Source organism: Streptomyces sp. KM273126 (genome assembly GCF_004337435.2).
GTDB classification, from domain to species: domain Bacteria; phylum Actinomycetota; class Actinomycetes; order Streptomycetales; family Streptomycetaceae; genus Streptomyces; species Streptomyces acidicola.
This window is the reverse complement of record NZ_SJXB02000001.1, coordinates 2,070,694-2,127,918: the sequence shown is the minus strand read 5'-3', so window position 1 is coordinate 2,127,918 and position 57,225 is coordinate 2,070,694. Positions and strand designations below refer to the sequence as shown.

Genomic DNA, 57,225 nt, shown 5'->3' with positions numbered 1-57,225 from the left:
CCACGACATCGTCCGGGAAGCCGACGAAGTGCGGAGCAGGGTCAGCCTCACCGGTCAGTACGCGTCCGTGGACGAGGACCTGACCGGCGCCGAGAACCTGGTGCTGCTCGGCCGTCTCCTCGGCCACCACAAGAAGGCCGCCTGGCGGCGCAGCGAGCAGCTGCTGGAGGCCTTCGGGCTGACCGAGGCGGCGGCGAAGCAGGTCAAGCACTACTCCGGCGGTATGCGGCGCCGTATCGACATCGCGGCGTCCATCCTCAACACGCCCGATCTGCTCTTCCTCGACGAGCCGACGACCGGTCTCGACCCGCGCAGCCGGAACCAGGTGTGGGACATCGTGCGCGCGGTCGTCGCCCAGGGCACGACCGTGCTGCTGACCACGCAGTACCTGGACGAGGCCGACCAGCTGGCGTCCCGGATCGCCGTCATCGACCGCGGCAGGGTGATCGCGGAGGGCACGAAGGGCGAGCTGAAGGCGTCCGTCGGGGCCGGTTCCGTGCACCTGCGGCTGCGCGACCCGGCGCAGCGCCCGCAGGCGGAGGAGGTGCTGCGGCTGGCGCTCGACGCGGACGTGCAGCGGGAACCCGACCCGGTGGCACTGACAGCGCGGGTGGGCGGGGCGCGGCGGGCGGGCAGCGGGCGGCCGAGCAGGCGGCCCGCGCGCTCACCGAGCTGACCCGTGTCGGCATCACCGTCGACAACTTCTCGCTGGGCCAGCCCAGCCTGGACGAGGTCTTCCTCGCCCTCACCGGACACGACACCCGGACGCAGGACACACAGCGCGCACAAGGCAGTCAGGGCAGTCAGGGCAGTCAGGGCAGTCAGGGCAACGACACCGAGCTTCACGACACGAAGGACGAGGCGGCGGCATGAGCACCGCGACCACCACCGAGAGCAAGGAACTCGCCCCGGTCAGCGCCGAGTCGCTGGCCGCGCTGCTGATCGCCAAGGAGCGGCCGCCGCGCCCCAGCGCCCTGTCGGCGTCGCTGACCTTCGGCTGGCGGGCCATGCTCAAGATCAAGCACGTGCCGGAACAGCTCTTCGACGTCACCGCCTTCCCCGTGATGATGGTGCTGATGTACACGTACCTCTTCGGCGGCGCCCTGGCCGGTTCGCCGAGCGAGTACATCCAGTTCCTGCTGCCGGGCATCGTGGTGATGTCGGTCGTGATGATCACGATGTACACGGGTGTCTCGGTCAACACGGACATCGAGAAGGGTGTCTTCGACCGGTTCCGCTCGCTGCCGATCTGGCGGCCGTCGACGATGGTCGGCTATCTGCTGGGCGACGCCCTGCGCTACACGATCGCGTCCGTGGTGATGCTGGCCGTCGGTCTGATCCTGGGCTACCGCCCCGACGGCGGGGTCGTGGGCGTGGTCGCCGGGATCGCGCTGCTGATCGTCTTCTCGTTCGCGTTCTCGTGGATCTGGACGATGTTCGGTCTGATGCTGCGCACCGAGAAGTCCGTGATGGGCGTCAGCATGATGGTGATCTTCCCGCTGACCTTCCTGTCCAACGTCTTCGTCGACCCGAAGACCATGCCGGGCTGGCTCCAGGCGTTCGTCAACAACAGCCCGATCACGCATCTGGCGTCGGCGGTGCGGGGGTTGATGGCGGGTGACTGGCCGGCCGCGGAGATCGCCTGGTCGCTGGGCTGGTCGGCACTGTTCGTGCTGGTCTTCGGACCGATCACGATGCGGCTCTACAACCGCAAGTAGCCGTACGGCGTCGGGAGTGTCGTACGGCTACAGGGGTGCCGTACGACGACAGGGGTGCCGTACGGCGACAGGGGTGCCGTACGGCGCTGGGGGCGTCCGCCGATTCCGCGCGGGCGCCCCCTCGCCGTGCCCGGGGCTGGTCAGTCCTGAGGCAGTGGTCGCATGTCCGGCGCGACCCTGGTGCTCGGGGTGGCCCGCACTATGGTGATGAGCCGGTCCGTCAGCTGGAGTTCGCCGACGGACGGGTCGTCGTAACCGAGCACCCGGTGGCCTCGTACGACACTGACGACGAGGTCGTCGGTCTCCCGCACACCGCGCCCCACCTCGGCCTTGATGACCGGCCGTTCGACGATGTCCAGCCCGCTGCCCTGCTGGATGAGGTCCTCCATGACCATGCCCGCGGCCGGGCTGAGCACGGAGAGCCCGAGCAGCCGTCCGGCCGCGCTGGCACTGGTGATGACCATGTCGGCACCGGACTGCTTCAGCAGCGGCGCGTTCTCCTCTTCCCGTACGGCGACCACGATCTTCGCCGAGCGGTTGAGCTGCCGTGCCGTGAGAACGGCGAGGACCGCGGTGTCGTCCCGCTGTGTGGCGATGATGATCTGCCGCGCCCTCTGCGCCTCGGCCCGCAGGAGCACATCACTGCGGGTGGCGTCTCCTACGACCCCCGCGTACCCGTCGGCTGTCGCCGCCTCGACCACCTTGGAGCTGGGGTCGACGATCACGACCTGCTCCTTCTTCAGCCCCTGGGCGCAGACGGTCTGGATCGCCGACCGCCCCTTCGTCCCGAAGCCGACGACAACGGTGTGATCCCTCAAAGCGGTCCTCCAGCGGTTCTGGCGCCATTCCTCACGTGTGCGCTCCGTGAGGACCTCGAGCGTGGTGCCGACCAGGATGATCAGGAACAGCACGCGCAGGGGCGTGATCACGAAGATGTTGGTGAACCGGGCGGCGTCGCTGACCGGGGTGATGTCGCCGTAACCGGTCGTGGAGAGGGTGACGGTCGCGTAGTAGAAGGCGTCGAGAAGGTCGACGCCGTCGTCGGAGTTGTCGTTGTATCCCTCGTGGTCGGCGTAGACGATGAGGGCGGTCACGACCAGCACGAACAGGGCCATCGCCAGCCGCTTGGCGACCTGCCGTATCGGGCGCTCGACAGCCCGTCTGGGGAGCTTCACCTGGTGGGTCGCGAGACGCTCGTCCGCGCGTCGAGCGATCAAGTCCTGGCCCGGTAGTTTCACGTGAAACGCTCCCCGGTCCCCGATTCGTTCTCCGTGATCCTGTACATGACGATCCTGCACATGCTCCGTTTCACGTGAAACACACCTGAATTCCCGCAGTCGCCCATGGCAGATCGAGGAGTTCCAGCGTCTGTCCCGGGCGAGCACCGCCCGGGGGTACGACGGCCAGAGCGTCGGCGGTGGCGATACCGCGCAGCATGGCGGGACCGTTGTAGTGCAGCGGTACGGCCCGGTCGGCGCGCCGGGCGACCGGGACGAGTCGGGTGTCGCGCGGGTGGCCGTGCACAGTCTCCTGGAGCGGCAGTGCGTACGGCTCCGGGGCGGCGCGTCCCGCAAGGGTCCGCAGCAGGGGCTCGGCGAGGGTGAGCAGCCCGGAGACGGCCGCCAGAGGGTTGCCGGGAAGCCCGACCAGGTGCTGGTTCTCCCGTGTCCTGGCCAGGAGCATCGGGTGGCCCGGGCGGACCTGGACACCGTCCACGAGGAGCTCGGCGCCGAGGCGGCGCAGCGTGGGGTGAACGTGGTCGACAGGGCCTGAGGCGGTGCCGCCGGTGGTGACGATCAGGTCGGCGGGGGAGTTCTTCAGGGCCTCGTACAGGGCATCGGCGTCGTCCCCGATCCTGCGGACGGTCATGACCTCGGCGCCGAGCGCCCCCAGCCAGGGCGGCAGCATGGGGCCGAGTGCGTCCCGGATCAGGCCGTCGTGGGGACGGCCTTCGGTGAGCAACTCGTCGCCGAGGACCAGGACTTCGGCCCTTGGACCAGGAATGACGGAGACCGTGTCGTACCCGGCGGCCGCGGCCAGCCCGAGTACGGGCGGGGTGATCAGGGTGCCGAGCGGCAGGAGCTGGTCGCCGCTGCGGCACTCCTGGCCGCGCGGCCGGATGTCCTGACCATGGACGACCGTGGGCGTCCCACCAGGTCGAGCGGCATCGCGAGCTTGCGGGAGGGTCGCGTACAGCCGGCCCTTGTCGTCGATGCGGCCGTGCTCGCTGCGCAGGACGGCCGTGCTGTCCTGCGGGACGCGGGCGCCGGTGGCGATACGGACGGCCTCGCCGTCGGTGAGGGGTTCGGGCTGCGCGTGCCCGGCCAGCACTCCGTCCTCACGTACGTGCCAGGGGCCGGGGCCCGCGACCGCCCAGCCGTCCATCGCGGAGGTGTCGAAGGACGGGAGGTCGGTGAGGGCCGTGAGGGGAGCCCCGAGGACCAGGCCGAGAGCCTCGTCGAGGGTGACGGAGGCGGGGGTACGGCGCCGGACCGACCGGGCGGCGCGCTCGGCGAGGGCGCGGGCCTCCGGCCAGGCCGTGCCCCTGTGCCGGGTGTCCTCGCCGGAGTGCGGTGCCCGCGAGGCGGGCATGGACGGCGACGGGGTGGACGGCATGCCGAGTGGGCGCCTGCTCCTGTCGTTGACCATGGCCAGCGCCTCCTCCACGTCGAGTTCCTCGGCGTCCTGGGCGGTCATCCGGCGTCCGGCCCGGCGTCGGGCGTGTTCTCGTCCGCCCAGCGGAGGGCCAGGGCGGCGGCCTTGCGGGCGGCCTCGGCGACCGCCTCAGGGCCGCCCTCGGCGCGGGCCGCGGCGTACCCGACGAGGAACGTGGTCAGCGGGGCAGCGGGCCGGGCCACTCCGTGGGCGGCGTCGCGAGCGAGGTCGAGCAGGGTGCCCGTGTCGACATCGAGGTCGATGCCCAGCTCGTCCTTGACTGCGGAAATCCATTCATCCAACACGTGCCCATGCTCCCTGATCTGAGCCCGGGCGGCGGCGATGTCCTCCCAGGTGTCACAGTCGAACGACGCGACGGGGTCGGCGATGCGGGTGAGATCGAGCGCGCCGGTGAGCCGCCGCAGGGGCAGCCCGGTGAGACCGCCGTGCCCGGCGGTGAGCGAGGTGAGCTCGCGGCGTAGGGCGTCGGCCCGGTACGCGGCGACAAGGGGCTGGTCACGGCCGTCGGGGTCGGTGAGCAGCACACCCTCGGAACCATGCGTTCCCAGGGCGTCCAGCAGCCGCCGTACCGTCGTCTCCCGAAGGAACGGCAGATCAGCGGAGAGCACGACGACATACGGCGCGGTGGTGTGCCGGAGACCGGCCTCCAGCGCGGCGAGCGGGCCGCCGCCGGGCGGGTCCTCGCGCGCCCACACCACGGACCGTGCCGTCTGCCGGGGATCGGCCACGACCACCGTGGTGCCGCCGCCCGCGCATGCGGCCAGCACCCGGTCGAGCAGCGCCCGGCCGCCCACGCGCACTCCGGGCTTGTCGGCGCCGCCGAGCCGCCGGGCGGCGCCCCCGGCGAGCACGACGGCGTCGTACACGGTCACGGCAGCGTCGTACGCCTCGGCGGCGGCGCGGGGCGGCGGCTGCTGCGGCTGCGGCTGCCCCGGAGGGTCGTACGCGGTCACCCCCCGAGTATGCGTGCCACGGCGATCACAGGGAACGCAGGAGCACCACCGGCTGTTCGACGCAGTCCGCCACGTACCGCAGGAAACCGCCCGCCGTGCCGCCGTCGCACACGCGGTGGTCGAAGGTGAGCGAGAGCTGGACGACCTGCCGCGCCGCCAGCTCGCCCTGGTGCACCCAGGGTTTGGGGACGATGCGGCCCACGCCGAGCATGGCTGCCTCGGGGTGGTTGATGATCGGCGTGGAGCCGTCGACGCCGAACACTCCGTAGTTGTTCAGCGTGAAGGTCCCGCCGGTGAGTTCTGCGGGGGTGAGCGTCCCGGTGCGGGCCGCCTCGGTCAGCCGGGCGAACTCGGCGGTGAGCGACTGGGCGTCCCGCGTGTGCGCGTCCCGGACGACGGGCACGACGAGCCCCCGTTCGGTCTGCGCGGCGAACCCCAGGTGCACCCGGTCGAGGCGGACGATCTCGCGGGCGGCCATGTCGACGGTGGAGTTGAGCTCGGGGAAACGGGCGAGGGCGGCGGTGCAGATCCGCGCCAGCAGGGCGAGCAGCGAGATCTTGGGGCCGTCCGCCGCGTTCATGGCCGCGCGCGCGTGCATGAGCTCCGTCGCGTCGGCGTCCACCCAGCAGGTCGCGTCGGGGATCTCGCGCCGACTGCGGGAGAGCTTGTCGGCGACGGCCCCGCGCACGCCCCGGAGGGGGATGCGGGTACCGGGGGCGAGGGTCGCGGACGTGCCGGCCGCGGCAGACGCGACGGCGCTCTCCGTGCGCGTGGGCGTCAAGCTTTCCGCGCGCGTGGACGTCAGGCTCTCCGCGCGCGTGGGCGCCGAGACGGTCTCCGTCTGTGCCGCCGGGACCGCTGTCACCGGAGCGGAGGGGGGCGCGGCGGCGGCCGCGGCCCGCAGCGCGTGTTCCACGTCCGCCCGCAGGATCAGCCCGTCGGGTCCGGAGCCCGCCAGCTCCCGCAGATCCAGGCCGTGCTCCCGGGCGAGGCGGCGCACGAGCGGTGAGATGACCGGGACGGGGCCCTCAGGGTGCTTCGGGGCCGCCTCGGGTGGGGGTGGGGTGCTCGCGGCGACCGGGGGCGCGGCAGCCCGACGCGGCATGTCCGGCACGGCTCCGCTCTGGGGCCGCGCCCTCCGACGTCGTGCCGGGGGCGCCCCCGTGCCGTAGCCCACCAGCACGTTGCCGGAGCCCTGGTCGTCCTCGGCGGGCGCCCCCACGGCCACCGTCAACAGCGGTGCCCCCACGGGCAGTTCCGTCCCCTCGTCGCCGTAGCGGGCGGTCACGACGCCCCCGTAGGGGCAGGGCACCTCCACCATGGCCTTGGCCGTCTCGACCTCCACCACCGGCTCGTCGATGGCGACGACGTCGCCGACCTGCACCAGCCAGCGGACGATCTGGGCCTCGGTCAGCCCCTCACCGAGGTCGGGCAGCCTGAACTCCAGCACCTGGGTCATCAGCTCTCCGCCTCCCACTGCAGGCGCTCCACGGCGTCCAGGATCCGGTCGACCCCGGGCAGGTGGTGCCGCTCCAGCATCGGCGGCGGATACGGGATGTCGAACCCGGCGACGCGCAGCACGGGCGCCTCCAGGTAATGGAAGCAGCGCTCCGTGACGCGGGCCGCGATCTCGCCCCCCGGGCCGCCGAAGCCGCCGGACTCGTGGACGACCACGGCGCGCCCGGTGCGCCGTACGGACGCGGCCACCGTGTCGTCGTCGAAGGGCACCAGGGAGCGCAGGTCGACGACCTCCAGGTCCCAGCCCTCGGTCCGCGCCGCCTCTGCCGCCTCCAGGCAGACGGGTACGGACGGCCCGTATGTGATCAGCGTGGCGCTGCGGCCCGGGCGCCGCACCACGGCGCGGCCGATGGGCTCGACGGGCCCCGGGTCCTCGGGGTTCCAGGAGTCCTTCGACCAGTAGAGCCGCTTGGGCTCCAGGAAGACGACGGGGTCGTCGGACGCGATGGCGGCGCGCAGCAGCCCGTAGGCGTCGGCGACGGTCGCGGGCGTGACGACATGGAGTCCCGGGGTCGCCATGTAGTACGCCTCGGAGGAGTCGCTGTGGTGCTCGACGCCGCCGATGCCTCCCCCGTAGGGGACCCGGATCGTGACCGGCAGCGGCATCGCGCCCCGCGTACGGTTGCGCATGCGCGCGACGTGGCTGATGAGCTGCTCGAACGCCGGGTAGGCGAACGCGTCGAACTGCATCTCCACGACCGGCCTGAGCCCGTACATCGCCATGCCGACGGCCGTCCCGAGGATGCCCGCCTCGGCGAGCGGCGTGTCCGTGCAGCGGTCCTCGCCGAACTCCTCGGCGAGGCCGTCGGTGACCCGGAAGACGCCGCCGAGCGCGCCGACGTCCTCGCCCAGAATGTGGACCGCCGGGTCGGCGGCCATGGCGTCGCGCAACGCGCGCGTGAGGGCCTGCGCCATGGTGGCGGGCTTGAGGGCGACGGTGGTCATCGGCCCGTCCCTTCTGCGTCCGCCTCGGCGCCGGCTTCGAGCTCGGCCCGCAACCGGTCCTGCTGCTCCCGCAGTTGCGGTGTGGGTTCGGCGTACACATGGGCGAACAGGTCCATGGGGTCGAGCTCCGGGTCCTGGTTCATGCGCTCGCGCAGGTCGGCCGCCATGGCCTCGGCCGCGTCGCGAGCGGCCCGGATGCCGTCCTCGTCGAGCAGACCGCGCTCGGTCAACTCGTGCTCCAGGAGCGCGATCGGGTCATGTGCGCGCCAGGTCTCGACCTCGGCGTCGCCGCGGTAGCGGGTGGCGTCGTCGGCGTTCGTATGGGCGTCGATGCGGTACGTCACCGCTTCGACCAGTGTGGGACCGCCGCCCGCGCGCGCGTGGGCCACGGCGTCGCCGAGCACCTCGTGCACGGCCGCCGCGTCGTTGCCGTCGACCAGGCGGCCCGGCATTCCGTAGCCGACGGCCTTGTGGGCCAGCGACGGGGCGGCGGTCTGCTTGGCGAGCGGGACGGAGATCGCGAAGCCGTTGTTCTGGACGAGGAAGACGACCGGGGCCTGCCACACGGCGGCGAAGTTCAGCGCCTCGTGGAAGTCGCCCTCGCTGGTGCCGCCGTCGCCGACCAGGGCGAGCGCGACCACGTCGTCGCCCTTGAGGCGGGCGGCGTGAGCGAGGCCCACGGCGTGCGGGAGTTGGGTCGCGAGGGGGGTGCACAGGGGCGCGACGCGGTGCTCGTGGGGGTCGTACCCCGTGTGCCAGTCGCCGCGCAGGAGCGTGAGCGCCTGGACGGGGTCGAGGCCGCGGGCGACGGCGGCGAGGGTGTCCCGGTAGCTGGGGAAGAGCCAGTCGCGCTCTTCGAGCACGAGGGCCGCGGCCACCTCGCAGGCCTCCTGGCCGGTGCTGGAGGGGTAGACGGCGAGCCGGCCCTGCTTGGTGAGTGCCGTGGCCTGCGCGTTGTACCGGCGGCCGCGCACCAGCTCCGCGTAGAGCCGGCGCAGCAGCGCGGGGTCGGCCTTGGCGGCGGTCTCGGTGCCCAGGACGCGGTACGGCCGCGCGTCGGGCAGCAGCGGAGCGGGGTCGGTGCGGGGCTGCCAGGCGGGCGGCGGTGTCGGCCGGTACGCGCCCCGCTGCTCCATGACCGTCATACGGCACCTCCTCGTGGGAGTGGCTTCTCGGGCCCGCCACGGTTGTGACGCGCCTCACCTACCGATTGTTCGGTCGTCGGCACATTTTGGCTACAGGCACCGCCAGGCTGTGGACAAACGGTTCTCCACAGCCTGTGATGGACGCACTACGTCCATGGTAGGGAGGCGGGGGGACATGGCACCTGAACAAATGGCCGAGCCTCCGGAGCACGGCCTGGTGTTGCCACCCCCTCGCCCGCTGGATGCCATTGATCAGGACATCCTGCAGATGCTCCAGGCGGACGGCCGTGCCTCGATACGTTCCGTCGCCGAGCGCGTCCACGTCTCCCGCGCCAACGCCTACGCCCGCATCAACCGCCTCCTCGAAGACGGCGTGATACGCGGATTCGGGGCGCGCGTGAACCACGAGCGCGCCGGGCAGGGCACCTCGGCCTACATCACCCTCAAGATCGTGCAGAACTCCTGGCGCACGGTCCGCGAACAGCTGCGACAGCTGCCGGGCGCCTCCCACATCGCCCTGGTGGGCGGCGACTTCGACGTCCTGCTGCTGGTGCACACCTCGGACAACCGCGCGCTGCGCGAGCTGGTCCTCACCCGGCTCCAGGCCATCCCGGAGGTGCTCAGCTCACGGACGCTGCTGGTGTTCGAGGAGGAGGACCTGGAGCCGCAGGGCTGAACGCTCCTGGTCTCACCCCTGGGTGCGCAGGCCCCCGAACACCAACTGCACCACCGCGTCGGCCACTTCCCGCTCGCCCATGCCGCGCCCGTCCGGCCGGTACCACTCCACGACCGAGTTGATCATTCCGAAGACGAGCCGGGTGGCCAGCCGGACCTCCACGTCGCCGCGCACGTCCCCGTCGGCGGCCGCGGCCTTGAGCAGTTCGGCGACCCGGTGGTCGAAGTCTCGGCGCCGCTCCAGGGCCCACCGCTCGGTGCCGGTGTTGCCGCGCACGCGCAGCAGCAGCGTCACATACGGCAGTTCGGCGGTGAGCACCTCGACCATGCGCCGCACGACGTACTCCAGGCGCTCCACGGCACGCCCCGCGCGCGCGTGCTCCTCGTCGAGGATCCCGAAGAGGCCGTCGAGCGCCCGGCTGACGGCACGCCGGAGCAGCTCCTCCTTGCTCGCGACGTGGTGGTATATCGACGACTTGGAGATACCGGCCGCCTTGGAGAGGTGCTCCATGGAGGTGCCGTCGTAGCCTCGTTCGTTGAAGACCCGGACGGCGACGGAGAGCAGTGTGTCCGGGGTGTACGTGTCGCGCTTGGCCGTGGTCATGAGGTGGTGCCCTCCCGCTTGTCGGAGGCGTACGCGTGACGGTAGAGCGCGAGGGACGGCGCGTAACGGCCCGAGGGGTCGCGCAGGTGCAGGTCGTCGAGGACGGCGTACGCCCAGTTGCGGCCGAGTCTGCGGCTCCACTCGAAGGGCCCCAGAGGGTAGTTGACGCCCATGCGCATCGCCGTGTCGATGTCCTCCTCGGTGGCCACGCCCTTGGCCACGGCGTCGTGCGCGAGGTCGACGATCCGGGCCACCGTACGGGCGACGATCATGCCGGGCGCGTCCCCGATGACGCTGACGTCCTTGCCGAGCGCCTGGAAGAGCCCGGTGGCCTCGGAGAGGGTCTGGGGCGAGGTGTCCTGGGAGGCGGACAGGGCGATGCGGGTGGCCTTGCGGTAGTCGAGCGCCAGGTCGAAGTACACGACGTCCCGGAACTCCACGGAGGTCTGGCCGTCGGCGAGAACGAGCTGACCGCCGCTCGGCAGGATCAACCGCGTGCCGTGGTCCTCGTCGTCCTCGCGCACACCGATGCCTGCCTCGCGGACCAGCGCGAGCAGCTCGGACGCGGGCCCCAGGTCGCCCTCCGCGACGACGTATGCGGGCGCCGGGGCCTTCTCCGCGGTGTGCGGCTCGGGCTGCTCGGCGTCGTCCCCGTAGTCGTACCAGCCGTGTCCGGTCTTGCGGCCGTGCCGGCCCGACTCGACGAGCCGCCGCTGCGCGAGCGAGGGAGCGAAGCGGACGTCCTGGAAGAACGCCTGCCACACGGAGTGGGTGACGGATTCGTTGACGTCCTGCCCGATGAGGTCGGTCAGCTCGAAGGCGCCCATCCTGAAGCCGCCGGACTCGCGCAGGACCGCGTCGATGGTGGCGGGATCGGCGGCCTGGGCCTCGTACACCGCGAAGGCCTCGGCGTAGAAGGGGCGCGCGATGCGGTTGACGATGAAGCCGGGGGTGTCCGCGCAGGCCACCGGGGTCTTGCCCCAGGCGCGGGCGGTCTCGTACGCGCGCGTGGCCGACGTGACGTCGGTGGCGAACCCGGAGACGACCTCCACGAGCGGCAGCAGGGGCGCCGGGTTGAAGAAGTGCAGGCCCACGAAGCGGCCGGGGTTGCGCAGGGCGCCGCCGATGGCCGTGACGGACAGGGACGAGGTGTTGGTGGCGAGCAGGCAGTCCTCGCCGACGACCTCCTCCAGCTCGCGCAGCAGCTCCTGCTTCACACCGAGCCGTTCGAGCACCGCCTCGACGACGAGCCCGCAGTCCGCGAGCTCGGCGAGGCTCTCCGCCGGGCGGAGCCCGGCCTGTGCGGCGTCCCGGTCGGCGCCGGTGAGCCGCCCCTTCTCCACGAGCCGGTCGAGGCGGGCGCCGATCGCCGCGGCCGCTTCCCTGGCCCGTCCGGGAACGGCGTCGTACAGCCGCACGGGGTGGCCCGCGACCGATGCGACCTGGGCGATGCCCTGGCCCATGGTGCCGGCGCCGACGACGGCCACGGGGCTGCTGAGGTCGAGTGCTGTCATGTGCGCGATCCTCCCGCACGGGGTTTTCCACAGATGCGGCGGTCCCCCTTGTCCCGACCGATCGTTCGGTTACTCTAACTCTGTCCGCGTGTTTCTGCCCCGGCCAGAGCTCGACGAAGAGTTCTAGAGACGAGGAGTTGGTCCCGCATGGCCGCCGAACCGACCACGCACGAGCTGATCGCCAAGCACCGGCCCACCCTCGACCAGGCGCTGGAAGCGATCCGCACACGCGCGTACTGGTCCCCGCACCCCGAGCACCCGAAGGCATACGGCGAGAACGGCAGCCTGAGCGCAGGGGATGGCAAGGCCGCCTTCGATGCCCTCCTGGGCGACCGCCTGGCCATCGACCAGCCCGGCACGGACGACTGGGTGGGCGGCGAGGTCTCCCCGTTCGGGATCGACCTGGGCGTCACCTACCCGCACGCGGACATCGACGTCCTGCTGCCCGCCATGAAGGCCGGCCAGCACGCGTGGCGCGACGCGGGCGCCGAGACCCGTGCCGTGGTCTGCCTGGAGATCCTCAAGCGGATCAGCGACCGCACGCACGAGTTCGCGCACGCCGTCATGCACACATCCGGTCAGGCCTTCATGATGGCGTTCCAGGCGGGCGGCCCGCACGCGCAGGACCGCGGCCTGGAGGCTGTGGCGTACGCGTACGCGGAGCAGGCCCGCACGCCTGACGCGGCGCAGTGGACCAAGCCCCAGGGCAAGCGCGACCCGCTCGTCCTGGACAAGCGGTTCACACCGGTCCCGCGCGGCATCGCGCTCGTCATCGGCTGCAACACCTTCCCGACGTGGAACGGCTACCCGGGCCTGTTCGCGTCCCTGGCCACCGGCAACGCGGTACTGGTGAAGCCCCACCCGCGCGCGGTACTGCCGCTCGCGCTCACCGTGCAGGTCGCCCGCGAGGTCCTCACCGAGGCGGGCTTCGACCCGAACCTGGTGGCGCTCGCCGCCGAACGCCCCGGCGAGGGCATCGCCAAGGCGCTGGCCGTGCGCCCGGAGATCCGGATCATCGACTACACGGGCTCGACGGCGTTCGGCGACTGGCTGGAGGCCAACGCCCGCCAGGCGCAGGTCTACACGGAGAAGGCCGGCGTCAACACGGTGATCGTGGAGTCCACCGACAACTACAAGGGGATGCTCTCCAACCTGGCCTTCTCACTGTCCCTGTACAGCGGCCAGATGTGCACGACCCCGCAGAACCTGCTGATCCCCCGCGACGGCATCAGCACGGACACCGGCCCCAAGTCGTACGACGAGGTCGTCGCCGACCTCGCGCAGTCGGTCGGAGGCCTCCTGGGCGACGACGCGCGCGCGAACGCCCTCCTCGGGGCGATCGTGAACCCGGATGTGAAGGCCCGCCTGGAGGCCGCGTCCGGGCTCGGCGAAGTCGCCCTCGCCTCACGGGAGATCACCAACCCGGAGTTCCCGAAGGCGACGGTCCGCACCCCGGTCATCGTCAAGCTCGACGGCGCCCGGAAGTACTGGGAGGGGGCCGACGACGAGGCCGCCTACCTGAGCGAGTGCTTCGGCCCGGTCTCCTTCGCGGTGGCGGTCGACTCGGCGGAGGACGCGGTGCGGCTGCTGCGGCGGACCGTCCAGGAGAAGGGCGCGATGACGGTCGGCGCGTACACCACCTCGCAGGAGGTGGCCGCGTCGATCGAGGAGGCCTGCCTGGAGGAGTGCGCCCAGCTGTCCCTCAACCTCACCGGCGGGGTGTACGTCAACCAGACGGCCGCCTTCTCCGACTTCCACGGCTCGGGCGGCAACCCGGCGGCCAACGCGGCGCTGTGCGACGGAGCGTTCGTCGCCAACCGCTTCCGGGTCGTCGAGGTACGCCGGGAGGGCTAGCCCCGAACTAGGCCCCGACAGGCCCTAGCTCCGACCGGAGTGCTGGGCGCTCGTCGCCGCGCCCCCGGTGGCGCTCCAGTGGAACAGCGTCATGGCCACACTGGTCGCGAGGTTGTAGCTGGAGACCTGGGGGCGCATCGGCAGGGACACCAGGTGATCGGCGCGGGCCCGGAGTGCGGTGGACAGACCGCTGCGCTCCGAGCCGAAGGCGAGCACGGCGTCGTCCGGGAGCTTCAGCGCGCGGATGTCGTCGCCCTCCGGGTCCAGCGCGAACACCGGGCCCGGCGGCAGTTCCTCCACGTCCAGCCGCTCCACGGCGGTGGCGAAGTGCAGTCCCGCCCCACCGCGGACGACCGTGGGGTGCCAGGGGTCGAGGGTGCCCGTGGTGACCACACCCGCCGCCCCGAACCCGGCGGCAAGACGGATCACGGCTCCGGCGTTGCCGAGGTTGCGCGGGTTGTCGAGGACGACGACCGGAGCGGTGCGGGGGATGTGGGCCAGCGCCCGCAGATTCGCCTCCCGCGAGGGCCGTACCGCCAGGGCGGCCACGGCGGTGGGGTGCGGACGGGCGACAAGGGTCGCGTACGTCGCCTCGGGAACCTCCGCCAGGAGCGCGTCGAGGGTTTCCCGTACGTCGGGGGCCAGTTCGTCGGCGAGCGCGAGGGCGGCGCCGCGGTCGGTCGTGACGGCCACCGGGACCTCGGCCCCGAAACGCACCGCGTGCTTGAGGGCGTGGAAGCCGTCGAGCAGGACGGAGGTGTCGGCGAGCCGCCGCCACACACGTACCGGATCGTTCATGCCGTGAAGCGTCTCAGATTGGCTTAGGGATCCCCAGTCTTGCTCAGGGATGTGAGCCAATCGCCTTCGTGCCCTGGTGCCGAACGGCGGGAGCCGTCAGCCCTCGTGACACGTCCCTCCGGACGCTGGTCGGCATGGCCTCGCGACCTCACCGAGGAGGGTGCCCGACGTCGCCTGGGCGCCGGACATGCGCGTAACAGTCTGCCACAGGATCACTACGGAACGCTCATCCGGCTGATGAGCCCACGTGCGGTTCCTCGGCCGTCTCCGGGACACCCGCCCGCGGCTTCTCCGGGCCTCGCGAAGCCCGGTCACGGCGGCCCCGGACGCCCGAAAGCAGCTTCCCACGCGCGCGTGCCGCCCCATTGCCCAGGCGCCGCAGGAAGGACGTCGGCAGGAACACGGTGTCGGCGGCGATCATCGCGAGCGAGAAGAACGGCAGTCCCAGGACGACGGCGATCACGGCGTGCTCAGTGATCATCAGCGCCAGCAGGACGTTCTTGACGCGCCGGTTGAGGAGCGTGAACGGGAAGGCGACCTGCACCAGGACCGTCCCGTACGTCACGAGCATCACCATCGTGCCGTTCGCCGACAGCGCGTCCGACAGTGCGGGCCATGGCGAGAAGGAGTCCAGGTGGAGCGGGTAGTACACGGCGGTGCCGTCCTGCCAGCGCGAGCCCTGGATCTTGTACCAGCCGGCGGTCGCGTAGATCAGACACGCCTCGGCCATGATCACGAACAGGGCCGCGTTGTGCGTGAGGTTGGCCACGAGGTCGAGCAGCACGCGGGGTTCCCCGCTGCGCGCGTACCGTCCGACGGCCCACCACAGGCCCTGCAGGGCCCACAGCCCCCAGAAGACCGTCAGCCAGCCGCCCAGCGCCCCTCCACTGATCTTGCCGGCGGCCGTGGCCGCGGCCAGCAGCAGTCCGAGCACCCACCACAGGGCGGGACCGATCCGGTCGGCCCGGGGCCACTCCCCACGCGCGCGTGCCTCCCGGGCGAGCCGCGCCCTGCGCGCGTCCAGGGACCACACCTGACCGCAGCGTGTGAAGACGAGGTAGATCGCCATCAGATGGATGACGTTGTCGCCGCCGTCCCCCATGAAGATGCTGCGGTTCTGCAGCGACAGGACGCCGACCATGAAGAGCACGCTCATGGTGCGGGTGCGCCAGCCCACGAGCAACAGGACGGCGGCCAGCACGGCCACGGCGTAGACGATCTCGAACCACACCTGGCTGTCGGACCACATCAGCACCGTGAACGCATGGTTGCCCGCGATGAGCTGCTGGGCGAGGTCCCAGCTCCAGGTTCCGTCGGGCCCGTACATCTCCTGCCGGTTCGGGAACTCGCGCAGCAGGAACAGCAGCCAGGTCGCGGAGAAACCGATCCGTATGACGGCCGTCTGGTACGGGCCCAGCGCGGTGTCCGTGACACGGGTGATGCCACGCCCGATCGCGGCGGCGGGCCGGCTCATCACGGGCCCGCCTCCGTCCGGTCCCGTTCGGCGACCTTCCACCAGGGCAGCTCGCGCACGATCGGCTTGTCGGACACCTTCTCCTCGCTCCACTCCGGCGGCGGCACGTTGGTGGTACGGGAGCGGACCTGGATGTGTTCGACGAGACCGCCGGGTCCGGCCGCGTTCTCGCGTTCGAGGCGCAGCACGACGATCCGGCGCAGATAGCGCTCGGCGAGGTCGCCGCGCTGGCCCGTGGGGCGGTTCTCACTGTCGTGCGAGGCGACGTAGAGCTCCCAGGCCCGGCGCAGCTGGTTCTGCCGGGTGTGGCTCGGCAGGAGGCTGCCGTCGATCGCGGCGCCGTCCAGCGCCGTCAGGTCGTACCAGCCGGTCGTGCGGATGCTCCCGTCGGCGGTGCGGAGCTCGGCGCGCACCTGCACCGAGATGTTCTGCTGCAGCGGGTTGGGCGCGAACAGCATCCAGTTCTGCTCGAACTCCGGGTAGACCCACTCGTCGATCGCCCGGCCGTGCTTCTTGGTGACCGTGTTCGAGGGCGCCACGTGCAGGAACACCATCCCGAGGTGCACGCATGCGGCCACCGCCACGACGGCCAGCGCGAGGGCGGCGACGATCTGGTAGGGGAGCGACAGCGCGGTTATCCCGGCGAGGTCGGTGGGGTCCGCATGCTCGGCGGGGTCCGCACGCTCGGCGGGGTCCGCGGCTGGGGGGTACGGGGCGTCAGTGGCCGAGAGACAGGGACCGCCGGTGCTGGTGCCTGTCGCGGTGCCCGTGCCTGTCGCGGTGCCGGCGCCGGTGCTCGCGATGCTGATGTCGCTGTCGGTGCCGGTGGCCGGGCGGTGTTCGGGCGTAGCCGGGCCGCCCTGCGCGGGAACGGCGGGGGCGATGGCGGTCTGCGCACGGGTGTCCGAGGAGGAACCAGTGCTCAAGGAGGAGCCAGTGTCCGGCGCGGGGGCGGCGTCGTCCGGTACGGACGCCGTGTCGGGCGCGGAGGTAGTGCTCGGTCCGGAGGCAGTGTCCGACGCGGAAGCTCTGCCAGGCGCGGAAGCAGTGTCCGACGCGGAAGCAGTGTCCGCCCCGGAGGAAATCTCCGGCCCGGAGGCGGTGCCGGGGGCAGGGGCCGTGTCCGGCGCGGGGCCGTCGGGCGCGTCCGGCCCGTGCGGCTGCGGGGCGTTCGAGCCCTCGTCGTACGCGTCCATTCCGCCCCGATTCCCGATGTTGCGGTTCGCTTGCCCGTCTCCCGGTCCGTTGCCAACCCGCCTGGTCGAGGGGGTCCTGCCTCGCCCGGCCGCGAGCGCCGTACCGCGGTGTCCGCACCGGAACGGTACTCAGCCCCACCCGCCCGGCGCAGCCACACCGGGAACCGCGATCACATCAGCACACCAGTCACACCGGCGGCATGAGTTGTCCACAGGCGAGTTATCCACAGCGGTTGACACCCTACGGCGCCCCGACCCACCATTGAATCGAGCGGACCGAACGATCGGTCGGGAGCAGGGAGAGGCGAGGGGAAGCGATGGCGACAGCAGCGCACCGGATTACCCGGACGCCGGAGGAGGACGGCCCGGCGGACGAGGCAGCACTCGCGGTGGCGTACGAGGCGGCGTTCGACGCAGCCGTGGCGGCCGACGAGCGGATCGAGCCGCGGGACTGGATGCCCGACGCCTACCGAGCCACACTCGTCCGGCAGATCGCCCAGCACGCCCACTCGGAGATCATCGGCATGCAGCCGGAGGCCAACTGGATCACGCGCGCGCCCTCCCTGCGCCGCAAGGCGATCCTCATGGCCAAGGTCCAGGACGAGGCCGGTCATGGCCTGTATCTGTACAGCGCGGCGGAGACTCTCGGCACCAGCCGCGACGAGCTGCTCGACAAGCTGCACAGCGGCCGCCAGAAGTATTCGTCGATCTTCAACTACCCGACGTTGACCTGGGCGGACGTCGGCGCCATCGGCTGGCTGGTGGACGGCGCCGCGATCACCAACCAGGTGCCGCTGTGCCGCTGCTCCTACGGGCCCTACGCGCGCGCGATGGTCCGCATCTGCAAGGAGGAGTCCTTCCACCAGCGCCAGGGGTACGAGCTGCTGCTGACCCTCAGCCGCGGCACCCCCGAGCAGCACGAGATGGCGCAGGACGCGGTGAACCGCTGGTGGTGGCCGTCCCTGATGATGTTCGGCCCGCCCGACGACCAGTCGCAGCACTCCGCGCAGTCGATGACGTGGAAGATCAAGCGTCATTCGAACGACGAGCTGCGCCAGCGCTTCGTGGACATCTGCGTCCCCCAGGTGGAAACCCTGGGCCTCACACTCCCGGACCCGGATCTGAGGTGGAACGAGGAGCGGGGGCACCACGACTTCGGCGAGATCGACTGGACGGAGTTCCGGGAGGTCCTCAAGGGCAACGGCCCGTGCAACGAACAACGGATCACCCAGCGAAGGCGCGCTCACGACGAGGGCGCCTGGGTGCGGGAGGCGGCCGCCGCGTACGCCGAGAAGCACGCGGCCAAGAACGGGGCCAAGATCGGGGCCAAGGCCGGGGAGGCAGCGGCATGACCACCAGTGAATGGCCCCTGTGGGAGGTCTTCGTCCGCTCACGCCGCGGGCTCTCGCACACTCACGCCGGCAGCCTGCACGCCCCGGACGCCGAGCTGGCCCTGCGCAACGCACGCGACCTGTACACCCGGCGTGGCGAGGGCGTCTCCATCTGGGTCGTCCCCTCCGCCGCCATCACGGCGTCCTCGCCGGACGAGAAGGACCCGTTCTTCGAGCCGGCCGCCGACAAGCCGTACCGCCACCCGACGTTCTACGAGATCCCGGAGGGGGTGAAGCACCTGTGACGGAGACGACGAAGGCACCGAAGACCCGCGAGCCCGCCCCCCACACCGCCGCGGCCCTGGCCCTCGGCGACGACGCCCTGGTGCTCTCGCACCGTCTGGGGGAGTGGGCGGGCCACGCCCCCGTCCTTGAGGAGGACGTCGCCCTCGCCAACATCGCACTGGACCTGCTGGGCCAGGCCAGGGTGCTGCTGTCGATGGCCGGGGACGAGGACGAGCTGGCGTATCTGCGCGAGGAGCGTGCCTTCCGCAATCTGCAGCTGGTCGAGCAGCCGAACGGCGACTTCGCGCACACGATCGCCCGCCAGCTGTACTTCTCCACGTACCAGCGGCTGCTGTACGCGCACCTGGCCGCGGGGGACGGCGAGTTCGCCGGGCTGGCCGCCAAGGCCGTCAAGGAGGTGGTGTACCACCAGGACCACGCCGAGCAGTGGACCCTGCGCCTCGGCGACGGCACGGACGTCAGCCATGAGCGGATGCGGCGGGCGTGCCAGGCGCTGTGGCGGTTCACCGGCGAGATGTTCCAGCCGGTGGAGGGCCTCGACGTCGACTGGGAGGGGATCCGGACCGCCTGGCTGGAGTCCGTGTCCGCCGTCCTGCGCCGGGCCACGCTGGATGTTCCCGAAGGCCCGCAGTCCGGTGCGTGGAGCGCGGGCGCCGGACGGCAGGGACTGCACACCGAGCCCTTCGGGCGGATGCTCGCCGAGATGCAGCACCTGCACCGCAGTCACCCGGGGGCGTCATGGTGACCTCCCCGACCCCCACGACGTCCCCAGGGCCTGTGTCCAAAGTGGCGCCTGCCGGGCGGACGACGCCACTTTCGCCACAGCCCCTGGAGGCGGAGCTGCTCAGGCTGGCCGGCTCGGTTCCCGACCCCGAGCTGCCCGTCCTCACCCTGGAGGAGCTGGGCGTCCTCCGCGCGGTCCACGTACGCTCGGCGGACTCGGTCGAGGTCGAGCTGACCCCGACGTACACGGGCTGCCCGGCCATCGAGGCGATGTCGCTCGACATAGAGCGGGTGCTGCACGAGCACGGCATCCGTGAGGTGTCCGTCCACACGGTGCTCACCCCGCCCTGGTCCACGGACGACATCTCGCCCGAAGGCCGCCGCAAGCTGCGGGAGTTCGGGATAGCGCCCCCGCGGACGGGCCGGGCCCCGGGACCGGTCCCGCTGACCCTCGGGCCGACCCGCACGACCACGTCGGACACGCGTCCGCAGGACCCGGACCCGATCCGCTGCCCGCACTGCGGATCGGCCGACACGGAACTGCTGAGTCGTTTCTCGTCCACCGCGTGCAAGTCGCTGCGGCGGTGTCTGGCCTGCCGTGAACCGTTCGACCACTTCAAGGAGTTGTGATGGCCCGCTTCCACACGCTCCCGGTGACGGCGGTCGACCGGCTGACCGACGACTCCGTCGCCCTCACCTTCGCCGTGCCGCCGGAGCTCCGCGCGGACTACCGGCATGCGCCCGGCCAGCACCTCGCCCTGCGCCACGCGGTCGACAGTACGGAGATCCGCCGTACGTACTCGATCTGCTCGCCCGCCCCGGCACCCGGCACCGACGGCCCGCGGACACTGCGGATCGGGGTGCGGCTGGTCGAGGGCGGAGCCTTCTCCACATACGCGCTGAAGGAGATCAGCGCCGGCGACGAGGTGGAGGTGATGACCCCGGCGGGCCGCTTCACGCTGGAGCCCGCGCCCGGACAGTACGCGGCGATCGTCGGCGGCAGCGGCATCACCCCCGTGCTGTCGATCGCGACGACGCTGCTGACGCGGGAGCCTCAGGCGCGGCTCTGTCTGATACGCAGCGACCGGACATCGGCCTCGACGATGTTCCTGGAGGAGGTCGCCGACCTCAAGGACCGCTTCCCCGAGCGGTTCCAGCTGGTGACAGTGCTCTCCCGGGAGGAACAGCAGGCGGGGCTGCCATCCGGGCGGCTCGACCAGCAGCGGTTGACGGAGCTGCTGCCGGCGTTGCTGCCCGTGGAGCAGTTGGCGGGGTGGTTCCTGTGCGGGCCGTTCGGCCTGGTGCAGGGGGCGGAGCGGGCGCTGCGCGGGCTCGGAGTGCCCCGGGCCCGGATCCACGAGGAGATCTTCCACGTGGACGCCGGGGCAGCGCCGGCCTCGGTCTCGCCGACCCCCGCGCACAGTTCGGTGACCGTCCGCCTGGACGGCCGTGGCGGGACCTGGCCGGTGCGGGACGGCGAATCGCTGCTGGACACCGTGCTGCGCAACCGTCCCGACGCCCCGTACGCCTGCAAAGGCGGCGTGTGCGGAACCTGCCGGGCCTTCCTGGTGGCGGGCAAGGTGCGCATGGACCGCAACTTCGCGCTGGAACCGGAGGAGACCGATGCCGGATACGTGCTGGCGTGCCAGTCCCATCCGGCGACGGAGAAGGTGGAGCTGGACTTCGACCGCTGAGCGCTTCCGGGGTGACGTGGAGGCGGGCTTCCACACCGCGATGTTTGTCGGCCCGTCCTGGAGAACGGCACCGGATGTTCCCTGGACAGTACGGGTCGGTCCCTGAACGTTCCCTTCCTCTAGAACCTGTTCTATCTTGACGCTCCGTCAGGCCGGAGCGCGGATCAGGGTCAGCGTCAGGGCGCGGGTCCGGTCGTCGGACGGCGGCGTGCGGAAGGGGACGGAACAGTGGACTTCACCTTCACCGAGGAGCAGCAGGCGGCGGTCGAGGCGGCGAAGGCGGTGTTCGCCGGGGTCGCGCCGGACGGGGTGCCCAGCCCGGCGCTCACTCCGGGTGCCGTGGCCGACGACTTCGACCGCGCGCTGTGGGCGAAGCTCGCCGACGCGGACCTGCTGAGCCTGCTGCTGGAGCCGGAGTACGGCGGGGCGGGGCTGGACGCCATCGCGCTGTGCCTGGTGCTGCGGGAGTCGGCGAAGGTGCTGGCCAGGGTGCCGTTGCTGGAGAGCACGGCGGCCGCGGTGGCCGTACAGGCCCACGGGAGCGAGGAGCTGAAGGCCGCGCTGCTGGCGCGGGCGGGCCGGGGCGAGACGGTGCTGACGGTCGCCGCGAACGGCCGGACGGGCCACGATCCGGCCGAGCTCGCCGTGGCCGCACGGCACGAGAGCGACGGGACCTGGGTGCTGGACGGCGTGCAGACGGCGGTGCCCTGGGCGTACAACGCCGACTTCGTCCTCGTCCCCGCACACACCCCGGCAGCCGGACGCACCGTGCTCGCGCTCGTGCCCCGCTTACACGAGGGAGTCGTGCTCGCCGAGCAGGTCTCGACGACGGGTGAGCGGCTCGGCGAGCTGAGCCTGGACTCCGTGAGGCTCCCCGCGCGGGACGTCCTGGACGCCGACGGGGCGTGGGAGTGGCTGCGTGCGCTGCTGGCCACCGGGACGTGTGCGCTGGCGCTCGGTCTGGGTGAGGGTGTGCTCGGGATGACCAGCGAGTACACGGGGAAGCGGGAGCAGTTCGGGTTCCCGATCGCCACGTTCCAGGCCGTCGCCGTGCAGGCGGCGGACCGCTACATCGACCTGCGCGCGATGGAGGCGACGCTGTGGCAGGCGGCGTGGCGGGTCGGTTCGGCGACAGGAACAGGGGCGGGTGCGGGGGCCGCGTTGCCGTTGGCCGGGGACGTGGCCGTGGCCAAGATCTGGGCGTCGGAGGGCGTACGGCGGGTCGTGCAGACGGCACAGCATCTGCACGGCGGCTTCGGCGCCGACACCGAGTACCCGCTCCACCGGTACCACGCCTGGGCCAAGCAGCTGGAGCTGTCCCTCGGCCCGGCGGCGGCCCACGAGGAGGCCCTGGGCGACCTGCTGGCGACGCACGCCCTCGGGTGACGCCCGTCGCGCCCGGCCCGTGACTACAGCACGAAGCCGGGCTGTCCCTTGGCGTCCACGACCGCACGTCCGCCGGCCGCCCAGAGCTGCATGCCGCCGTCGACGTTCACGGCGTCGATGCCCTGCTGGACGAGGTACATCGTGACCTGGGCCGAACGTGCGCCGCTGCGGCAGATCACATGGACCCGCCCGTCCTGCGGTGCCGCCTCGGTGAACTCGCCGTAGCGGGCCACGAACTCACTGATGGGAATGTGCAGCGCCCCGGCGGCGTGACCCGCCTGCCACTCGTCGTCCTCGCGGACGTCCAGCAGAAAGTCGCCGTCCGCGAGGTCCGTGACCTCGACCGTGGGCACACCAGCTCCGAAATGCATGTGCCAGACGCTACCCGACCGAACAGGGGTGCGGCGCCGCCAAGCCGACCGACGACGGCCGGCTCACACCGACACCCAGGCCGACAAAGACACCAGGCCGACAAAGACGGCCGAGTGGCCTGCGGCGCCCGAGTGGCCCGCACGTACGAAGGCCCGCTAGCCGAGCAGCCCGGCCAGTTCCGCCTCGCGTTGGGCGACCTGGGCGAGGAGCTGCTCGGCGATCTCGTCGAGGAGGCGGTCGGGGTCGTCCGGCGCCAGGCGCAGCATCCCGCCGATCGCGCCCTCCTCCAGCTCCCGGGCGACCAGGGTGAGCATCTCCTTGCGCTGGGCGAGCCATTCGAGGCGGGCGTAGAGCTCCTCGCTGGGACTCGGCCTGCGTTCCTCGGGGGCGGGACCCGCGTCCCACTCCGCGGAGAGTTCCCGCAGCAGTGCCTCGTCGCCACGGCCGTACGCCGCGTTGACCCGGGTGATGAACTCGTCGCGCCGTTTTCGCTCGGTCTCGTCCTGCGCGAGGTCGGGGTGGGCCTTGCGGGCGAGTTCGCGGTAGAGCTTGCGGGCCTCCTCGCTCGGGCGCACCCGCTCCGGAGGCCGCACCGGCTGGTCCGTGAGCATCGCCGCGGCCTCCGGGAACAGCCCGTCCGAGTCCATCCAGCCGTGGAAGAGCTCCTCGACCCCGGGCATCGGCATGACCCGTGCACGGGCTTCCTGGGCAGCGCGGATGTCCTCCGGATCGCCGGTGCGAGCGGCTCGCGCCTCGGCGATCTGAGCCTCCAGCTCGTCGAGCCGTGTGTACATCGGTCCGAGCTTCTGGTGGTGCAGCCGCGAGAAGTTCTCCACCTCGACGCGGAAGGTCTCGACGGCGATCTCGAACTCGATCAACGCCTGCTCGGCCGCCCGCACGGCCCGCTCCAGCCGCGCCTCGGGCCGCGCGTTCTCGGTCCCGTCGGTTTTCCCGTCGGCCCCGCCCACACTCGTGTCGGCCCCGCCCACACTCGTGTCGGCCTCACCCGTACTCGTGTCGGACCCGCCTGCACTCGTGTCGAAGCCGCCCTGGTCGACCGCGCTCGCCTCAGAGCCGCCCGCGCCATCACCGGAATCCGCAGCTCCGGCATCCGTGCCATCACCGGAACCCGCGCCGCTCCCGGAGCCCGCAGCCTCACCGGAGTCCGGAGCCCCAGAACCCGCACTCCCGGTACCCGCGCCGCCCCCGGATGCGGGCTGCCCCTCGCCGGAGCCCTCCCCGCCTTCCCTGCCTTCCCCGCCCTGCTCGGCTGCACCGGCCGGTGTGTCGGGCCGCCCGGCGGCGCCGGACGACGCCTCCGCAGGCGCGGCCGCCTCCTCCTGCGGACCTCCCGCATCGGGCACGGACTTGGACTGATCGGCTTCCGGGGTCGTCACCCGACCAGCGTAGGCCACGGCCCGACCGCCCACCGAGCTTCACCGTCCCCGCCCGGACCCACGATCCGGCCCACTCACACGCTCAGCTCCGCCGCCCCACGAGTGCCGTCACACTCCCGCCTGTCCCTCACCCGTCTGCACGCCTCACAGGCCGGCACGTCTGCACGCCTCACACGCCCAGTTCCGCCGCGATCCGCCCGGCCCTGACCGCCGCCACCAACACGTCGTGGTCGGCTTCCGTCCGGTCCGCGTATGTGACCGCGAACGACGCGATGGCCTCGTCCAGCTCCTCGCTCTTGCCGCAGTATCCGGCGATGAGACGGGGGTCGGCGGTGTGGGTGTGGGCGCGGGCCAGGAGAGCGCCGGTCATGCGGGCGTAGTCGTCTATCTGGTCGACGGCGAGGGCCGCCGGGTCGACGCTGCCCTTGCGGTTGCGGAACTGCCGTACCTGGTAGGGGCGTCCGTCGACCGAGGTCCAGCCGAGCAGGATGTCGCTGACGACCTGCATGCGCTTCTGACCGAGGACCACCCGGCGGCCTTCGTGGGGCACGGCCGGGGCCTCGAAGCCGGCCGTTGCCAGATGCGGGAGCAGCACCGAGGGGCGCGCCTCCTTGACCTGGAGGACCAGCGGCTCGCCCCGGTGGTCCAGCAGGAGGACGACGTACGAACGGGTGCCCACACTGCCCGTGCCGACCACGCGGAACGCGACGTCGTGCGCCGCGTAACGGGCCAGGAGCGGCAGACGGTCCTCGGACAGCGTCGTCAGGTACTCCTCCAGGGAGGTCACCACCGCCGCGGCCTCCTCGTCCGGCACGCGGCGCAGCACCGGCGGGGCATCCACGAAGCGACGGCTGCCGTCCTGAAGCACCTCCGTGGACTTCGCCGCGAACCGCCCGCTCGTGTTGGCCCGCGCCTTCTCAGACACCCGTTCCAGCGTGCCGAGCAGGTCGTGAGCGTCGGTGTGGGAGACCAGTTCCTCGTCCGCGATGGCGTTCCACGCGTCCAGTACCGGCAACTTGGCGAGCAGCCGCACCGTGCGGCGGTACGCCCCGACCGTGTCGTACGCCGCCTTGCGGCAGCTGTTCTCGTCGGCGCCCGCCTCCCGGCCCGCGAGGACGAGCGAGGTGGCGAGCCGTTTGAGATCCCACTCCCAGGGGCCGTGCACGGTCTCGTCGAAGTCGTTCAGGTCGATGACCAGTCCGCCGCGCGCGTCCGCGTACAGGCCGAAGTTCGCCGCGTGCGCGTCACCACAGATCTGGGCGCCCATGCCGGTGACGGGCGTGCGTGCCAGGTCGTACGCCATGAGGCCGGCCGAACCGCGCAGGAACGCGAAGGGCGTCGCGGCCATCCTGCCGACCCGTATCGGCGTGAGCTCGGGGAGCCGGCCGCGGTTGGACTCCTCGACCGCGGTCGCAGCGTCCGGCCGGCCGGCGTCGAGCGTCAGCTCCGCATGCGCACCGCGTCGTACCCGCGCGCGCAGCGCCTTCCCCTCCTCCTTGGGCGAGCTTCCCTCCACGGGCCACCGCGCGAAACCGCGCACCCAGGGCACCCGCACCCCGGCCGCCGCCTGTGCCTCCGGCACCGCACCGACCTCGGTCATGCCGACCGCCTCCCCCGCCCGCACACGAACATCAACTCCGCAAAACCGTACAACCGCCGGCCGAAACTCGTCAGACCCTGTGGAAAACCTGACCCCATCAGAAACCGCTCATCAGGAACAGACTCATAAGGATCGCGTCGGTGTAGTGGGTCTGAGCGCGAGCGGCGGGCGGGCCGCCACCGCCCATGTGCCGGCCCTTGCCGGACTCGACGGATACGAGCTGCGGGCCCTGAGCGACGGCAGCACCGAGTCGGCGAGGGCAGCCGACGAGAAGTACGGGGTGCCGCTGACCTTCAGCAGTGCTGAGGATCTGGCCCGCTCAGCGAGTGGCCGCTGGGTGCACGGACCGGCCAGAAGGTCACGCTCACAGAGAACGGCTGAGAGCCACATGCCCCGACTCCCGAACGGTGTTGCGGCCGCCCCGCCGCCCCCGCCGCCCCGCGCCCCCGCCGCCCTCCCCGCGACTCCCCCGTTCGGTCCAACAAGCCCCGCTCCGCCGGCGTAGCCGGGCGAGCACCCGATCCGTCCTGAGCTTAGAAAGGGAGCTTGGAAAGGGAGTTCAGAGACGGAGCTGAGGGACGGAGCTGAGAGACGAAGCTCCGAGAGGGACAGGGAGCTACAGGGAGCCACAGGAAGATCGAGGCCCCGGAGGGAGTTGGCTCGGGATGCAGATCGTCGTGGACCTCACCCGCTGCCAGGCGTACGCGCGGTGCGTGTTCCTCGCGCCACAGGTGTTCTCGCTGCCAGGTGAGGAGAGCCCTGCTGTACCGCCCGGCCGTCCCCGACGATCAGCTGGAGCGCGTGCGCCAGGCCACGGCGGCGTGCCCGCTCCAGGCCATTCTCGTCGGGGAGGAGGTGAGCGCCGGTGCCCGGTGAGGGCCGCTACCTGGCAGACCTCGCCGACCAGCGCCGTGGCCGCCCGAGCGACGACATGCTGTCCGCCATCCCCAAGGGCGTGCCCATGGTGCTCGTGCTGGCCTCGGGCAGCCGTGACCCGAAGCGGTTCCGCGCCCCCGACCGGTTCGACCCCGCCCGCCAGGACAACCGGCACCTCGGCTTCGGCAGCGGCATCCACATCTGTTACGGCGCACCCCTGGCCCGGGTAGAAGCCCAGATCGCGCTGACGGCGCTACTCCCCCACCTGAGCACCGCAACCCTGGTCGAAGACCCTCCCCCTACCGTCACAGCGCCGTCCTGCGCGGCCCCCGGCACCTACCCATCGAGTTGTGAGAGTCGGTGGCAACAATGACCAAGCAGTCCGAACTGACTGAACAGCCCGACCAGCCCGACCAGCCCACCGTCCGCAGCGTCACCTACGACCTGCTGCGGACCCTGAAACTCACCACGGTCTTCGGTAATCCCGGCTCCACCGAACAGCCCTTCCTTCAGGACTTCCCCAAGGACTTCACCTACGTCCTGGCGCTGCAGGAGGCCTCCGTCATCGCGATGGCCGACACCTTCGCCCAGGTGACCCGCCGCCCCGCACTCGTCAACGTGCACTCCTCGGCCGGGCTGGGAAACGCCCTGGGCAACCTGGTGGCGGCCTACCACGGAAACACCCCCCTGATCATCACCTCGGGACAGCAGCACCGGGAACTGGTGATCGGGGAGCCGTATCTCGGCAACCGTGAGGCCACCACACTGCCGAAGCCGTGGGTGAAATGGTCCTACGAGCCCGCCCGCGCCGAAGACGTCCCCGAGGCCTTCCTGCGGGCCTACGCGGAGGCCTTGCAGCCGCCGGCGGGACCGGTCCATCTGTCGATTCCCATGGACGACTGGAAACGGCCCCTGTCCGGTTTCGCCAGGGTGCGGACGGTGAGCGCCCGCGTCGCCCCCGACACGGAGCGGCTGCGCGACTTCGCCGACCGGATCTCCGCGAGCCGCCGCCCCGCCCTGGTCTTCGGACCGGAGGTCGACCGCGGCGGCGGCTGGGACGCGGCCGTCGCCCTCGCGGAGAAGCTGCGCGCCTCCGTCTACGGCGCCCCGCTGCTGGACCGCGCCTCCTTCCCCGAGGACCACGCCCTCTTCGGCGGCCCGCTCGGCATGTGTCGGTGAGGACCATCAGCGACCGGCTGGAGGGACACGACCTGGTGGTCGTGATCGGCGCGGAGGTGTTCCGGTACTACCCCTACGTACCCGGCGACTATCTCCCCGACGGCGTGGAGCTCCTGCAGATCACCGGCGATCCGGGGGTTGCCGCGGCGGCGCGTGTGGGCGACAGCCTCCTGGGCGATCCCACGACGGCGATCGAACTGCTCCTGGACCTGGTCGCCGAGGGTTCGACACGGACCTCCCCGGAGCCGATGGCGCGGCCCCGCGAGTTGCCGCAGGCGCCTGGCAGCCCGCTCACCCCGCCCGAGGTGTACGCCGCCCTGAGCCGGGTCCGGCCGCCCGACGCGGTCATCGTCAACGAATCGACCTCCACGATGGCGCAGCAGATCGAGTGGCTACCCACCAACCGGTCGGGGTCGTTCTTCGCCACGGCCAGCGGAGGGATCGGCTGGGGTACCCCGGCCGCCGTGGGCGTCGCGCTCGGCGACCGGGACAGGGGCGTCGAGCGGCCGGTGGTCGGCCTGATCGGCGACGGCTCCTTCCAGTACTCCGTGCAGGCCATCTGGACGGCTGCGCAGCACAGCCTCCCGGTCGTCTACGTGGTCATGCGCAACCACGAGTACTCCATCCTCAAGTCGTTTGCTGTGCTGGAGGAGACTCCGGGCGTTCCCGGGCTCGACCTGCCCGGGATCGACATCGCCTCCGTGGCCCGCGGCTTCGGATGCCGCGCGGTCGACGTGGAGACCGCTCAGGACCTGGAGCGCGAGTTCACGGCGGCCCTGAGCGCCGGCACCACCACGGTCATCGTGGTGCCCACGCAGCCCCAGAAGGCGATGCTCTAGGCCACACGGCCCGCACAACAGCCCACACAACAGCCCGCACGACAGCCAACACGACAGCCCGCACGACCGGAGAGGCGACAGCAGTCATGGACCTCGGCCTGAGGAACCGGGTGTACATCGTCACCGGCGGCACCCGCGGTCTGGGGAGGGCCGCCGCAGGCGCACTGGTGGCGGACGGTGCGAGGGTGGTCGTCAGCGGACGCAGCGAGAAGTCGGTGACGGCCGCCGAGGAGGAACTCGGCGGCCCGGGGCAGGCAGTCGGTGTCGTAGCCGACAACGCCGACACCGCGACACCGGACCGGCTGGTCGCCACGGCCCGCGGTGCCTTCCAGCGGCTGGACGGGGTACTCATCAGCGTCGGCGGCCCGCCGGCGGGTACGTCGGACCTCGTCGACGACGGCCAGTGGCGCGCCGCCTTCGAGTCGGTCTTCCTCGGTGCGGTACGGCTGTCCCGCGCCGTCGCGGCCGAGCTGGGCGAGGGAGGTGTCATCGGCTTCGTCCTGTCCAGCTCCGTGTACGAACCGGTTCCCGGCCTCGCGATCTCCAATGCCTTCCGGCCGGGCCTGGCCGGTTACGCGAAGAACCTGTCGAACGAGCTGGGCCCCAGAGGCATCCGCGTCGTCGGCCTCGTGCCCGCCCATATCGAAACCGACCGGGTACGCGAACTCGACGCCCGCGGCGGCGACGCCGACGCCGCCCGCGCCACTGCGACCGCCGGCATCCCCCTGCGCCGTTACGGATCCCCGGACGAGTTCGGCCGGAGCGCCGCCTTCCTGCTGTCGCCCGCCGCGGCGTACCTGACAGGAGTGATGCTGTCGATCGACGGGGGCGCACGGCAGGGGCTTCTAGCAGGGCCCTGCTAGAAGCCCCTGCCGTGCGCGCTGCCGTTCGCCCTGCCCTCTCTGGGCCGACGCCGCACAATCAGGCCAGAAGCAGGGCCCTGACCGTGACCTTTGTCACGGCCAGGGCCCTGACGCACAGCCACCCTGGCCGTGTGATGCCTCACACCACGAACATCACCACGAACATCTCAGCCCACTCCCGCCTCCCTGCGGGCACAACGAGAAACGGGCCGCTGCCGTGACTTCCGTCACCAGCAGCGACCCGTTCCATCGGTTCTTCGCTGTGCGCGAGGGGGGAGTTGAACCCCCACGCCCTTGCGGGCACTGGAACCTGAATCCAGCGCGTCTGCCTATTCCGCCACCCGCGCATTGGGTGTGTCCTCTGGCCCCGCTCCTTGCGGCCCGGCGCCTTCCGACACGCAGAAGATTAGCACGCTGGAGACGGTGGGTTCACATCCCTTCTCCAGGGCTGCCGCCAGCGCGAATGTCCACGCCCCGTGCGGGTGGTGTCCGTGCGCCCGCCGCCCGCACATGCTCACCGGACCGACCGCCCATGACCCCGTGCCACCCTGTGCGCCGGCCCCTGCGTCCGTGTGCGGCACCACACGTTCCCACCCGTATCGACGTGTGCCGGTTCACGTATCAACCTCGTACCGGTCCCGGCCATCTCCCCAGGAGGAAGGCAGGGTCCACAGTCAGGTGCGGGACACTGGTCTCGCACCCCCTCTACGATCCTTGGCAGAAACCTCGACGGGAGTATGGCGGGAGGAGTTCGAAGGGGTGCTGCGCAGGGAATCCGGGAGGGGACTTCAGTGGGTGTCGACACCTGTCGACCGGGCCGACAGGGGGAACCACCCGATTTCACGGCGCGTGGATACGATCAGTAAGCAGTACGGACGCAGGATGCAGGACGGCAACGACGGAGGAGGTGCCCCATGGGAGTCCTGAAGAAGTTCGAGCAGCGCCTCGAAGGCCTGGTCAACGGCACCTTCGCCAAGGTGTTCAAGTCCGAGGTCCAGCCGGTCGAGATCGCCGGCGCGCTCCAGCGGGAGTGCGACAACAACGCGACGATCTGGAACCGCGACAGGACCGTCGTCCCCAACGACTTCATCGTGGAGCTGAGCACGCCGGACTACGAGCGCCTCAGCCCCTACTCCGGCCAGCTCGGCGACGAGCTCGCCGGCATGGTGCGCGACTACGCCAAGCAGCAGCGCTACACCTTCATGGGCCCCATCAAGGTCAACCTGGAGAAGGCCGACGACCTCGACACCGGTCTGTACCGGGTGCGCAGTCGTACGCTCGCCTCCACCAGCAGCCAGCAGGCTCCCGCGTCCGCCCCGGCCGGCGGCCGTCCCGGAGCCGGCGGTGGCTACGGCTACCCGCCGGCCTCCGCGCCCGCGGGTGCTCCGCCCATGCCGTCCGCGCCGCCGCCCGGCGCCCGCTCCGGCGCCGCGCCCTACGGCCAGCGGCCCCCGGGCGGGCCCGCCCCCGCTGCGGGCGGGCGCACACGCCACTGGATCGAGATCAACGGCAGCCGCCATCAGATCTCCCGCCCGACGCTGGTGCTGGGTCGCAGCACCGAAGCCGACGTGCGGATCGACGACCCCGGCGTCTCCCGCCGGCACTGCGAGATCCGGACCGGAACGCCCTCGACGATCCAGGATCTCGGGTCCACCAACGGCATCGTGGTGGACGGGCAGCACACCACCCGCGCTACGCTCCGCGACGGCTCGCGGATCGTCGTGGGCAGCACCACCATCATTTACCGGCAAGCCGAAGGGTGAAGCGGGGGCAATGTCAGAGCTGACCCTCACGGTCATGCGGCTGGGTTTCCTGGCCGTACTGTGGCTGTTCGTGATCGTGGCCGTGCAGGTCATCCGCAGCGACCTGTTCGGTACGCGCGTCACCCAGCGCGGTTCCCGGCGTGAGAGCGCGCGGCCGCAGCAGGCCGCGCGACAGGCGCCCCCGCAGCAGCGCGGCCAGCAGTCCGGCGGTGGCGGTGGCCGCCAGCGCCGCGGTGCACCCACCAAGCTCGTCGTCTCCGAGGGCACCCTCACGGGTACGACGGTCGCGCTGCAGGGGCAGACCATCACGCTGGGCCGCGCCCACGACAGCACCATCGTGCTGGACGACGACTACGCGTCCAGCAGGCATGCCAGGATCTACCCGGACCGTGACGGCCAGTGGATCGTCGAGGACCTGGGATCCACCAACGGCACGTACCTCGACCGGAACCGACTGACGACCCCCACACCGATTCCGCTGGGCGCGCCGATCCGCATCGGCAAGACCGTCATCGAGCTGCGGAAGTAGTACGACAAATGAGCGAGCGGAGCGAGCACGCGGTGGCCCCCACGACGGGCCCCGGCGCGCTCCCGACCGGAGGGTGGGCACCGTGCGGATGTACCCGGAGCCGACGGGCGAGGTGCGCATGAGTCTGTCTCTGCGCTTCGCCGCTGGATCGCACAAAGGCATGATCCGCGAGGGCAACGAGGACTCGGGCTACGCGGGACCGCGCCTGCTCGCGATCGCCGACGGCATGGGCGGCCAGGCCGCCGGTGAGGTGGCCTCCTCCGAGGTGATCTCCACCATCGTCGCCCTCGACGACGACGTACCCGGCTCCGACATCCTCACCTCGCTCGGCACCGCCGTGCAGCGCGCCAACGACCAGCTGCGCATGATGGTCGAGGAGGACCCCCAGCTGGAGGGCATGGGGACCACCCTGACCGCCCTGCTGTGGACCGGGCAGCGGCTGGGCCTCGTCCACGTCGGCGACTCCCGCGCGTACCTCCTGCGGGACGGCGTCCTCACCCAGATCACGCAGGACCACACCTGGGTGCAGCGTCTCGTCGACGAGGGACGCATCACGGAGGAGGAAGCCACCACCCACCCGCAGCGCTCCCTCCTCATGCGCGCGCTGGGCAGCGGCGACCATGTCGAGCCCGACCTCTCCATCCGTGAGGTCCGCGCCGGCGACCGCTACCTGATCTGCTCCGACGGCCTCAGCGGCGTCGTCTCCCACCAGACGATGGAGGAGACCCTCGCCAGCTACCAGGGCCCGCAGGAGACCGTGCAGGAGCTGATCCAGCTCGCGCTGCGCGGCGGCGGCCCGGACAACATCACGGTCATCGTGGCCGACGTCCTCGACATCGACGCCGGCGACACCCTCGCCGCCCAGCTCTCCGACACCCCGGTCGTGGTGGGCGCCGTCGCCGAGAACCAGCACCAGCTGCACGACAACGGCGCCATGCAGACCCCGGCCGGCCGTGCGTCGGGCCTCGGCCGCCAGGTGCCCGGACAGGGCGGCGAGTTCGGCCCGCCCGGCTCCGGCGACGCGGGCGGCTACGCACAGTCGGACAGCTTCGGCCAGTACGCGGACGAGGACTTCGTCAAGCCCCGCAAGAAGGGCGGGTGGCTGAAGAGATCGTTCTACTCGCTGCTCGCCGTCGCCGTGATCGGCGGCGGCACGTACGCCGGCTACCGGTGGACGCAGACGCAGTACTACGTCGGCGCCAACGAGGACCACGTCGCGCTCTACCAGGGCATCAGCCAGGACCTGGCGTGGGTCTCGCTCTCGAAGGTCGAGAAGGACCACCCCGAGATCGAACTCAAGTACCTGCCGCCGTACCAGCAGAACCTGGTCAAGGCCACCATCGCCGAGGGCGGGCTGAAGAACGCCCAGGAGAAAATCGACGAGCTCTCCACCCAGGCGTCCGCGTGCAAGAAGGACGCTGAGCGCCGCGAGGCCGAGAGCCGTAATAACTCAAAGACAGGCGAGGGGGAGGCCGGAGGGGTCACGGGAACCACTCAGTCCTCGCTCACGTCCAAGGCATCACCGTCGCCGACTTCGTCGCCATCGACGTCGGCGCCGTCGTCCACACCGACACCCACACCCACCGGCCCCAGCCTGTCCGAGGAAGAGCAGAAGCTGGTCTCGCTGTGCGGGAAGCAGTAGGCAAGCCGTGAGGGGCCTCGTCATACGATGAGCAGTACTACCAACTCGCCGACGCACCACACGTCCACGATCGGCGCCATCGGCGCACCGAGCAGACGTAACACCGAGCTCGCGCTGCTCGTGTTCGCCGTGGTGATCCCAGTGTTCGCCTACGCCAACGTGGGCCTCGCCATCAACGACGAGGTCCCGACCGGTCTGCTCGGCTACGGGCTCGGCCTCGGCCTCCTGGCGGGCGTCGGCCACCTCGCCGTCAGAAAGTTCGCGGCCTACGCGGACCCCCTGCTGCTGCCGGTGGCGACGCTGCTGAACGGGCTCGGGCTGGTGATCATCTGGCGACTGGACCAGTCCGAGCGGCTCCAGCAGCTCGCCAAGAGGGCCTTCGGCGTCTTCACCGAATCGGCCCCGAAACAGCTGTTGTTCTCGGCCGTCGGTCTCGCGCTGTTCGTCGCGGTGCTGTTCTTCCTCAAGGACCACCGCATCCTGCAGCGCTACACCTACGTGTCGATGGCAGCCTCGCTGGTGCTGCTCCTGCTGCCGCTCGTACCGGGCCTCGGCGACAACTCGTTCGGCGCCAAGATCTGGATCAGGATCCCCGGTGTGGGCACGATCCAGCCGGGTGAGTTCGCGAAGATCGTCATCGCGATCTTCTTCTCCGGCTACCTCATGGTGAAGCGGGACGCGCTGGCGCTCGCGAGTCGCCGCTTCATGGGCCTTTACCTGCCCCGTGGCCGCGACCTCGGCCCGATCATCACGATCTGGGCCGTCAGCCTGCTCATTCTGGTCTTCGAGAACGACCTCGGTACGTCGCTGCTGTTCTTCGGCATGTTCGTGATCATGCTGTACGTCGCCACCGAGCGCACCAGCTGGATCGTGATCGGTCTGCTGATGTCCGCCGTCGGCGCCGTCACCGTGGCCTCGTTCGCCAGCCACGTGCAGGCCCGTGTCAACGCCTGGCTCGACCCGTTCGGCTGCTACGCCACCTCCGGTGCCTGCGAGCAGGTCGGCCAGTCGATCATGGCCTTCGGGTCCGGCGGCGTCATCGGCACCGGACTCGGCCAGGGCAACTCCGACCTCATCGGCTTCGCCGCCAACTCCGACTTCATCTTCTCCACCGTCGGCGAGGAGCTGGGTCTCGCCGGCGTCATGGCCTTCCTGCTGCTGTACGGCCTGATCATCGAGCGCGGCGTGCGCACCGCGCTGGCCGCCCGCGACCCCTTCGGCAAGCTGTTCGCGGTCGGCCTGTCCGGCGCCTTCGCCCTGCAGATCTTCGTGGTGGCCGGCGGTGTCATGGGCCTCATCCCGCTGACCGGTATGACGATGCCGTTTCTCGCGGCAGGCGGCTCCTCCGTCATCGCCAACTGGGCCCTGATCGGCATCCTCATCCGCATCAGCGACACCGCCCGCCGCCCGGCCCCCGCCCCCGCCAGCAACCCCGACGCCGAGATGACCCAGGTGGTCCGACCGTGAACAAGCCCCTGCGCCGAATCGCGATCTTCTGCGGACTCCTCGTCCTCGCCCTACTCATCCGCGACAACTGGCTCCAGTACGTCGACGCGGGCAACCTGCAAACGCGCGAGCAGAACCGCCGCGTCTCCATCGAGCGCTACGCCACCCCCCGCGGCAACATCATCGTCGACGGCAAGGCGATCACCGGATCCGTCGCCACCGAGGGCACGGACTTCAAGTACAAGCGGACCTGGAAGAACGGCGAGATGTGGGCGCCCGTCACCGGGTACGCCTCCCAGGCCGTCGGCGCCACCCAGCTGGAGAACCTCGAGGACGGCATCCTCACCGGCAACGACGACCGGCTCTTCTTCCGCAACACCCTCGACATGGTCACGGGCAAGAAGAAGGAGGGCGGCAGCGTCGTCACCACCCTCAACGCCGCCGCCCAGAAAGCGGCCTTCGAGGGACTCGGCAACAAGAAGGGCGCCGTCGCCGCGATCGACCCGTCCACCGGCGGCATCCTCGCGCTGGCCTCCACGCCGTCGTACGACCCCGGCACCTTCGCCGGCATCAGCAGCAAGGACGGCGAGACCTTCACGAAGCTGGACAAGAACAAGGACAAGCCGATGCTCAACCGGGCGCTGCGCGAGACGTACCCGCCCGGTTCGACCTTCAAGGTGGTCACCGCCGCCGCGGCGCTGGAGAACGGCAAGGTCAACGGCATCGACGAGCGCACCGACACCCCTGACCCGTACCGGCTGCCCCAGTCCACGTACGACCTCACCAACGAGCACGGCGCCTGCGAGAACGCCACGCTGCGCGACGCGCTGGAGGTCTCCTGCAACACCGTCTTCGCCAACCTCAGCGACCAGGTCGGCAACGAGAAGATGATCGAGCAGGCCGACAAGTTCGGCTTCAACGAGGCCGAGCTCGACATTCCCGTCCGCGCCGCCGAGAGCGTCTACCCGAAGGACAACCGGCCGCAGAACGCCCTGAGCGGCATCGGCCAGGCCTCCACCCGCGCCACCCCGCTGCAGATGGCCATGGTCAGCTCGGCGATCGCCAACGGCGGCAAGCTGATGAAGCCGTACATGGTGGACCAGCTGAAGGCCTCCAACCTCGACACCGTCGAGACCCACGAGCCCGAGGAGCTCTCCCAGGCCGTCTCCGGGGAAACCGCCCAGGCGCTGCAGGGCATGATGGAGACCGTCGTCAAGACCGGTACCGGCAAGAATGCACAGATTCCCGGCGTCACCGTCGGCGGCAAGACCGGTACCGCCCAGCACGGCCTCAAGAACAGCGAGAAGCCGTACGCCTGGTTCATCTCCTACGCCAAGCTCAGCGACGGCAGCTCGCCGGTCGCTGTGGCCGTCGTCGTCGAGGACGGCAGTGCCAACCGTGACGACATCTCCGGTGGCGGTCTCGCCGCCCCCATCGCAAGGGACGTGATGAAGGCAGTCATCGACAGCAAGAAGTGACCCCTGTCACGTCGCCTTCACAACGGTGCACGTTGCGATACCGGTCCTGTATCAGGTGACGCGACCGACCAGGTCACGCAAGGCGAGCCGGGTACCGTATGCCCGGACAGCACACCGCCGGACCACACGTGGGTGCGGTCGGGACCGACGGAGAGGGCTGGTAGGAAGCTATGGAAGAGCCGCGTCGCCTCGGCGGCCGGTACGAGCTGGGCCATGTGCTCGGCCGTGGTGGCATGGCAGAGGTCTACCTCGCGCACGACACCCGGCTCGGCCGCACCGTGGCGGTGAAGACGCTGCGAGCGGACCTCGCGCGCGACCCCACCTTCCAGGCCCGGTTCCGCCGGGAGGCCCAGTCGGCCGCCTCGCTCAACCACCCCGCGATCGTCGCGGTCTACGACACGGGCGAGGACTACATCGACGGGGTCTCGATCCCGTACATCGTCATGGAGTACGTCGACGGCTCCACGCTGCGTGAACTCCTGCACTCCGGCCGCAAACTGCTGCCGGAGCGCTCCATGGAGATGACCATCGGCATCCTCCAGGGCCTGGAGTACGCGCACCGCAACGGCATCGTCCACCGCGACATCAAGCCGGCGAACGTCATGCTGACGCGCACCGGCCAGGTCAAGGTGATGGACTTCGGCATCGCCCGCGCCATGGGCGACTCCGGCATGACGATGACACAGACCTCGGCGGTCATCGGCACCGCCCAGTACCTGTCGCCGGAGCAGGCGAAGGGCGAGCAGGTGGACGCCCGGTCCGACCTGTACTCGACCGGCTGCCTGCTCTACGAACTGCTGACCGTACGTCCCCCGTTCGTCGGGGACTCACCGGTCGCGGTGGCGTACCAGCACGTACGGGAGGAAGCACAGCCCCCGTCGGTCTTCGACCCCGAGATCACGCCCGAAATAGACGCGATCGTACTGAAGGCCCTGGTCAAGGACCCGGACTACCGTTACCAGTCCGCCGACGAGATGCGCGCCGACATCGAGGCCTGCCTCGACGGCCAGCCCGTCGCGGCCACCGCGGCCATGGGTTCCGTCGGCTACGGCGCCTACCCGGACGACCAGCCGACGACCGCCCTGCGCTCCGCGGACGCCGGCGCCACCACCATGCTGCCGCCGATGAACCCGGACGACGGTGGCTTCGGCTACGACGACCGGGCCGGCCGACGCCGCCAGAACCAGAAGAAGAACAACACCTCGACGATCCTGCTGGTCGTCGCGGGCGTCCTGGTCCTCGTCGGCGCGATCCTCATCGGCAGGTGGGCCTTCAGCGGCAACGGCAACACCAACGACACCGTCCCCACGCCCAACTTCATCGGCGCCACCCAGCCCGAGGCCGAGCGGATGGCGAACAACGTCGACCTGAAGGTGGCCGTCACCAAGAAGCCCTGCGAGAACGAGAAGAAGGGCAACGTCTGCGAGCAGGACCCGAAGCCCAAGACCGACGTCAAGAAGGGCGACACCATCAATCTGGTGGTGTCGACAGGGGCGCCGAAGGTGGCGGTGCCGAACGTCATCGGTGACAAGGTCGACGAGGCCACGCAGGAACTGGTGGGCGACAAGTACCAGTTCAAGGTCGAGACGGAGACCAAGGAGTCCAGCGAGCCCGCGGGCAGCGTCCTGAAGACGGACCCCATCGCGGGCGAGGAGATCGAGAAGGGCTCCACGATCACCCTCACCATCGCCAAGGAAGAGTCGAAGTCCACGGTCCCGGACGTCACCGGCCAGTCCTGTGACGCGGCCAAGCAGCAGATGGCGGCCAACGACCTCGTCGGTGAGTGCACCGAGGTGGACACCGAGGACGACAACCTGGTCGGCAAGGTCATCACGACCACCCCGACGGCCAACACGCCTGTCGACAAGAACTCCAACGTGAACATCCAGATCGGCAAGAAGGCCGAGCAGCAGGTGTCGACGGTTCCGGACCTGCGGGGTAAGCGCGTGAAGGACGCCAGGAAGGAGCTGGAGCGCGCGGGTCTGACGGTGGGCAACATCGGGGGCTCCCAGAACGAAGACGCGATCGTCCTCGTCCAGGATCAGCAGGCGGGCAGCCAGGTGCCAGCCGGCACCGTGGTGAACCTCCAGGCCTTCGACCAGGGCGGCAACAACGGAGGCAACGGCGGAGGCGGCGTCTTCGGAGGCATCAACGGGGCGAGCTTCCGCCAGGAGGACTGACCCACCTCGACGCTTGGAGGGCCCTCGACACCGCGCGGGATGCGGTGTCGAGGGCCCTCCGGCGTTCACCGACCAAGGCGGCCGATCCGACTTTCCTGCTCCTCCGCGGCAGCGACGTGGCCCGCCAGGTGCGCACATACCTTCTCGACATGGAGCACCTGGTACGCACCCTCCCTGTGGACACCCCTGTCCGGGGCGAGGACGCCCACGGAGACGAACGGGTGGACCGATCTCTCGCCGGAGTCATGGCCTCCATGGACGCCATGAACGGCCGCGAGTTCGAGGAGCACGTCGCCGAACTGCTGCGTCGCGACGGCTGCAGCAGCGTCGTGGTCCAAGGCGCCCGTGGGGACCGAGGGGTCGACATCACCGGGGTCACGGCCGACGGGAGACGCGTTGTCATTCAGTGCAAAAGGTTCGCGCCCCACATCTCCATCACCAGCCCTGAAGTCCAGAAGTTCGTCGGGGCGGCCAGAGTGCTGCATGACTCGGACGTGGCCATCTTCGTGGCGACGTGCCCTTTCACACGCGACGCCCTGAACATCGCGATCGAGGGTGGCATCACCGCCGTACACCGTGGATTGCTTGAGGAGTGGAGCGCTGGGGCCGTACTGAGCATCCTGAAGTAACCACGACGGAACGCAGAAGGGCCCGAAGCCGCAAAGGATGGTTGCGGCTTCGGGCCTCCGCCATGTTAGGCGACTGCCCCTCTCAAAAAGGGTCAGTCACCTCACCGCAACTCCTCCGGCACCGTCCGATCGCCGTCCACCTTCTCCACCCGCTCCAACTCCCCCCACACGATGTACCGGTACGTCGAGGTGAACACAGGCGTGCACGTCGTCAGCGTGATGTAGCGGCCCGGCTTCTTCTTCCCCGACTCCTTCGGGACCGGAGCGAGAACCTTGACGTTGTACTTCGAGGTCTCCGGGAGGATCGCGTAGACCTTGTAGACGTACCAGTCGTCCTTGGTCTCGAAGACGATCGGGTCGCCCTTCTTGACCTTGTCGATGTTGTGGAACTTGGCGCCGTGGCCGTCACGGTGGGCGGCGAGGGAGAAGTTGCCGTCCTTGTCGCTGGTCGGGAGGGTCGCCTTGACGGGGTCGGTGTAGTAGCCGGCCACGCCGTCGTTCAGCAGCTCCGACGATGTGCCCTTGCGGACCAGGATCTCGCCCTTCGTCATCGACGGGACGTGCAGGAAGCCGATGCCATTCCTGGTGTCCAACGCCCCGGGACCCCTGGGACCGGTGTCCTGCTCATGCGCCCAGGTGTCACGGACCTTGTCGCCCTGCTTGTCCGCCGCACGGTCGGCGACGACGTTCGTCCACCACAGCGAGTAGGCGACGAACAGGCCGAGCACCAGACCTGCCGTGATGAGGAGCTCACCGAAGACGCTGACCGTCATCGCGATCCGGCCCATGCCACGACGGCGCGGCACCACGGCCGATGACGCGGCCGATGACGCGGAGGCGGGCGCGGACGCCGGCGCTTCGGCCGTCCGCTCGTCCTGCTCGTCCTGCTCGTCGTCCCGCTTGCCGTGCTGCTCCCCGTGCCCGGTGGTCGCTGCCACGTTCATCTGCCCTGTCTGCTCCAGGTACCGCGTGCTCCTACCCACTGGACGAGCACGTCCCGCTCTCATTGGACGAGCGCGTCCGGTTTGCCCTTGCTGCGCGGCCGTTCCTCGACCATCTTGCCCCACACGATCATCCGGTACTTACTGGTGAACTCCGGCGTACACGTGGTGAGGGTGATATAGCGGCCTGCCGCCGTGAAACCGGACCCCTTGGGGATCGGGTCGAGGACACCGATGTTCGAGGGGGAGGTCACCGGCAGGATCGAGGCCATGTCGTAGACGTAGTACTTGTCCCGCGTCTCGACCACGATCGGATCGCCCGGCTTGAGACGGTTGATGTACCGGAACGGCTCACCGTGCGTGTTGCGGTGCCCCGCGACACCGAAGTTGCCCTTCTTGTCCTCGGGCATCGCCGTCTTGATGCTGTTCTCGTCGTAGTGCCCGACCATGCCGCGGTCCAGGACCTTCGACTTGCTGATGCCCTCCGCGATCGGCACGACCACATCCAGCTTGGGGATGTGCAGCATGGCAAAGCCCTGCCCGGGCTCGAACGCCCCCGGTGCGCGCTTCCCACTGGCCCACTCCTGCTGGAGGCTGTTCGCCTCCTTGCCCGCCTGCGCGTTCGCCAAGATGTTCGAATACCACAGCTGGTACGTCACGAACAGCAGCATCAGCACACCGGTGGTGATGAACACCTCACCGATCGCCCGGCTCGCGACAACGCCCGCGGTGGGCTTGTTCGCCCGCGCCGCCCGCCGTGCCTCCACCCGCGACCGGGGCGCCGCTAAAGGCGTCCCGTCGGCCTTCTCGCCGTCTTGGGCGCCCTGGGCTCCATGCCGGCCCCTTCGGGCGCCCGAGCCGCCCTGAGCCGCTCCAGCGCCCTTGTGGGCGCCGTGCGCGCCTCCCGCGCCCCCGAGGCGCCCCTGCCGCTTCGCGGCCTTCCTACGGGCCGCACGGCCGCCGGGAGCGGAGGCGGGGGACGCACCGGCGGTGCCTGCCGCACCGGACGCTGAGCCCGCCTCGGACGCCGAGGCCGCCCCGGATATCGCCTCGTCGGCCGCACGAGCCAGGCGCCGCGCCTCGTCCACGCGCAGCGCCACGGTCTCCTCGTCGACCGGCAGCGGCCGGTACCGGGCCGTCTCCTCGTCGACCACCGGATGCTCGTGCCCCGCGGCGGCGTACGCGTCGTCGTACGGGGCCGGCTCGTAGGAAGTCCCCATGCCGCCCGGCTCATACGACGCCTGCGGCTCCCGCTGTGCCTGCGGTCGCGGTCGCGGCTGCGGCTGCGGCTGCGGCTGCGGCTGCGTGTGACGCTGCCCGGACCAGTCCTCGCTGTACTGGGCCGCCTCGGCATCCTGGGCGCCGTACCACTCACGCTGTGGCTCGGCGGCCGAGCGCGAACCGGAAGCGCCCGGCAGGGGATCGGTCAGCGGGTCCGAGAGGCCCTCGACCGCCGCCTGGAAGGCCTCCGCCTCGAACGCGTCGGCTCCCCCGTACGCGGCCTCGCCGCCGTAGGGGGAACTGTCGCGCTCGGGGCGCAGCGCCGTCACGCCGTGGCCCTGCCCACGACCGGCGCGAGCCCGGACGACCGCGCCACGGCCTCCCGGTCTCCGCATACCGCCAGCCAGTTGGCGAGCATCCGGTGCCCGTGCTCCGTCAGCACCGACTCGGGGTGGAACTGCACGCCCTCGACCGGGAGTTCACGGTGTCTGAGCCCCATGATGATGCCGTCGTGCGTGCGTGCGGTGACCTCCAGCTCGGCCGGCACCGTCGCCGGCTCCGCGGCCAGCGAGTGGTAGCGCGTGGCGGTGAAGGGGGACGGCAGACCGGCGAAGACACCCCTGCCCTCGTGCTCCACCAACGACGTCTTGCCGTGCAGCAGCTCGGGCGCGCGGTCCACGACACCGCCGTACGCGACCTGCATCGACTGCATCCCGAGGCAGACCCCGAACACGGGCACCCCGGTCGCCGCGCAGTGCCGGACCATGTCGACACAGACACCCGCCTGCTCGGGCGTGCCCGGCCCGGGCGACAGCAGCACACCGTCGAAACCGTCCTGCGCGTGCGAGGTCGCCACCTCGTCGTTGCGCAGCACCTCGCACTCGGCACCCAACTGGTACAGGTACTGGACCAGGTTGAAGACGAAGCTGTCGTAGTTGTCGACGACGAGAATCCGGGCGCTCACTGGTCGTTCACCGTCACATCGTTGAAGGGCAACAGGGGCTCGGCCCAGGGAAAGACGTACTGGAACAAGACATAGACCACGACCAGGACCAATACGACTGAAATCAACGCCCTGACCCATGCGTTCCCCGGCAGATGCCGCCAGATCCAGCCGTACATGCCGTCCCTTCCGTCACACCACGGCACCAGACTCACGCCGTTTACACCACCAGACTAACGGCGCAACGCCTCCGGTTTCCCAGCCTCCACAGGCTGTGTGGAATCAAGATGCGCCCACACGATCAGCCGATGACTGTGCCCCCACTCCGGTTCACAGGTGGTCAGCGTCAGATAGCGACCCGGGCGGGTGTACCCGGACTTACGTGGCACAGGATCGATCACCTCAACGTCCGTGGGCAGGGTTTTGTACGGCCCTTTGTCGATCCGATACGTGAACCAGGTCGTCCCGTCGGTCAGGACGACCGCGTCGCCCACGCGCAGCCTGGGAAAGTCCTTGAAGGGATCACCGTACGTACGGCGGTGGCCGGCCACGGAGAAGTTCCCCTTCTGCCCGAGCCGCGCCGTGTTCGCGTAGTGGCCGAGGCCCTCCTTGAGGGTGTTCACCTCGGTGCCCTCCAGCACGGGCTTGTTCCACGTGAAACCAAGGCGCGGGATGTACATCACGGCGAAGGGTTCGCCGTCCTTGTACGGGGCGGGCGCGGCCGGAGCCGCGGAGCTTCCGGGCCTCGTCGAGCGCTCAGGCGTGGTCGGGGGCTTCACGTCCCCCTTCGCCCACTGCTCCTGAAGCTCGTCGATCTGACGGTCCATCGCGCTGTCGGCCTTCACACCCGTCCAGAACAGCACATAGGCCACGAACAGCACGATCAGAGTGCCGACGGTGATGCACAGCTCGCTGACGGTCCTGACGATCACGCGCACCGGCACAGAGTCCCCCAGCGGCAGCTACTCCACGGGCTTCGCGTACTGCAGATCCACTGTGCCCGAGTAAGGGGGAAGAGTCACCGCCCCGTCCTCGGTGACTTTCCAGCCGAGCCCGTAGACGTTGACGTACACCATGTAGTTCTGGATCGCGGGGGAGACACTGAGGGCCTTCTGGAGTTTCTGGGGGTCTCCGACCGCCTGGATGGTGTACGGGGGCGAGTAGACGCGTCCCTGGAGGATCAGGGTGTTGCCGACGCAGCGCACGGCGCTGGTGGAGATCAGCCGCTGGTCCATGACCTTGACGCCCTCGGCGCCGCCCTCCCACAGCGCGTTCACCACGGCCTGGAGGTCCTGCTGGTGGATGACCAGGTAGTCGGGCTGCGGCTCGGGGTAACCGGGCAGCTTGGCGGTGGCGTTCGGCGGGGCGTCGTTGAGGGTGACCGTGATGGCCTCACCCTTGAGCTTCTGGGTGCCCGCGTTCTTCTCCAGCGCCTTCAGCCGGGCGTCTTCCGCATCCGTTCTGCCGTCGTCACGCTCGGCGAGGGCCTCGACGTCGTCGCGCAGGGCCCCGTTCGACTCGTCGAGCTGGCCGTTCTTCAGGCTGCGTTCATGGATGAGGTCGGACAGCTTCAGGAGGGAGCTGTCGGTACGGATGTTGGTGCCCTTGGCCGTGTCGAAGCTCGTGAAGAAGATCAGCCCGGCCAGGGCGAACACGGCGGCGGTCAGCACCCGCACCGGCGGGAAACGGCGCGAACCGGACGGATCAACCGAGGCGGAACCCGTCGCAGGGGAGTCGCCCTGACCCGATCGGGGTGTGTCGGCGGAATTGCTCAACGTACCCTTATCTCCTTCGGCGCCGCGGAAGCACTACGCTAACGGACGCCCGGGGGAGCATTCAGTGTCCCCTTGTACGCTGCCCCGGAGCCCGCCCCAGTTCCCTGCGCGGCCACGCAGCGCATCGACAGGAGAGACCCTCGTGCCGAAGTCACGTATCCGCAAGAAGGCCGACTACACCCCGCCGCCGACCAAGCAGGCAACGAACATCAAGCTGAACAGCCGCGGCTGGGTCGCCCCCGTCATGCTGGCCATGTTCCTGATCGGCCTCGCCTGGATCGTCGTCTTCTATGTCACCGACGGCTCACTGCCCATCGACTCACTGGGCAACTGGAACATCGTGGTCGGCTTCGGCTTCATCGCGGCGGGATTCGGCGTCTCCACCCAGTGGAAGTAGGGCTCCGGCGCAGGTGACGTAGAGGTCGCCGCTCGCTGAACCCAGCTCTGCCCAGGGATGTCCACTGAGTTATCCACAGACGTTATCCACATGGGGAAAAGCACATGGGGGAAAGAAAAGACGATCTGTGGATAACCCATCGGACGTTGACGTCGATACGACAGACACACCGCCACTCGTAAGCATGTTCGCCCCCTGCCTCACCTGCGGAAACACGGGTGAGCGACAGGGGGCACAGCTGTTCCCGCACGGTATGCACAAGATCCGCCACCGTCTGTGGACAACATCGCCGAAGGCAGGCCGGACAGCCCCTCAGGTGAGCTGAGCGGTCCTGACCAGCGTCGCGACCACCACGGCGGCCAGCACCAGGCCGCAGACGCCGTACTGGATCAGGGTGCGGCGCTCGCGGGGCGCGTGGACCATCGCGTAGCCGATCACGACACCGGCGACGAGGCCGCCGACGTGGGCCTGCCAGGAGATGTTGAACGCCGGGTTGAAGGTGAAGATCAGGTTGATCACCAGCAGGATGATGATCGGCCGCATGTCGTACCGGAGCCGGCGCATCAGGACCGCCGTCGCGCCGAACAGTCCGAAGATGGCGCCCGAGGCACCGAGCGAGGGCTGGTTGGCGTCGGCGATCAGGTACGTGAGTGCGCTGCCCGCGAGGCCGGAGACCAGGTAGAGGGTGAGGTAGCGGGCGCGACCGAGGGCTGCCTCCAGGGGGCCGCCGATCCACCACAGGCTGAGCATGTTGAACAGGATGTGGACGTAACCGCTGTGCAGGAACATCGACGTCAGCAGCCGGTACCACTGTCCGTCGGCGACTCCCTCGACCGAGCCGAGTCCTGGGACGTAGGCCAGGCCGATGAGGTCGAAGCGGTCGGTGAAGCGAGCCCCGAGGGAGAGCTGGACCAGGAAGATCAGGAGATTGAGGCCGAGGAGGACTTTGGTGAGGAGCCGGGGGTCGGCGGTGATGGTGCCGCCCGCCAGGGGGCGCGGCCGGGAGGCGCTCGGGGCGTGGCCCGTGCCGGAGCCACTGCGGACGCATTCGGGGCACTGGAAGCCCACGGAGGCGCTGACCATGCACTCCGGGCAGATGGGGCGTTCGCAGCGGGTGCAGCGCACGCCGGTGTCACGGTCCGGGTGCCGGTAGCAGCCGGGCAGGCTGTGGGCGTCCTGTGGGCCCGGGTCCTGTGGGCCCTGCGGGCTGCCCGGTGCCTGGTCCACCATGGGGTCCCCTCAATCTCCGTACGTCGGCACGCGGCGGGCGCACATGGGTCCGTACGCAACGTCGCGCCCCGCTCATCCTTACGGTTGAGCGGGGCGATTGGTTCCCTTCGGGCCGTGCGGGCCCTTTCGGGGTGCTGCGAGCGGTTTGGGCTCGGCTCTGCCGGGCGTCCGGGGATCAGCCCTGCCGGGTCTCGACGACGACCGACTCGATGACGACGTCATTGACCGGGCGGTCGGTGCGGGGGTTGGTCTGGGTGGTCGCGATGGCGTCGATGACCTTCTGGCTGGCCGTGTCGACGACCTCGCCGAAGATGGTGTGCTTGCGGTTCAGCCAGGCCGTCGGGGAGACGGTGATGAAGAACTGCGAGCCGTTGGTGCCCGGTCCGGCGTTGGCCATGGCCAGCAGGTAGGGCTTGTCGAAGGCGAGGTCCGGGTGGAACTCGTCCTCGAACTGGTAGCCGGGACCGCCGGTGCCGTTGCCCAGCGGGTCACCGCCCTGGATCATGAATCCGCTGATCACCCGGTGGAAGACCGTGCCGTCGTAGAGCTTGTCCGTGGACTTCTTGCCGGTTTCCGGGTTGGTCCACTCACGCTCGCCCTGGGCGAGCTCGACGAAGTTCCGGACCGTCTTGGGCGCGTGGTTCGGCAGCAGCCGCACCTCGATGTCGCCTTGGTTGGTCTTCAGGGTGGCGTAAAGCTGCTCGGCCACGATCTGCCTTCCGTTGTCCTCTGTGACTCCCCTGATCCTCGCACGGACGGGGCCGAGCGTCGCCCGGCCACCACATCCGAGCGAACATCCGGGGATGACGCTTGCGGTTCCGGGAGGTGGTACGTCCGGATTCCCTGGTTGTACTCGCGGAAAACCGGTCCAGTCACCCTGGGCGGGAGCGCGTCGCGATGATCCGTGGCATTGTCGTCTATAAGCGGCTGTTGCCCTTATTCATCCACTCCCTGCATGTGATCGCCTCTCGCCCTGTGATCCGGGTACCCCGCATTCGGACCGAACCCGCACGGAACCCCCATGGACGTCTCACAGAACCCGTTATCGGTTTCGGCACCACCCCTGTACCGGCCCTGGTGCCCGCTCCGCGCGGTCACTTCCGAAGTCCGCCCCCGCGCCCGGATGTGACCCGGATGCCCGTCCACACATGCCCGGGAGCGTTTGGGAAGGCATGATCCGTAAAAGGGTGGAAAGTCGAATTACCGTACGCCACCGAGGAGGAGGATCCCGTGACCCGCAAAGACAGCGTGCGCGCAGCGGCCGAGTCGGCGAAGGACAGCGTGCGGCACGCCGCGGTCGTGGTGGCGCCCTACGCCGACACGGCCAAGGACAGGGCTGTGTACTACTCGCACGAGGCGCGTGTACGGCTCGCGCCCAGGGTGTCGCAGGCCGCGGAACAGGCCCGCCACCAGTACGGCGCCCATGTGGCCCCACGACTGGTACAGGCCCGTTCGCATGTGCCGCCGAAGGTCGACCACGCGGCCCACGAGGCCGCGGTCCGCACCCGCAAGGCGGCCCAGCAGGCGGCCGGATACACCGTGCCCCGCGTGGAGCGGGCCGTGGCCGCGGCCGGGCCCGTCCGGGAGGAGGCCACGTCCCGCAGCGTCGCGGCGCTGGCCGCGCTCCGCGGACAGGTCTCGCCACGGCAGATCCAGAAGCTGGTGCGCCGGCAGCAACGGCGGGCCAGGGCCGGCCGGATCGCCAAGGCTCTGGCCGCGCTGGGCGCCCTCGTGGGCGGCGCCCTCGTCGCGTGGAAGTGGTGGGACAGGCAGGCCAACCCTGACTGGCTGGTCGAGCCTCCCGCCGCCACCGAGGTCCCCGACAGCGGTCACCTCGCCTCCGTAGACGGCAGCGGACAGTCCGCCCTTGACCCCGAGGTGCAGGCCAAGGAGGCCGAGGAGAAGTCAACGGACAGGGACGACCGCCGCTGAGCCGGCCCGCCGGGGCGAGCCCGTCCACCGAGGTGAGTCCGTCCGCCGGGGCGGGTCCGGTCGGGTCTCTCAACAGCGCCATGGGGCAGGAGCCTTGAGGAGTTCCTGCCCCATGGCGCTGTTTCACGTGGAACACCCCTAGCGGAGCGCAGCGGAATGCATTGTTCCGATTGCGGAGAGTGGCGCCATCGAATTTCCGCCGATGACGTGACCCAGAACACAGTTTTCGCGAATGCGCACGTCAGGACGGCCAATCCGGCCTCACCGCGACACACGCCACGTCTCCCCTCGGCTCCCCTCCGCCGGCGCAGCTCACGTTCACGACGGGCCGCCCGCACGATCGCCCATGCCCTGGCATCCGCCCGATGCCGGGCCGACGCAAGAAAAACCGGCCTGGTCGTCCGATGACGACCAGGCCGGTCATGTGGTGTGGAGCCTAGGGGAGTCGAACCCCTGACATCTGCCATGCAAAGACAGCGCTCTACCAACTGAGCTAAGGCCCCGGAAGGGCAGCACCCACCCGGAGGATTCCGCCACCGGGAGGCGCCGCAGACCAGAGTACCGGGTCACCCCCGGGATCTCGCAAAAAGATTGGGGGTCCCCGTGAACGACCACTCTCCGTAAGATGCACGTCGTGGTTCGCTGGAGCGAACCGCGGTATTTGGGGAAGCGATGGGGAGACGCAATGGACGCCGCACAACAGGAAGCGACCGCAAGAGCCCGGGAGCTGCAGCGGAACTGGTACGGAGAGCCGTTGGGGGCGCTCTTCCGTAGGCTCATCGACGACCTGGGGCTCAACCAGGCTCGTCTGGCGGGGGTTCTGGGGCTGTCCGCGCCGATGCTGTCGCAGCTGATGAGCGGTCAGCGCGCCAAGATCGGCAACCCTGCGGTGGTCCAGCGCGTTCAACTGCTGCAGGACCTTGCGGGGCAGGTCGCTGACGGCAGCGTGAGCGCCGCCGAGGCGACCGAGCGCATGGACGAGATCAAGAAGTCGCAGGGGGGCTCTGTGCTCAGTAACACCACGCAGTCGACGACGAGTTCGGGGGCGCCCACGGTCAAGCGGGTGGTCCGCGAGATCCAGTCGCTGCTGCGCTCGGTGGCGGCCGCGGGAGACATCATCGAGGCCGCGGACACCCTCGCCCCGACCCACCCGGAACTGGCAGAGTTCCTCCGGGTGTACGGCGCCGGCCGCACCTCCGACGCGGTCACCCACTACCAGACCCACCAGAACTGAGCCCAAGTCCCGGTCGCCGCCGGGGGGTTCGGCGACCGGGCGTACGACCGGCGGGAAAGTCGAGGGCGGAAGCAGTGGACAACGTTCGGCCGGAGCACGGAACCGGCACTGGAGCAAGCAGTAGTGAGCGGAAGCAGGTAGAGGTAGAGGTAGCAAGGAACTGACAGCGGGTTCCCGTGCGGCCCGGAATCCGGGAGGCCGAATAGCCGCGTCACGGCAGGGAAGCCGAATATGCGCGAACACCCGAGCGGGCCGAAGGGAGCCAAAGCGCTCGCCTGGGAACCAGCCGAGGGGGGAGCCGAAGGGGGAGCGACGCACAACCATGGGTGAGGTCTTCGCCGGCCGGTACGAACTGGTCGACCCGATCGGGCGCGGAGGGGTCGGCGCCGTGTGGCGCGCCTGGGACCACCGCCGGCGCCGCTATGTGGCGGCCAAGGTTCTGCAGCAGCGCGACGCACACTCCCTGCTGCGCTTCGTACGGGAACAGGCCCTGCGGATCGATCACCCCCATGTGCTCGCGCCCACCAGCTGGGCCGCCGACGACGACCAGGTGCTGTTCACCATGGAACTGGTCACCGGAGGATCGCTGGTCAACCTCGTCAACGACTACGGCCCACTGCCGCCCGCCTTCGTCTGCGCCCTCCTCGACCAGCTCCTCTCCGGGCTCGCCGCGGTGCACGCGGAGGACGTTGTGCACCGTGACATCAAGCCCGCCAACGTTCTGCTGGAGGCCACCGGCACGGCCCGGCCGCACCTCCGTCTCTCCGACTTCGGCATCGCCATGCGCCTGGGCGAACCCCGGCTGACCGAGACCGACTACGTGGTGGGGACGCCCGGTTACTTCGCGCCCGAGCAGATGCTGGGCGCTGAGCCCGACTTCCCCGCCGACCTGTTCGCCGTGGGCCTGGTGGCCCTCTACCTCCTTGAGGGCGCCAAACCGGACGCCAAGGCACTCATCGAGTACTTCGCCGACAGGGGCACGCCCGGGCCTCCGAAAGGTGTTCCGGAGCCCCTCTGGCAGGTCGTGGCCACACTTCTGCAGCCCGACCCGAACGCCCGCTTCCGCACGGCCACGGGTGCCCGCAAGGCTCTCGCCTCCGCCGCCGAACTCCTTCCCGAGCCCGGCCCCGACGACGAGCTGGTAGAGGTCTTCGACCAACTCGGCCCACTTCCCACGGGGTTCGGACCGAACGGCCCCCTGAGGAGGGCCTCGGGGCTGGACACGGGCGTCGGCGCGGGTACGAGCACGGGCGCGGGCGCGAACACGAACGGTGGCACCGGTACGCCTTCCTGGCCGGCGGCCGGGTCCAGCAGCAACCCGTTCTCTCCAACTCCCGAGCCGGGCACAGGCGCTGAGGCGCCCCCTCCGCGGTCGGGCCCCGGTGGCATACCTCCGGCCGGCACGGATGTCACGCCGATGCCGCCGCCCGAGCCACCGCCGCTGACGTCGGGCAATGGCATGGGAGCCGCGCCGCCGCCTCCCTCCCCGGGCTCCATACCCCGGCGTCCGTCCACACCACCGCCCATGCCCCGGAGCGCACCGTCTCCGATCGGCTCAGGTGGTGGGCAGTGGGAGTACGCGGCGGACACCGGAGCCCATGACCACCCGGCCGGACCCGAGTATGCGGAGAGTGCCCCGGGTGCCGTACAGCCAGAGTCCGTCCCCATCGCCGTGCCGCCGCGCCCCGAGCGCGACCCCGAGCCCGTGCAGCCGTCCACGATGTCGGACACCGGCAGCTTTCATCTCCCGCCGCCGCAGGGCCAGGTGACCGATGCTTCCGCCCAGGCGCCGACGCGTGACGAGGAGCACCAGGGGGCACCGCACCACCCACATCAGCAGCCCGAGCAGCCGCCCACTCCTCCCACGCCGACCGCGCTGCCGGCCCAAGACCCTCAGGACCCCTTCTACGCACCACACCATTCCGAACCCCCGCATGTGCTTTCCCCTCAGCCGCACCCGCCCTTGAGTCACCTGGCCCCCGAGAACCCCTCTCAGGCGCCGACGACCGCGGTGCAGCAGCACGCTTACGTCTCTACTGGTTCATACACCGCTCAACCCCCGCAGGTTCCACGTCGGTCGAGAAGAATCTCGCGACGTCGCCCGGGCCCGCCCGCCAAGGTGGCCGTGCCGGTCCTCCTGCTCGCGCTGGCCTGCTTCGCGGTGGGTTTCTGGGCCCTGGCCCAGCTCTGACCAGCGCGGCCCCACCTCCGGCTCGCCCTGGACCTGGACCTGGCTATGCCCGTCCTCGCCCAGCCGGTGCCTCAGCCCGTCGGTGCCTCAGCCCGGCACCCGGCACGCTCGCCTGCAAGCTCAATCTGAGCTCGACCCGTGAGCTCGACCCGTGAGCTCAACCTGAGCTCGACCCGTGAGCTCGGCCTGAACTCGACCTGCGAACTCGCCTCTTCCGCCTACCTCCGTGGCGCCCCGTGTCCCGGCCCCCTCACCGCCACCCCGTGCTCGGCGGTCACCACTCCCGTCCGCCGCCGCGCCACGACCGTCCAGACCCCGAGTCCCAGGACGAGCAGGCTCCCGGTGCCGATTCCAGTCATGGCGACCAGCTTCATCGCGGTGTCGTCGTCTCCGATGCCCTGAGCGCCGTCCGAGGCCCCCGTGGTCCCGGACTCCTCCCCGCCCCCGGAGCCTCCGGTACCCCCGGCGGTCGTCGCACCACCCACCGACCCGCTCTCGGCAGCCTCCTGGTCCTCGGCTGTGATCTCGAACACCCCCACCGGATCGGAGGTCCCCAGATACCCCGGCCCTTCGGCCGCCGAACCGGTCACTCGAACCCGCAGCGTCAGCCCGAGCGGCCCGTCGCCGAACCGGTCGGCGACCGGCGCCCCGAGGTGCACGGCTAGGTAGTACCAGCCCGCGAACCGCATGCCGCTCATCCGATCGTCGCGGGCGAAGCGGTTGTCGTAGCGGACGGGAGGCAGCGGGTCCAGGTCCGCGGACCTCTGACGGCCGTCGTAGCCGACCGTCGCGTCGTCCACTAATCCACGTACTGGGTTGTAGAGGGACATGACCAGCGCGTTGCCCACGTAGCCGTCGTCGCCGCTGCTCGAACTGCCCAGCTCGGCCGTGGCGTACAACTGCTGTCCCCAGTCGACGGGCACCCTGTAATAGAGCGTCTGCCCGGCCCGGATGCCGTCCGTGTCCTCCCAGACCCCCTGAGCCACTGCGCTCGCCGTCGTGAAGCTCGTACCGCCCCTGCGGCGCTTGGCGTCGCCGGTGACGGCCGCGGGCGACGCGGAGTTCCACACCTCGGGTGCGCTCGTGGAACCGGCCTGTTTCGGGAGAGGCTCCATCACATAACCGAGCTCCAGTCCCCAGGTTCCGTCCGAAGATCCCTGCGATCCCTGCGATCCCTGTGTGCCCTGTGCTCCCTGTGCTCCCTGGGAGGAGCTGACCGTCCCGACGCGCTCGACGAGCACGTAGTACGTTCCGGCCTCCTGGCACATGTACGGATCGCGGCCGATCTGACGCGACGCCCAGGCGGTGACGGGGTGCGGGCTGCCCGTGGGGCCGAAGCGCGCGGTCTCGGAGGAGCACCGGTGGCCGTTGGCGTCCTGCACGGTCACCTTGACGCCCTCCGCAGAGCCGACCGCCTTTCCCAAGCGGGGGACGGCCGTGGCGGAGACATACGCGTTGGCCCCGTCGCCGAGTTCGAGGCGGTAGTAAAGCTTGCCGCCCTCAAGGATGGAGCTGCGGTACGTCTTCCCGGGAGCGAGCATTACGGCGCCGGTGGTGCTCGGCATGCCGTCGACCCTGGTGGCGTCCTCGGCGAAGGCGTACGGGTCGGGCGTACCGGCCGCCCTGGCCTGTGCGGGGAGCGCCGCCGTCGCACACAGGGCCGTTCCCACAACTGCCAACGCTCGCCACCAGACCGTGCGCCGCCCCATCACGCGCCACCCCCTCGTCGTAGCCCCGGACGCCGCCCATCCTGCCCCGCCGGAGGACATGCCACCCGCACTCTGCGGACGCGGACCCGAAACGCCCCTCTACGAAGACCCCTATTTTGCCTCTGCAACCAAATCAGTCACAGTAGCGAACAAGCCAGGCGGCCAGGACAGACGGCCAGGACGGGCAGTCAGGCCAGGCGGTCAGGACGGCCGAGAACACAAAACCCCGACCGCGAGGCGGCCGGGGTCTGCTCTGAGACTGATGTCGATAGCTGTAGACACTCACGAACCCGTGGGCACGGAGTCAGTCGCCTCCGTCCACAGATCCTGCTCGGCGCGATCCGCCTGGATCTGGCGGTACACGAGGAGCCCGCCGATGGCGGCCAGTGCGACCAGGAGAAGCTTCTTCACCGCGCTACCTCGTCTTTCCTTGACGTAGGGGACCTCTGGCGCCCGACTATACACACCGATCGATATCGATCGGTGACCTGCATCGGCCCTCAACTCCGGCCCGGCACACAGCAGTAGATCCGGACGTCGCCGTTCCGATGAAAGGCCGATCACGCCGCACGAAGCGCGACATTCACCGGCAAACCACACTCATTACCAACTTTGCCACTTCTCTGCATCCATCCGGGTGGTGTTCATCCGAAGAGCTACGCACCACGAGCGTCGATCCACCACTTTTCGACCCACATACACATCATGAGGAAAGTACGCAAATCGCCCAACCTGAAAGTGAGGGGTCATGGCCCGCAACAAGGTCAGGACACTGTGGACCGCCGTCGTCACCGCCTTCCTCGCGCTGTGCAAGGCGCTTGGGCTCATCACGACCAAGGCCTCGGCGGCCGTACCGCAGACCGAGCGGGCCTGCAAGAGCACGCCGGCCGTGAAGGCGCCGGCATTGTCCACCCGGGCCCTGTCCCGCGGCCGCTTCCTGCCCCCCACGATGAGGCAGCGCATCCAAGCCGAGGCCCACGGCGCCGCCCCGGCCTGCCGCCAACGCGCATCCACACGGCTCCTCGCGGCCATCCCCACAGCCGCCGTCATGTCCGCCCTCCCGACGGGGGCTCTTCCCTAGTCCCACCTGGCCCACGGGCGAACGGGCGAACTTGCGTACACCGCCCACACACGAAGACCCCCACCAGATCTGGTGGGGGTCTTCGTCATGAAGGACCGCCGGCGCTGGAAGATGGCATCAAGTGGCGTTGGGGAGTGGTCACTGGGGTCCGCCCCGGTCCTCCGGCATCTGCTGCGGTTGCTGTCAGCTACTGGTGTCCGTTCCTCGGCGTCGGAACAAGTGCCGGGTGCCGCGTATGAAAACGATGAACACTGCCCGGACGGCCATGAACACGGTGGTGAGGGCGAACGCACGGGCAATCACGAAAGAGATCGTGGCCCAGGGATCGGGTACGTCAAGAAGGACCGAGAGTTCTCCGAGCACTCCGACCAGCCCGAACATGAACGGCAGCCATTCCCAGTGAGTCCGTGGGCCCCACCTCACGGCTGTCTGCCGCCTGTGCCGCCGCCGACTGGTTATGCGGCTGAGGATGACGCTCAGGATGATCATCGAAACGGGCACCCATAGGTCCGACCAGCGCACGGTGAGCTGCACGGCTCCTCCCCCCTTACTGCCCCCTGCCTGTGCGAGGGGCTGATGTCAGCCGTAAACGTCAAAGACCCCCAACCATGACTGGTTGGGGGTCTTGTCACTGGTGGGGCTAACAGGATTTGAACCTGTGGCCTCATCCTTATCAGGGATGCGCTCTAACCAACTGAGCTATAGCCCCGCCGCGCTCTGCGGTGTGTCCCGCGCGCTGACTCCTGAAGATTAGCGCACGACCAGGGCAGTCCCAAAATCGATACCTGGGGAGGGCCGACCAGGGAGGAAGGCGCCCGATGGAGTCATCGGGCAACACCCCCGGCGGCAGCGTCCCGTGCGGTTACTCGTCACTCGTCCTCGGCCAGGGTCAGCTCCACGCCGCCCACGAAGCCCGCGGAGAGGTTGTAGATGAACGCGCCGAGCGTCGCGAGTGCCGTCGCGAGGACGACATCGATAACGGCGATCACCGACGTGAAGATCAGAACGTTCGGCAGGGACAGGAACGCCTGCAGATCAAAGCCGTTCGACTCGTTCGAGCCCGTCGCCTCGGAGATGGTGCCGCCCACCGTCGAGAAGACGCCCATCGCGTCCATGACCATCCACAGCACCGCCGACGCGACGATCGTGCAGACGCCGAGCGCGATGGAGAGCAGGAAGCTGACCTTCATCACGGACCACGGGTCGGCCTTGGCCACCCGCAGCCGCGCCTTACGGGTGCGGGGCATGGTGCGCGCACCCGTGCGCGGCCTGCGTACGGCACCGTTGGGAGCCTCCGCCGGGTAGGCCTGCGGCGGGTGGTAGGGGGTCGCCGCCTGCTGCGGCTGCCGCTCCCCCGGGAGCGGGGAGGCCGACGGTACGGCGGCGGACGGGCCGGGGTTCGACGGCATGCCGGCCGGCTGCGGCACGGGCTGGACCTGCGGTTGCGGCTGTGGCTGGGCGCCAGGAACCGCCGGGCCCGCACCAGCAGCCTCGTACTGCTGGTTCTGCGCGCCTCGGGTGTCCGTCACAGTTCCCCCCTGGGATCCATGAGCGTCGGGCGAGCGCGAGTCTGTCGCGCTCGGCTTGATCGCCTTCAGCTGGGTCGTGTGCGAATCCATCGCACGCTCGGCGGAGCCACGGCCGCCGTCCGTTTCGGTACTGGGAGTACCGGTACCGGTCGATCCGGGGCCCGTGGCTCCGCTCACGATGACTCACTCCTCGCGCTACTCAGCCGAGGACAGCTCGCCCTCGCCCGTGTCAGTGGTCGCGGCACCCTCGGCCTCCGGCTCGCCCACGGCACCTTCGCCGTCGACCTCTTCGGCCTCGCGTCCCGCCTCGGCGTTACGTGCGATACCGACGACGGCATCACGCTTGCCCAGGTTGATCAGTTGGACGCCCATGGTGTCACGGCCGGTTTCCCTGACCTCGTTGACTCGCGTACGAATCACACCGCCGCCAAGCGTGATGGCGAGGATCTCGTCGGTCTCCTCGACCACCAGCGCACCGACGAGAGACCCGCGGTCCTCCACGATCTTGGCGGCCTTGATACCGAGGCCGCCGCGCCCCTGGACGCGGTACTCGTCGACGGGGGTCCGCTTCGCGTACCCGCCGTCGGTGGCAGTGAACACGAACGTACCGGGTCGGACAACATTCATCGAGAGCAGCTCGTCGCCCTCACGGAAACTCATGCCCTTGACGCCCGAGGTGGCACGGCCCATGGGCCGCAGCGCTTCGTCGGTGGCCGTGAACCGGATCGACTGCGCCTTCTTGCTGATCAGAAGGATGTCGTCCTCGGCCGAAACGAGCTCGGCTCCGATCAGTTCGTCATCGGAACCGTCCTCCTTTTCACGGAGGTTGATCGCGATCACACCGCCCGAGCGCGGCGAATCGTAATCCTTCAGAGGCGTCTTCTTGACCAGACCGCCCTTCGTGGCGAGCACCAGATACGGCGTCGCCTCGTAGTCGCGGATGGCGAGGATCTCGGCGATCGCCTCGTCCGGCTGGAAGGCGAGGAGGTTCGCGACGTGCTGGCCGCGCGCGTCCCGGCCGGCGTCCGGCAGCTCGTACGCCTTGGCCCGGTACACGCGGCCCTTGTTGGTGAAGAACAGCAGCCAGTGGTGTGTCGTGGACACGAAGAAGTGGTCGACGATGTCGTCTTCCTTGAGCTTCGTGCCGCGGACGCCCTTGCCGCCGCGCTTCTGGGCGCGGTAGTCGTCGGTCTTGGTGCGCTTGACGTAGCCGCCGCGCGAGACCGTGACGACGATGTCCTCCTCGGCGATCAGGTCCTCGATGGACATGTCACCGTCGTAGGGGACGAGCATGGTCTTGCGGTCGTCGCCGTACTTCTCGACGATCGCGGCCAGCTCCTCGCTGACGATGCCGCGCTGGCGGACCGGAGAGGCCAGGATCGCGTTGTACTCGCGGATCTTCGCCTGGAGTTCGTCGTGCTCCTGGACGATCTTCTGGCGCTCCAGGGCGGCCAGACGGCGCAGCTGCATCTCAAGGATGGCGTTGGCCTGGATCTCGTCGATCTCCAGGAGGCTCATCAGGCCCCCGCGCGCGATCTCGACGGTGTCACTGCGCCGGATCAGCGCGATGACCTCGTCGATGGCGTCCAGTGCCTTCAGCAGACCGCGCAGGATGTGCGCCCGCTCCTCGGCCTTGCGCAGCCTGAAGCGCGTACGGCGGACGATGACCTCGATCTGGTGCGTCACCCAGTGACGGATGAACGCGTCGAGCGACAGGGTGCGCGGCACGCCGTCGACCA

50 protein-coding genes, 3 tRNA genes and 3 pseudogenes (2 of these 56 cut by a window edge) are annotated in these 57,225 nt (G+C 70.1%); 27 read left to right on the top strand and 29 right to left on the bottom strand.

Annotation, left to right across the window (positions count from 1 at the left end; translation table 11 throughout):
- Window positions 1-873 (top strand): annotated as a pseudogene (locus E0500_RS09170) (ATP-binding cassette domain-containing protein) (it extends 209 nt beyond the left edge of the window).
- On the top strand, window positions 870-1,718 hold the full coding sequence (locus tag E0500_RS09165) for an ABC transporter permease (RefSeq protein WP_131562844.1): 849 nt from the start codon (window positions 870-872) through the stop codon (window positions 1,716-1,718). Before E0500_RS09170 ends, E0500_RS09165 begins: the two are co-directional and overlap by 4 nt.
- Window positions 1,719-1,858: 140 nt before the next feature.
- Here the strand turns inward: E0500_RS09165 and E0500_RS09160 are convergent, their stop codons facing one another.
- The 6 genes from E0500_RS09160 to pdhA all read right to left on the bottom strand — a co-directional run bounded on the left by E0500_RS09160 (window position 1,859) and on the right by pdhA (window position 8,955).
- On the bottom strand, window positions 1,859-2,956 hold the full coding sequence (locus E0500_RS09160; RefSeq protein ID WP_131562846.1) for a TrkA family potassium uptake protein: 1,098 nt from the start codon (window positions 2,954-2,956) through the stop codon (window positions 1,859-1,861).
- Window positions 2,957-3,026: 70 nt separating this feature from the next.
- A complete protein-coding gene (locus tag E0500_RS09155; protein ID WP_131562848.1) occupies window positions 3,027-4,415 on the bottom strand; it encodes a molybdopterin molybdotransferase MoeA in 1,389 nt (462 codons plus the stop codon).
- Entirely contained in the window at window positions 4,412-5,347 is a 936-nt protein-coding gene (locus E0500_RS09150) for an NTP transferase domain-containing protein (RefSeq protein ID WP_399118836.1), read from the bottom strand. Before E0500_RS09150 ends, E0500_RS09155 begins: the two co-directional genes overlap by 4 nt.
- Before the next feature lie 25 nt (window positions 5,348-5,372).
- Window positions 5,373-6,806, bottom strand: coding sequence for a dihydrolipoamide acetyltransferase family protein (locus E0500_RS09145; protein ID WP_131562850.1), 1,434 nt, complete (start codon window positions 6,804-6,806; stop codon window positions 5,373-5,375).
- The gene (locus E0500_RS09140) at window positions 6,806-7,810 is read right to left on the bottom strand and encodes an alpha-ketoacid dehydrogenase subunit beta (protein ID WP_131562853.1); all 1,005 of its coding nucleotides are present in this window, start codon (window positions 7,808-7,810) and stop codon (window positions 6,806-6,808) included. The genes E0500_RS09145 and E0500_RS09140 overlap by 1 nt, the downstream gene beginning before the upstream one ends.
- A complete protein-coding gene (gene pdhA / locus E0500_RS09135; protein ID WP_131562855.1) occupies window positions 7,807-8,955 on the bottom strand; it encodes a pyruvate dehydrogenase (acetyl-transferring) E1 component subunit alpha in 1,149 nt (382 codons plus the stop codon). Before pdhA ends, E0500_RS09140 begins: the two co-directional genes overlap by 4 nt.
- Before the next feature lie 190 nt (window positions 8,956-9,145).
- Between pdhA and E0500_RS09130 the strand changes: the two genes are divergently transcribed.
- Window positions 9,146-9,631 carry an Lrp/AsnC family transcriptional regulator gene (locus tag E0500_RS09130; RefSeq protein WP_131562888.1) on the top strand — a complete coding sequence of 162 codons (486 nt, stop codon included), beginning with the start codon at window positions 9,146-9,148 and terminating at the stop codon, window positions 9,629-9,631.
- A 12-nt stretch (window positions 9,632-9,643) separates the two neighbouring features.
- Here E0500_RS09130 and E0500_RS09125 read toward each other — a convergent pair whose 3' ends face one another.
- Both E0500_RS09125 and E0500_RS09120 read right to left on the bottom strand, forming a co-directional pair.
- Complete coding sequence (locus tag E0500_RS09125; RefSeq protein WP_131562857.1) at window positions 9,644-10,234, bottom strand: TetR/AcrR family transcriptional regulator; 591 nt, start codon at window positions 10,232-10,234, stop codon at window positions 9,644-9,646.
- On the bottom strand, window positions 10,231-11,748 hold the full coding sequence (locus E0500_RS09120) for a 3-hydroxyacyl-CoA dehydrogenase (RefSeq protein WP_131562859.1): 1,518 nt from the start codon (window positions 11,746-11,748) through the stop codon (window positions 10,231-10,233). Before E0500_RS09120 ends, E0500_RS09125 begins: the two co-directional genes overlap by 4 nt.
- A gap of 147 nt (window positions 11,749-11,895) precedes the next feature.
- Here E0500_RS09120 and paaN point away from each other — a divergent pair, with 147 nt between their 5' ends.
- The gene (paaN, locus tag E0500_RS09115) at window positions 11,896-13,602 is read left to right on the top strand and encodes a phenylacetic acid degradation protein PaaN (protein WP_131562861.1); all 1,707 of its coding nucleotides are present in this window, start codon (window positions 11,896-11,898) and stop codon (window positions 13,600-13,602) included.
- A 24-nt stretch (window positions 13,603-13,626) separates the two neighbouring features.
- Here the strand turns inward: paaN and E0500_RS09110 are convergent, their stop codons facing one another.
- From E0500_RS09110 to E0500_RS09100, 3 genes are all read right to left on the bottom strand, one after another.
- Complete coding sequence (locus E0500_RS09110) at window positions 13,627-14,400, bottom strand: RNA methyltransferase (protein ID WP_131562863.1); 774 nt, start codon at window positions 14,398-14,400, stop codon at window positions 13,627-13,629.
- Between the two features lie 226 nt (window positions 14,401-14,626).
- On the bottom strand, window positions 14,627-15,874 hold the full coding sequence (locus E0500_RS09105; RefSeq protein ID WP_131562865.1) for an HTTM domain-containing protein: 1,248 nt from the start codon (window positions 15,872-15,874) through the stop codon (window positions 14,627-14,629).
- Complete coding sequence (locus E0500_RS09100) at window positions 15,874-16,800, bottom strand: DUF5819 family protein (protein ID WP_258572688.1); 927 nt, start codon at window positions 16,798-16,800, stop codon at window positions 15,874-15,876. Before E0500_RS09100 ends, E0500_RS09105 begins: the two co-directional genes overlap by 1 nt.
- Window positions 16,801-17,387: 587 nt before the next feature.
- Between E0500_RS09100 and paaA the strand changes: the two genes are divergently transcribed.
- The 6 genes from paaA (at window position 17,388) to E0500_RS09070 (ending at window position 22,510) form a co-directional block, all read left to right on the top strand.
- Window positions 17,388-18,422, top strand: a complete 1,035-nt coding sequence (gene paaA, locus E0500_RS09095) for a 1,2-phenylacetyl-CoA epoxidase subunit PaaA (RefSeq protein ID WP_131562870.1) — start codon at window positions 17,388-17,390, stop codon at window positions 18,420-18,422.
- Window positions 18,419-18,706, top strand: coding sequence for a 1,2-phenylacetyl-CoA epoxidase subunit PaaB (gene paaB / locus E0500_RS09090; RefSeq protein ID WP_131562872.1), 288 nt, complete (start codon window positions 18,419-18,421; stop codon window positions 18,704-18,706). Before paaA ends, paaB begins: the two co-directional genes overlap by 4 nt.
- The gene (gene paaC, locus E0500_RS09085; protein ID WP_131562874.1) at window positions 18,703-19,452 is read left to right on the top strand and encodes a 1,2-phenylacetyl-CoA epoxidase subunit PaaC; all 750 of its coding nucleotides are present in this window, start codon (window positions 18,703-18,705) and stop codon (window positions 19,450-19,452) included. Before paaB ends, paaC begins: the two co-directional genes overlap by 4 nt.
- On the top strand, window positions 19,446-20,060 hold the full coding sequence (paaD, locus tag E0500_RS09080) for a 1,2-phenylacetyl-CoA epoxidase subunit PaaD (RefSeq protein WP_131562876.1): 615 nt from the start codon (window positions 19,446-19,448) through the stop codon (window positions 20,058-20,060). The genes paaC and paaD overlap by 7 nt, the downstream gene beginning before the upstream one ends.
- Window positions 20,060-21,124: a 2Fe-2S iron-sulfur cluster-binding protein gene (locus E0500_RS09075; RefSeq protein WP_131562878.1), complete on the top strand. Its 1,065-nt coding sequence runs from the start codon at window positions 20,060-20,062 to the stop codon at window positions 21,122-21,124. The genes paaD and E0500_RS09075 overlap by 1 nt, the downstream gene beginning before the upstream one ends.
- Window positions 21,125-21,352: 228 nt before the next feature.
- On the top strand, window positions 21,353-22,510 hold the full coding sequence (locus E0500_RS09070) for an acyl-CoA dehydrogenase family protein (RefSeq protein WP_131562880.1): 1,158 nt from the start codon (window positions 21,353-21,355) through the stop codon (window positions 22,508-22,510).
- 23 nt (window positions 22,511-22,533) lie between these two features.
- Here E0500_RS09070 and E0500_RS09065 read toward each other — a convergent pair whose 3' ends face one another.
- The 3 genes from E0500_RS09065 to E0500_RS09055 all read right to left on the bottom strand — a co-directional run bounded on the left by E0500_RS09065 (window position 22,534) and on the right by E0500_RS09055 (window position 25,879).
- The gene (locus tag E0500_RS09065; protein ID WP_131562890.1) at window positions 22,534-22,863 is read right to left on the bottom strand and encodes a rhodanese-like domain-containing protein; all 330 of its coding nucleotides are present in this window, start codon (window positions 22,861-22,863) and stop codon (window positions 22,534-22,536) included.
- Between the two features lie 174 nt (window positions 22,864-23,037).
- On the bottom strand, window positions 23,038-23,871 hold the full coding sequence (locus tag E0500_RS09060) for a J domain-containing protein (RefSeq protein ID WP_399120173.1): 834 nt from the start codon (window positions 23,869-23,871) through the stop codon (window positions 23,038-23,040).
- A gap of 577 nt (window positions 23,872-24,448) precedes the next feature.
- Entirely contained in the window at window positions 24,449-25,879 is a 1,431-nt protein-coding gene (locus E0500_RS09055; RefSeq protein ID WP_131562882.1) for a DUF2252 domain-containing protein, read from the bottom strand.
- Window positions 25,880-26,544: 665 nt separating this feature from the next.
- Between E0500_RS09055 and E0500_RS09050 the strand changes: the two are divergent.
- From E0500_RS09050 to E0500_RS09035, 5 genes and pseudogenes are all read left to right on the top strand, one after another.
- Window positions 26,545-26,755, top strand: a pseudogene (locus E0500_RS09050) (ferredoxin).
- A 67-nt stretch (window positions 26,756-26,822) separates the two neighbouring features.
- A pseudogene (locus tag E0500_RS09045) lies at window positions 26,823-27,109 on the top strand (cytochrome P450); the annotation flags it as partial.
- A 15-nt stretch (window positions 27,110-27,124) separates the two neighbouring features.
- Window positions 27,125-27,934, top strand: coding sequence for a thiamine pyrophosphate-binding protein (locus tag E0500_RS43080; RefSeq protein WP_220140481.1), 810 nt, complete (start codon window positions 27,125-27,127; stop codon window positions 27,932-27,934).
- Entirely contained in the window at window positions 27,931-28,773 is an 843-nt protein-coding gene (locus E0500_RS44900; protein WP_220140480.1) for a thiamine pyrophosphate-dependent enzyme, read from the top strand. The genes E0500_RS43080 and E0500_RS44900 overlap by 4 nt, the downstream gene beginning before the upstream one ends.
- An 86-nt stretch (window positions 28,774-28,859) precedes the next feature.
- Complete coding sequence (locus E0500_RS09035) at window positions 28,860-29,636, top strand: SDR family oxidoreductase (protein ID WP_131571266.1); 777 nt, start codon at window positions 28,860-28,862, stop codon at window positions 29,634-29,636.
- Window positions 29,637-29,899: 263 nt separating this feature from the next.
- Here the strand turns inward: E0500_RS09035 and E0500_RS09030 are convergent.
- Window positions 29,900-29,983 (bottom strand) — tRNA-Leu (locus E0500_RS09030).
- 567 nt (window positions 29,984-30,550) lie between these two features.
- Between E0500_RS09030 and E0500_RS09025 the strand changes: the two genes are divergently transcribed.
- The 7 genes from E0500_RS09025 (at window position 30,551) to E0500_RS08995 (ending at window position 39,303) form a co-directional block, all read left to right on the top strand.
- Window positions 30,551-31,399 carry a DUF3662 and FHA domain-containing protein gene (locus E0500_RS09025; RefSeq protein ID WP_131571263.1) on the top strand — a complete coding sequence of 283 codons (849 nt, stop codon included), beginning with the start codon at window positions 30,551-30,553 and terminating at the stop codon, window positions 31,397-31,399.
- Between the two features lie 10 nt (window positions 31,400-31,409).
- Entirely contained in the window at window positions 31,410-31,928 is a 519-nt protein-coding gene (locus E0500_RS09020) for an FHA domain-containing protein (protein ID WP_131571260.1), read from the top strand.
- A gap of 118 nt (window positions 31,929-32,046) precedes the next feature.
- Entirely contained in the window at window positions 32,047-33,570 is a 1,524-nt protein-coding gene (locus E0500_RS09015; protein ID WP_258572686.1) for a Stp1/IreP family PP2C-type Ser/Thr phosphatase, read from the top strand.
- 27 nt (window positions 33,571-33,597) lie between these two features.
- A complete protein-coding gene (locus E0500_RS09010; protein WP_181586919.1) occupies window positions 33,598-35,037 on the top strand; it encodes an FtsW/RodA/SpoVE family cell cycle protein in 1,440 nt (479 codons plus the stop codon).
- A complete protein-coding gene (locus E0500_RS09005) occupies window positions 35,034-36,494 on the top strand; it encodes a penicillin-binding protein 2 (RefSeq protein ID WP_131561863.1) in 1,461 nt (486 codons plus the stop codon). The genes E0500_RS09010 and E0500_RS09005 overlap by 4 nt, the downstream gene beginning before the upstream one ends.
- A 170-nt stretch (window positions 36,495-36,664) precedes the next feature.
- The gene (gene pknB / locus E0500_RS09000) at window positions 36,665-38,674 is read left to right on the top strand and encodes a Stk1 family PASTA domain-containing Ser/Thr kinase (protein ID WP_131561861.1); all 2,010 of its coding nucleotides are present in this window, start codon (window positions 36,665-36,667) and stop codon (window positions 38,672-38,674) included.
- 149 nt (window positions 38,675-38,823) lie between these two features.
- Window positions 38,824-39,303: a restriction endonuclease gene (locus E0500_RS08995; protein ID WP_131561860.1), complete on the top strand. Its 480-nt coding sequence runs from the start codon at window positions 38,824-38,826 to the stop codon at window positions 39,301-39,303.
- Window positions 39,304-39,404: 101 nt separating this feature from the next.
- Here E0500_RS08995 and E0500_RS08990 read toward each other — a convergent pair whose 3' ends face one another.
- The 6 genes from E0500_RS08990 to E0500_RS08965 are packed head-to-tail and all read right to left on the bottom strand — an operon-like array spanning window position 39,405 to window position 44,183.
- Entirely contained in the window at window positions 39,405-40,247 is an 843-nt protein-coding gene (locus E0500_RS08990; protein WP_131561859.1) for a class E sortase, read from the bottom strand.
- A gap of 59 nt (window positions 40,248-40,306) precedes the next feature.
- A complete protein-coding gene (locus E0500_RS08985; protein WP_131561857.1) occupies window positions 40,307-41,794 on the bottom strand; it encodes a class E sortase in 1,488 nt (495 codons plus the stop codon).
- Window positions 41,791-42,429: an aminodeoxychorismate/anthranilate synthase component II gene (locus E0500_RS08980; RefSeq protein ID WP_131561855.1), complete on the bottom strand. Its 639-nt coding sequence runs from the start codon at window positions 42,427-42,429 to the stop codon at window positions 41,791-41,793. The genes E0500_RS08985 and E0500_RS08980 overlap by 4 nt, the downstream gene beginning before the upstream one ends.
- Window positions 42,426-42,623, bottom strand: a complete 198-nt coding sequence (locus tag E0500_RS08975) for a hypothetical protein (protein ID WP_165934938.1) — start codon at window positions 42,621-42,623, stop codon at window positions 42,426-42,428. The genes E0500_RS08980 and E0500_RS08975 overlap by 4 nt, the downstream gene beginning before the upstream one ends.
- Before the next feature lie 18 nt (window positions 42,624-42,641).
- Entirely contained in the window at window positions 42,642-43,346 is a 705-nt protein-coding gene (locus E0500_RS08970) for a class E sortase (protein WP_131561853.1), read from the bottom strand.
- A 24-nt stretch (window positions 43,347-43,370) separates the two neighbouring features.
- Window positions 43,371-44,183, bottom strand: coding sequence for a DUF881 domain-containing protein (locus tag E0500_RS08965; RefSeq protein WP_131561851.1), 813 nt, complete (start codon window positions 44,181-44,183; stop codon window positions 43,371-43,373).
- Between the two features lie 142 nt (window positions 44,184-44,325).
- Here E0500_RS08965 and crgA point away from each other — a divergent pair, with 142 nt between their 5' ends.
- Window positions 44,326-44,580 carry a cell division protein CrgA gene (gene crgA, locus E0500_RS08960; RefSeq protein ID WP_131561849.1) on the top strand — a complete coding sequence of 85 codons (255 nt, stop codon included), beginning with the start codon at window positions 44,326-44,328 and terminating at the stop codon, window positions 44,578-44,580.
- Window positions 44,581-44,892: 312 nt separating this feature from the next.
- Here the strand turns inward: crgA and E0500_RS08955 are convergent, their stop codons facing one another.
- A complete protein-coding gene (locus E0500_RS08955) occupies window positions 44,893-45,807 on the bottom strand; it encodes a rhomboid family intramembrane serine protease (protein ID WP_399120171.1) in 915 nt (304 codons plus the stop codon).
- 178 nt (window positions 45,808-45,985) lie between these two features.
- Window positions 45,986-46,519 (bottom strand): peptidylprolyl isomerase, encoded by a 534-nt coding sequence (locus E0500_RS08950; protein WP_131561846.1) that lies wholly within the window; start codon window positions 46,517-46,519, stop codon window positions 45,986-45,988.
- Window positions 46,520-47,040: 521 nt separating this feature from the next.
- On the opposite strand from E0500_RS08950, the gene E0500_RS08945 reads away from it, so the two are divergent.
- Window positions 47,041-47,742, top strand: coding sequence for a DUF5324 family protein (locus E0500_RS08945; protein ID WP_131561845.1), 702 nt, complete (start codon window positions 47,041-47,043; stop codon window positions 47,740-47,742).
- A 430-nt stretch (window positions 47,743-48,172) separates the two neighbouring features.
- On the opposite strand, the gene E0500_RS08940 is transcribed toward E0500_RS08945, so the two are convergent.
- Window positions 48,173-48,245: transfer RNA gene (locus E0500_RS08940), tRNA-Ala, on the bottom strand.
- Window positions 48,246-48,427: 182 nt separating this feature from the next.
- Here E0500_RS08940 and E0500_RS08935 point away from each other — a divergent pair.
- Together E0500_RS08935 and E0500_RS08930 are read left to right on the top strand one after the other, a co-directional pair.
- A complete protein-coding gene (locus E0500_RS08935; protein ID WP_131561844.1) occupies window positions 48,428-48,976 on the top strand; it encodes a DNA-binding protein in 549 nt (182 codons plus the stop codon).
- Window positions 48,977-49,298: 322 nt separating this feature from the next.
- Window positions 49,299-51,167, top strand: coding sequence for a serine/threonine-protein kinase (locus tag E0500_RS08930; protein WP_131561842.1), 1,869 nt, complete (start codon window positions 49,299-49,301; stop codon window positions 51,165-51,167).
- A gap of 218 nt (window positions 51,168-51,385) precedes the next feature.
- On the opposite strand, the gene E0500_RS08925 is transcribed toward E0500_RS08930, so the two are convergent.
- Both E0500_RS08925 and E0500_RS43070 read right to left on the bottom strand, forming a co-directional pair.
- Window positions 51,386-52,876: a hypothetical protein gene (locus tag E0500_RS08925; protein WP_131561840.1), complete on the bottom strand. Its 1,491-nt coding sequence runs from the start codon at window positions 52,874-52,876 to the stop codon at window positions 51,386-51,388.
- 282 nt (window positions 52,877-53,158) lie between these two features.
- A complete protein-coding gene (locus E0500_RS43070) occupies window positions 53,159-53,287 on the bottom strand; it encodes a DLW-39 family protein (RefSeq protein ID WP_003999697.1) in 129 nt (42 codons plus the stop codon).
- Between the two features lie 337 nt (window positions 53,288-53,624).
- Between E0500_RS43070 and E0500_RS08915 the strand changes: the two genes are divergently transcribed.
- Complete coding sequence (locus E0500_RS08915) at window positions 53,625-53,957, top strand: DUF6344 domain-containing protein (protein WP_131561837.1); 333 nt, start codon at window positions 53,625-53,627, stop codon at window positions 53,955-53,957.
- Window positions 53,958-54,589: 632 nt separating this feature from the next.
- Here E0500_RS08915 and E0500_RS08910 read toward each other — a convergent pair.
- The 3 genes from E0500_RS08910 to gyrA all read right to left on the bottom strand — a co-directional run.
- Window positions 54,590-54,666 (bottom strand) — tRNA-Ile (locus E0500_RS08910).
- A gap of 160 nt (window positions 54,667-54,826) precedes the next feature.
- A complete protein-coding gene (locus E0500_RS08905) occupies window positions 54,827-55,663 on the bottom strand; it encodes a DUF3566 domain-containing protein (protein WP_131561835.1) in 837 nt (278 codons plus the stop codon).
- Window positions 55,664-55,681: 18 nt separating this feature from the next.
- Window positions 55,682-57,225 carry the 3' portion of a DNA gyrase subunit A gene (gene gyrA / locus E0500_RS08900; protein ID WP_131561833.1) on the bottom strand. The gene runs 1,057 nt beyond the window's last position, so 1,544 of the gene's 2,601 nt are visible here — the last part of the coding sequence; its start codon lies beyond the right edge, outside the window — the gene reads right to left on this strand; its stop codon occupies window positions 55,682-55,684.

What these genes read in the sequence shown, in the direction of transcription:
- E0500_RS09165 (WP_131562844.1), top strand. Translation starts at nt 870, where the DNA reads ATGAGCACCGCGACCACCACCGAGAGCAAGGAACTCGCCCCGGTCAGC.
- E0500_RS09155 (WP_131562848.1), bottom strand. Translation starts at nt 4,415, where the DNA reads ATGACCGCCCAGGACGCCGAGGAACTCGACGTGGAGGAGGCGCTGGCC.
- E0500_RS09145 (WP_131562850.1), bottom strand. Translation starts at nt 6,806, where the DNA reads ATGACCCAGGTGCTGGAGTTCAGGCTGCCCGACCTCGGTGAGGGGCTG.
- E0500_RS09140 (WP_131562853.1), bottom strand. Translation starts at nt 7,810, where the DNA reads ATGACCACCGTCGCCCTCAAGCCCGCCACCATGGCGCAGGCCCTCACG.
- pdhA (WP_131562855.1), bottom strand. Translation starts at nt 8,955, where the DNA reads ATGACGGTCATGGAGCAGCGGGGCGCGTACCGGCCGACACCGCCGCCC.
- E0500_RS09130 (WP_131562888.1), top strand. Translation starts at nt 9,146, where the DNA reads ATGGCCGAGCCTCCGGAGCACGGCCTGGTGTTGCCACCCCCTCGCCCG.
- E0500_RS09125 (WP_131562857.1), bottom strand. Translation starts at nt 10,234, where the DNA reads ATGACCACGGCCAAGCGCGACACGTACACCCCGGACACACTGCTCTCC.
- E0500_RS09120 (WP_131562859.1), bottom strand. Translation starts at nt 11,748, where the DNA reads ATGACAGCACTCGACCTCAGCAGCCCCGTGGCCGTCGTCGGCGCCGGC.
- paaN (WP_131562861.1), top strand. Translation starts at nt 11,896, where the DNA reads ATGGCCGCCGAACCGACCACGCACGAGCTGATCGCCAAGCACCGGCCC.
- E0500_RS09110 (WP_131562863.1), bottom strand. Translation starts at nt 14,400, where the DNA reads ATGAACGATCCGGTACGTGTGTGGCGGCGGCTCGCCGACACCTCCGTC.
- E0500_RS09105 (WP_131562865.1), bottom strand. Translation starts at nt 15,874, where the DNA reads ATGAGCCGGCCCGCCGCCGCGATCGGGCGTGGCATCACCCGTGTCACG.
- paaA (WP_131562870.1), top strand. Translation starts at nt 17,388, where the DNA reads ATGGCGACAGCAGCGCACCGGATTACCCGGACGCCGGAGGAGGACGGC.
- paaB (WP_131562872.1), top strand. Translation starts at nt 18,419, where the DNA reads ATGACCACCAGTGAATGGCCCCTGTGGGAGGTCTTCGTCCGCTCACGC.
- paaD (WP_131562876.1), top strand. Translation starts at nt 19,446, where the DNA reads ATGGTGACCTCCCCGACCCCCACGACGTCCCCAGGGCCTGTGTCCAAA.
- E0500_RS09075 (WP_131562878.1), top strand. Translation starts at nt 20,060, where the DNA reads ATGGCCCGCTTCCACACGCTCCCGGTGACGGCGGTCGACCGGCTGACC.
- E0500_RS09055 (WP_131562882.1), bottom strand. Translation starts at nt 25,879, where the DNA reads ATGACCGAGGTCGGTGCGGTGCCGGAGGCACAGGCGGCGGCCGGGGTG.
- E0500_RS43080 (WP_220140481.1), top strand. Translation starts at nt 27,125, where the DNA reads ATGACCAAGCAGTCCGAACTGACTGAACAGCCCGACCAGCCCGACCAG.
- E0500_RS09035 (WP_131571266.1), top strand. Translation starts at nt 28,860, where the DNA reads ATGGACCTCGGCCTGAGGAACCGGGTGTACATCGTCACCGGCGGCACC.
- E0500_RS09025 (WP_131571263.1), top strand. Translation starts at nt 30,551, where the DNA reads ATGGGAGTCCTGAAGAAGTTCGAGCAGCGCCTCGAAGGCCTGGTCAAC.
- E0500_RS09020 (WP_131571260.1), top strand. Translation starts at nt 31,410, where the DNA reads ATGTCAGAGCTGACCCTCACGGTCATGCGGCTGGGTTTCCTGGCCGTA.
- E0500_RS09015 (WP_258572686.1), top strand. Translation starts at nt 32,047, where the DNA reads ATGAGTCTGTCTCTGCGCTTCGCCGCTGGATCGCACAAAGGCATGATC.
- E0500_RS09010 (WP_181586919.1), top strand. Translation starts at nt 33,598, where the DNA reads ATGAGCAGTACTACCAACTCGCCGACGCACCACACGTCCACGATCGGC.
- pknB (WP_131561861.1), top strand. Translation starts at nt 36,665, where the DNA reads ATGGAAGAGCCGCGTCGCCTCGGCGGCCGGTACGAGCTGGGCCATGTG.
- E0500_RS08995 (WP_131561860.1), top strand. Translation starts at nt 38,824, where the DNA reads ATGGAGCACCTGGTACGCACCCTCCCTGTGGACACCCCTGTCCGGGGC.
- E0500_RS08990 (WP_131561859.1), bottom strand. Translation starts at nt 40,247, where the DNA reads ATGAACGTGGCAGCGACCACCGGGCACGGGGAGCAGCACGGCAAGCGG.
- E0500_RS08935 (WP_131561844.1), top strand. Translation starts at nt 48,428, where the DNA reads ATGGACGCCGCACAACAGGAAGCGACCGCAAGAGCCCGGGAGCTGCAG.
- E0500_RS08930 (WP_131561842.1), top strand. Translation starts at nt 49,299, where the DNA reads ATGGGTGAGGTCTTCGCCGGCCGGTACGAACTGGTCGACCCGATCGGG.
- E0500_RS08925 (WP_131561840.1), bottom strand. Translation starts at nt 52,876, where the DNA reads ATGGGGCGGCGCACGGTCTGGTGGCGAGCGTTGGCAGTTGTGGGAACG.
- E0500_RS08915 (WP_131561837.1), top strand. Translation starts at nt 53,625, where the DNA reads ATGGCCCGCAACAAGGTCAGGACACTGTGGACCGCCGTCGTCACCGCC.